Annotated in this window: 55 protein-coding genes and 2 pseudogenes; 35 read left to right on the plus strand and 22 right to left on the minus strand. The window is 39.0% G+C overall.

The window, feature by feature from the left end; genetic code table 11:
* The 17 genes from ACR65F_RS15925 to ACR65F_RS16005 form a co-directional block, all read left to right on the plus strand.
* Positions 1 to 338 (plus strand): hypothetical protein (locus ACR65F_RS15925; protein ID WP_440504993.1); only part of this gene is annotated, 338 nt, incomplete at its 5' end.
* Between the two features lie 195 nt (positions 339 to 533).
* Positions 534 to 902, plus strand: coding sequence for a hypothetical protein (locus tag ACR65F_RS15930; protein WP_440504994.1), 369 nt, complete (start codon positions 534 to 536; stop codon positions 900 to 902).
* Positions 903 to 1022: 120 nt separating this feature from the next.
* The gene (locus ACR65F_RS15935) at positions 1023 to 1328 is read left to right on the plus strand and encodes a DUF5516 domain-containing protein (RefSeq protein WP_440504995.1); all 306 of its coding nucleotides are present in this window, start codon (positions 1023 to 1025) and stop codon (positions 1326 to 1328) included.
* A 266-nt stretch (positions 1329 to 1594) separates the two neighbouring features.
* Positions 1595 to 2143 (plus strand): hypothetical protein, encoded by a 549-nt coding sequence (locus ACR65F_RS15940; RefSeq protein ID WP_440504996.1) that lies wholly within the window; start codon positions 1595 to 1597, stop codon positions 2141 to 2143.
* Positions 2144 to 2179: 36 nt separating this feature from the next.
* On the plus strand, positions 2180 to 2518 hold the full coding sequence (locus ACR65F_RS15945; RefSeq protein ID WP_440504997.1) for a CagC family type IV secretion system protein: 339 nt from the start codon (positions 2180 to 2182) through the stop codon (positions 2516 to 2518).
* 65 nt (positions 2519 to 2583) lie between these two features.
* On the plus strand, positions 2584 to 2928 hold the full coding sequence (locus tag ACR65F_RS15950; protein ID WP_440504998.1) for a hypothetical protein: 345 nt from the start codon (positions 2584 to 2586) through the stop codon (positions 2926 to 2928).
* 13 nt (positions 2929 to 2941) lie between these two features.
* Positions 2942 to 3613, plus strand: coding sequence for a TrsD/TraD family conjugative transfer protein (trsD, locus tag ACR65F_RS15955; protein ID WP_440504999.1), 672 nt, complete (start codon positions 2942 to 2944; stop codon positions 3611 to 3613).
* A gap of 13 nt (positions 3614 to 3626) precedes the next feature.
* The gene (locus ACR65F_RS15960; RefSeq protein ID WP_440505000.1) at positions 3627 to 5561 is read left to right on the plus strand and encodes a VirB4 family type IV secretion system protein; all 1935 of its coding nucleotides are present in this window, start codon (positions 3627 to 3629) and stop codon (positions 5559 to 5561) included.
* A gap of 139 nt (positions 5562 to 5700) precedes the next feature.
* Positions 5701 to 7059: a type VII secretion protein EssB/YukC gene (locus ACR65F_RS15965; protein WP_440505001.1), complete on the plus strand. Its 1359-nt coding sequence runs from the start codon at positions 5701 to 5703 to the stop codon at positions 7057 to 7059.
* A 4-nt stretch (positions 7060 to 7063) separates the two neighbouring features.
* Positions 7064 to 8095: a bifunctional lytic transglycosylase/C40 family peptidase gene (locus ACR65F_RS15970; protein ID WP_440505002.1), complete on the plus strand. Its 1032-nt coding sequence runs from the start codon at positions 7064 to 7066 to the stop codon at positions 8093 to 8095.
* Entirely contained in the window at positions 8092 to 8646 is a 555-nt protein-coding gene (locus ACR65F_RS15975) for a hypothetical protein (protein WP_440505003.1), read from the plus strand. Before ACR65F_RS15970 ends, ACR65F_RS15975 begins: the two co-directional genes overlap by 4 nt.
* Positions 8643 to 9059 (plus strand): hypothetical protein, encoded by a 417-nt coding sequence (locus ACR65F_RS15980; protein WP_440505004.1) that lies wholly within the window; start codon positions 8643 to 8645, stop codon positions 9057 to 9059. Before ACR65F_RS15975 ends, ACR65F_RS15980 begins: the two co-directional genes overlap by 4 nt.
* Entirely contained in the window at positions 9056 to 10588 is a 1533-nt protein-coding gene (locus tag ACR65F_RS15985) for a VirD4-like conjugal transfer protein, CD1115 family (RefSeq protein WP_440505005.1), read from the plus strand. Before ACR65F_RS15980 ends, ACR65F_RS15985 begins: the two co-directional genes overlap by 4 nt.
* A gap of 39 nt (positions 10589 to 10627) precedes the next feature.
* Entirely contained in the window at positions 10628 to 11464 is an 837-nt protein-coding gene (locus tag ACR65F_RS15990; RefSeq protein ID WP_440505006.1) for a conjugal transfer protein TrbL family protein, read from the plus strand.
* Positions 11465 to 11480: 16 nt separating this feature from the next.
* On the plus strand, positions 11481 to 11840 hold the full coding sequence (locus ACR65F_RS15995; RefSeq protein ID WP_440505007.1) for a hypothetical protein: 360 nt from the start codon (positions 11481 to 11483) through the stop codon (positions 11838 to 11840).
* A 390-nt stretch (positions 11841 to 12230) separates the two neighbouring features.
* Positions 12231 to 12410: a hypothetical protein gene (locus ACR65F_RS16000; protein WP_440505008.1), complete on the plus strand. Its 180-nt coding sequence runs from the start codon at positions 12231 to 12233 to the stop codon at positions 12408 to 12410.
* On the plus strand, positions 12410 to 13921 hold the full coding sequence (locus ACR65F_RS16005) for an ArdC-like ssDNA-binding domain-containing protein (protein WP_440505009.1): 1512 nt from the start codon (positions 12410 to 12412) through the stop codon (positions 13919 to 13921). Before ACR65F_RS16000 ends, ACR65F_RS16005 begins: the two co-directional genes overlap by 1 nt.
* Positions 13922 to 14135: 214 nt before the next feature.
* Here the strand turns inward: ACR65F_RS16005 and ACR65F_RS16010 are convergent, their stop codons facing one another.
* From ACR65F_RS16010 to ACR65F_RS16030, 5 genes are all read right to left on the minus strand, one after another.
* Positions 14136 to 15029 (minus strand): hypothetical protein, encoded by an 894-nt coding sequence (locus ACR65F_RS16010; protein ID WP_440505010.1) that lies wholly within the window; start codon positions 15027 to 15029, stop codon positions 14136 to 14138.
* A gap of 336 nt (positions 15030 to 15365) precedes the next feature.
* On the minus strand, positions 15366 to 16052 hold the full coding sequence (locus ACR65F_RS16015) for a YfjL-like protein (protein WP_440505011.1): 687 nt from the start codon (positions 16050 to 16052) through the stop codon (positions 15366 to 15368).
* A gap of 2 nt (positions 16053 to 16054) precedes the next feature.
* A complete protein-coding gene (locus ACR65F_RS16020) occupies positions 16055 to 16603 on the minus strand; it encodes a zf-HC2 domain-containing protein (RefSeq protein ID WP_440505012.1) in 549 nt (182 codons plus the stop codon).
* Positions 16600 to 17094: an RNA polymerase sigma factor gene (locus ACR65F_RS16025; RefSeq protein WP_440505013.1), complete on the minus strand. Its 495-nt coding sequence runs from the start codon at positions 17092 to 17094 to the stop codon at positions 16600 to 16602. Before ACR65F_RS16025 ends, ACR65F_RS16020 begins: the two co-directional genes overlap by 4 nt.
* A gap of 491 nt (positions 17095 to 17585) precedes the next feature.
* Positions 17586 to 18467 carry an AraC family transcriptional regulator gene (locus ACR65F_RS16030; protein WP_440505014.1) on the minus strand — a complete coding sequence of 294 codons (882 nt, stop codon included), beginning with the start codon at positions 18465 to 18467 and terminating at the stop codon, positions 17586 to 17588.
* Positions 18468 to 18732: 265 nt separating this feature from the next.
* Here ACR65F_RS16030 and ACR65F_RS16035 point away from each other — a divergent pair, with 265 nt between their 5' ends.
* From ACR65F_RS16035 to ACR65F_RS16045, 3 genes are all read left to right on the plus strand, one after another.
* Complete coding sequence (locus ACR65F_RS16035) at positions 18733 to 19008, plus strand: Atu4866 domain-containing protein (protein WP_440505015.1); 276 nt, start codon at positions 18733 to 18735, stop codon at positions 19006 to 19008.
* Positions 19008 to 19739: an SDR family oxidoreductase gene (locus tag ACR65F_RS16040; RefSeq protein WP_440505045.1), complete on the plus strand. Its 732-nt coding sequence runs from the start codon at positions 19008 to 19010 to the stop codon at positions 19737 to 19739. Before ACR65F_RS16035 ends, ACR65F_RS16040 begins: the two co-directional genes overlap by 1 nt.
* Before the next feature lie 432 nt (positions 19740 to 20171).
* Positions 20172 to 20546, plus strand: coding sequence for a hypothetical protein (locus tag ACR65F_RS16045; protein ID WP_440505016.1), 375 nt, complete (start codon positions 20172 to 20174; stop codon positions 20544 to 20546).
* Between the two features lie 301 nt (positions 20547 to 20847).
* On the opposite strand, the gene ACR65F_RS16050 is transcribed toward ACR65F_RS16045, so the two are convergent.
* Positions 20848 to 21066, minus strand: a complete 219-nt coding sequence (locus ACR65F_RS16050) for a transposase (protein ID WP_440505017.1) — start codon at positions 21064 to 21066, stop codon at positions 20848 to 20850.
* A 211-nt stretch (positions 21067 to 21277) separates the two neighbouring features.
* Between ACR65F_RS16050 and ACR65F_RS16055 the strand changes: the two are divergent.
* The 4 genes and pseudogenes from ACR65F_RS16055 to ACR65F_RS16070 form a co-directional block, all read left to right on the plus strand.
* Positions 21278 to 21416: pseudogene (locus ACR65F_RS16055) on the plus strand (IS5/IS1182 family transposase); the annotation flags it as partial.
* Positions 21417 to 21667: 251 nt separating this feature from the next.
* On the plus strand, positions 21668 to 22348 hold the full coding sequence (locus ACR65F_RS16060; protein ID WP_440505018.1) for a response regulator transcription factor: 681 nt from the start codon (positions 21668 to 21670) through the stop codon (positions 22346 to 22348).
* A 110-nt stretch (positions 22349 to 22458) separates the two neighbouring features.
* Entirely contained in the window at positions 22459 to 24096 is a 1638-nt protein-coding gene (locus ACR65F_RS16065; RefSeq protein ID WP_440505019.1) for a sensor histidine kinase, read from the plus strand.
* The gene (locus tag ACR65F_RS16070) at positions 24089 to 25378 is read left to right on the plus strand and encodes a hypothetical protein (protein WP_440505020.1); all 1290 of its coding nucleotides are present in this window, start codon (positions 24089 to 24091) and stop codon (positions 25376 to 25378) included. Before ACR65F_RS16065 ends, ACR65F_RS16070 begins: the two co-directional genes overlap by 8 nt.
* Positions 25379 to 25486: 108 nt before the next feature.
* Here ACR65F_RS16070 and ACR65F_RS16075 read toward each other — a convergent pair.
* A pseudogene (locus tag ACR65F_RS16075) lies at positions 25487 to 25836 on the minus strand (transposase); the annotation flags it as partial.
* Between the two features lie 268 nt (positions 25837 to 26104).
* Between ACR65F_RS16075 and ACR65F_RS16080 the strand changes: the two are divergent.
* Positions 26105 to 27112, plus strand: a complete 1008-nt coding sequence (locus ACR65F_RS16080; RefSeq protein WP_440505021.1) for a hypothetical protein — start codon at positions 26105 to 26107, stop codon at positions 27110 to 27112.
* A 359-nt stretch (positions 27113 to 27471) separates the two neighbouring features.
* On the opposite strand, the gene ACR65F_RS16085 is transcribed toward ACR65F_RS16080, so the two are convergent.
* Complete coding sequence (locus tag ACR65F_RS16085) at positions 27472 to 27630, minus strand: hypothetical protein (protein WP_440505022.1); 159 nt, start codon at positions 27628 to 27630, stop codon at positions 27472 to 27474.
* Between the two features lie 260 nt (positions 27631 to 27890).
* Between ACR65F_RS16085 and ACR65F_RS16090 the strand changes: the two genes are divergently transcribed.
* The 5 genes from ACR65F_RS16090 (at position 27891) to ACR65F_RS16110 (ending at position 31479) form a co-directional block, all read left to right on the plus strand.
* Positions 27891 to 28379 carry a JAB domain-containing protein gene (locus ACR65F_RS16090; RefSeq protein ID WP_440505023.1) on the plus strand — a complete coding sequence of 163 codons (489 nt, stop codon included), beginning with the start codon at positions 27891 to 27893 and terminating at the stop codon, positions 28377 to 28379.
* 198 nt (positions 28380 to 28577) lie between these two features.
* Positions 28578 to 29468, plus strand: coding sequence for a hypothetical protein (locus tag ACR65F_RS16095; RefSeq protein ID WP_440505024.1), 891 nt, complete (start codon positions 28578 to 28580; stop codon positions 29466 to 29468).
* A gap of 199 nt (positions 29469 to 29667) precedes the next feature.
* Entirely contained in the window at positions 29668 to 29994 is a 327-nt protein-coding gene (locus ACR65F_RS16100) for a helix-turn-helix domain-containing protein (RefSeq protein WP_440505025.1), read from the plus strand.
* Between the two features lie 24 nt (positions 29995 to 30018).
* Positions 30019 to 30816, plus strand: a complete 798-nt coding sequence (locus ACR65F_RS16105) for an ImmA/IrrE family metallo-endopeptidase (protein WP_440505026.1) — start codon at positions 30019 to 30021, stop codon at positions 30814 to 30816.
* A gap of 15 nt (positions 30817 to 30831) precedes the next feature.
* Positions 30832 to 31479, plus strand: coding sequence for a hypothetical protein (locus ACR65F_RS16110; protein ID WP_440505027.1), 648 nt, complete (start codon positions 30832 to 30834; stop codon positions 31477 to 31479).
* 247 nt (positions 31480 to 31726) lie between these two features.
* On the opposite strand, the gene kwaB is transcribed toward ACR65F_RS16110, so the two are convergent.
* The 11 genes from kwaB to ACR65F_RS16165 all read right to left on the minus strand — a co-directional run bounded on the left by kwaB (position 31727) and on the right by ACR65F_RS16165 (position 44395).
* Positions 31727 to 32686, minus strand: coding sequence for an anti-phage protein KwaB (gene kwaB / locus ACR65F_RS16115; RefSeq protein WP_440505028.1), 960 nt, complete (start codon positions 32684 to 32686; stop codon positions 31727 to 31729).
* Positions 32683 to 33270 (minus strand): anti-phage protein KwaA, encoded by a 588-nt coding sequence (gene kwaA / locus ACR65F_RS16120; protein WP_440505029.1) that lies wholly within the window; start codon positions 33268 to 33270, stop codon positions 32683 to 32685. Before kwaA ends, kwaB begins: the two co-directional genes overlap by 4 nt.
* Before the next feature lie 322 nt (positions 33271 to 33592).
* Positions 33593 to 34165 (minus strand): recombinase family protein, encoded by a 573-nt coding sequence (locus tag ACR65F_RS16125; RefSeq protein WP_440505030.1) that lies wholly within the window; start codon positions 34163 to 34165, stop codon positions 33593 to 33595.
* Positions 34166 to 34531: 366 nt separating this feature from the next.
* Entirely contained in the window at positions 34532 to 36007 is a 1476-nt protein-coding gene (locus tag ACR65F_RS16130) for a restriction endonuclease subunit S (protein WP_440505031.1), read from the minus strand.
* Positions 36004 to 37473, minus strand: a complete 1470-nt coding sequence (locus tag ACR65F_RS16135; RefSeq protein WP_440505032.1) for a class I SAM-dependent DNA methyltransferase — start codon at positions 37471 to 37473, stop codon at positions 36004 to 36006. Before ACR65F_RS16135 ends, ACR65F_RS16130 begins: the two co-directional genes overlap by 4 nt.
* Before the next feature lie 10 nt (positions 37474 to 37483).
* Positions 37484 to 39814 carry an EcoAI/FtnUII family type I restriction enzme subunit R gene (hsdR, locus tag ACR65F_RS16140; RefSeq protein ID WP_440505046.1) on the minus strand — a complete coding sequence of 777 codons (2331 nt, stop codon included), beginning with the start codon at positions 39812 to 39814 and terminating at the stop codon, positions 37484 to 37486.
* Positions 39815 to 39888: 74 nt separating this feature from the next.
* Positions 39889 to 41202 carry a restriction endonuclease subunit S gene (locus ACR65F_RS16145; protein ID WP_440505047.1) on the minus strand — a complete coding sequence of 438 codons (1314 nt, stop codon included), beginning with the start codon at positions 41200 to 41202 and terminating at the stop codon, positions 39889 to 39891.
* A 1-nt stretch (position 41203) separates the two neighbouring features.
* Positions 41204 to 42613, minus strand: coding sequence for an HsdM family class I SAM-dependent methyltransferase (locus ACR65F_RS16150; RefSeq protein ID WP_440505033.1), 1410 nt, complete (start codon positions 42611 to 42613; stop codon positions 41204 to 41206).
* Positions 42614 to 42629: 16 nt separating this feature from the next.
* Positions 42630 to 42932, minus strand: a complete 303-nt coding sequence (locus ACR65F_RS16155; RefSeq protein ID WP_440505034.1) for a hypothetical protein — start codon at positions 42930 to 42932, stop codon at positions 42630 to 42632.
* 262 nt (positions 42933 to 43194) lie between these two features.
* The gene (locus ACR65F_RS16160) at positions 43195 to 43596 is read right to left on the minus strand and encodes a hypothetical protein (RefSeq protein ID WP_440505035.1); all 402 of its coding nucleotides are present in this window, start codon (positions 43594 to 43596) and stop codon (positions 43195 to 43197) included.
* Positions 43589 to 44395, minus strand: coding sequence for an AAA family ATPase (locus ACR65F_RS16165; RefSeq protein WP_440505036.1), 807 nt, complete (start codon positions 44393 to 44395; stop codon positions 43589 to 43591). Before ACR65F_RS16165 ends, ACR65F_RS16160 begins: the two co-directional genes overlap by 8 nt.
* Positions 44396 to 44586: 191 nt before the next feature.
* Between ACR65F_RS16165 and ACR65F_RS16170 the strand changes: the two genes are divergently transcribed.
* The 3 genes from ACR65F_RS16170 to ACR65F_RS16180 all read left to right on the plus strand — a co-directional run bounded on the left by ACR65F_RS16170 (position 44587) and on the right by ACR65F_RS16180 (position 46066).
* Positions 44587 to 44931: a MerR family transcriptional regulator gene (locus ACR65F_RS16170; protein WP_440505037.1), complete on the plus strand. Its 345-nt coding sequence runs from the start codon at positions 44587 to 44589 to the stop codon at positions 44929 to 44931.
* 124 nt (positions 44932 to 45055) lie between these two features.
* Positions 45056 to 45349: a phage antirepressor KilAC domain-containing protein gene (locus ACR65F_RS16175; RefSeq protein ID WP_440505038.1), complete on the plus strand. Its 294-nt coding sequence runs from the start codon at positions 45056 to 45058 to the stop codon at positions 45347 to 45349.
* An 18-nt stretch (positions 45350 to 45367) separates the two neighbouring features.
* Positions 45368 to 46066 (plus strand): MerR family transcriptional regulator, encoded by a 699-nt coding sequence (locus ACR65F_RS16180; protein ID WP_440505039.1) that lies wholly within the window; start codon positions 45368 to 45370, stop codon positions 46064 to 46066.
* 89 nt (positions 46067 to 46155) lie between these two features.
* Here the strand turns inward: ACR65F_RS16180 and ACR65F_RS16185 are convergent, their stop codons facing one another.
* The gene (locus ACR65F_RS16185; RefSeq protein WP_440505040.1) at positions 46156 to 46956 is read right to left on the minus strand and encodes a hypothetical protein; all 801 of its coding nucleotides are present in this window, start codon (positions 46954 to 46956) and stop codon (positions 46156 to 46158) included.
* A 725-nt stretch (positions 46957 to 47681) separates the two neighbouring features.
* Between ACR65F_RS16185 and ACR65F_RS16190 the strand changes: the two genes are divergently transcribed.
* Positions 47682 to 49235 carry a primase C-terminal domain-containing protein gene (locus tag ACR65F_RS16190; protein ID WP_440505041.1) on the plus strand — a complete coding sequence of 518 codons (1554 nt, stop codon included), beginning with the start codon at positions 47682 to 47684 and terminating at the stop codon, positions 49233 to 49235.
* A gap of 228 nt (positions 49236 to 49463) precedes the next feature.
* Here the strand turns inward: ACR65F_RS16190 and ACR65F_RS16195 are convergent, their stop codons facing one another.
* Both ACR65F_RS16195 and ACR65F_RS16200 read right to left on the minus strand, forming a co-directional pair.
* Positions 49464 to 49706, minus strand: coding sequence for a hypothetical protein (locus ACR65F_RS16195; protein ID WP_440505042.1), 243 nt, complete (start codon positions 49704 to 49706; stop codon positions 49464 to 49466).
* Entirely contained in the window at positions 49699 to 49914 is a 216-nt protein-coding gene (locus ACR65F_RS16200) for a hypothetical protein (protein ID WP_440505043.1), read from the minus strand. Before ACR65F_RS16200 ends, ACR65F_RS16195 begins: the two co-directional genes overlap by 8 nt.
* Before the next feature lie 221 nt (positions 49915 to 50135).
* On the opposite strand from ACR65F_RS16200, the gene mobQ reads away from it, so the two are divergent.
* A partial coding sequence (mobQ, locus tag ACR65F_RS16205) for a MobQ family relaxase (protein WP_440505044.1) occupies positions 50136 to 51944 on the plus strand: 1809 nt, incomplete at its 3' end.

The following is a 51944-nucleotide window of genomic DNA, read 5'->3' on the forward strand; positions in this document are numbered from 1 at the left end:
TGGATCCAGTATTATTGAAAGAATTGGCACACCCTCGTTATCAAGCTTTTGTGTTGAGTGATTGTGTTGCAGAAGATATCTTGTCCGAAAAGAAAGCGAATGCTTTTTCAGCAGCTGTAGAAGTGGCAACAGATCAAGGACCTGTTTTTTACAATGATACGTTCGGAGGCAAACAAATGAACGTTTACAGTTCCCAAACGTTATTTGAGCAGTTCTTTAGAGGAAAAGCAATCGATCGGATATTAGATGAGTTGGATTATGAGGAATTTGAAAAATTAAAGGCGCAGCAGAAACAAATGAAGCAACAGAAGGGGATGAATCAAAGAAGGAAGTCATAAATTTCAGTTAACAATTTTATGATTATGGAGGTTATTGGAAAGTTGGAATGGTATCATTGAGTGAGGTAAGAAATAATGGATATTTCGTTAATGAGCTTGTTCCAGAAACGGGCCAAAGAGTTGAATAAGAACTTAACTTCTTCTGCTAAGGGGTAGTGGAGTGAAGAGGATGACTTGTCTTATGGGGGGAAGTTTATGAAAAAGATAATTATATCGTTTGTTCTTGCAATATTAGTTGTTGTAATTCTGGTGAATTTAGATACAGTGTACCTAAAATTACAAGAAAGTAATGTGAGTAATGAAGACTACTATGTCAGTGAGATAAATGCCGAAAGAGATAGAAATGGACAAAATATCTTAGATATAACTGACCTTAACTTTTATACAAAATACTCCGGAAACAACATTTATTTAACACAAGTCTTTGTTGAAAATAAACTTGAAATGATTTTTTTAACGAGAGCGTCTAAAAACGGTTTCCTTGACTGGGAATATCACACGCTCCCATTTACGACCACAGAAAACATTATTAAAGAATCGTTGGACGATTGGATCTTAAACTAATGGGCGCGTTTGTTTAATAAGAACTGTGCCTAGGATCACCTGATTGCGCTCTTGCTAGAATTTTAAGTATAGCCTAAGTTTACAGACTCCAATAAATAAATTCTCAAAAGAGGTGAAAATATGGCTTGGTTAGAAAACGGCAAATTAATATCAAATGCAGAAAGTCGAGAACTTATTTCTAAAGGTTTTCAATTTGTCCAGGGGGTTTTGAAGGCACCCGACGAGGTAAATGACTTAATAAGGTCTGGGTATACTACACCGCATTTAGCAAATCGCTTAAAATATACTTTCACTTCTAAAGAAGCAAAAGATCTTAGAGTATTAGGGGTGGGAGTTTTAGGTGTTGGCTTAGTTTCATTAGGAGCATGGAATGTTGGAAAGTCTGCAAAAAGGAAATTTGATAATAGAAAAAAAGAAAATATCTAGGCTACAGTTTTTTTACTTGTTAATCTAATGAGGTCATTTATCACACACTCAAAAGGTCAATTTCTCAATTCTGTATTGAGAAATTGTCCTTTTTTGTTATGTTATTTCCCTAGCTTCATAGTAAACGGCCTATAAACTACCATTGCAAATTTATTACAATCATAACAAAAACATGCCTTTCATTAAATATATATAATATTTTGACAACAATCGACTTTTTTAGAGAAATACCATTGTATACTATGTAAAAGTAGGTGATACATCTAATGATAGAGCGATGGTTGAGCAGTAATCGACCTATACAGATTGAACATGATGGGCGTTTTGTGCGCGGTGGAGAGAACAAAGGACAACCGATTTCGGCTGTTCGGCAAGAGCGTATCCAGGAAGAAGTAGAGGCGCAGATCGAGGTAAAACCATTAAAATTGCGTCAGTACTTTCTTCAAAAAGGAAATTTTCAAGATGCTGAGAAGGTTGAGCAAGTAGATGGAACAGTTTTTCAAGGAAAGCGTGGCCGCATGCTTGCGGAAGTGAGTTTTGCTGGTACGAGTTTTTTAGAAGGATTTTTGAGTGTGTACGGCATAGAGTTGGATCAAGCCGTGAAGCGTTACGAAGAGAAGCTGCAGTTGTTTGAAGTGGAGCAGCGAGAGAAGAAACAGAAAGCGATCTTTATCGGTCGCGTTAGGAAAGGGGACCTCGAACAGCTTTCAGAAGGATTTCCAACCGTTCAAGAGGCGAAAAGAAAGTTATCGAATATGCAACAACAAAAAGAAAACGTTCCCCAACAATTCGTAGAAATGAAACGAGAGGAATAGCAGATAGATAAATGAATAGTGAAAGTAGGTTTGTGTATGACAAAACAACACGTAAAAATGCGCTTCGCATTTGGCACAGCTTTGGCTCTGGTGATTTGTTTAGCAGTTACACCCGAAATCGTTTTTGCCTCAGCTGGACAAGTCCAAGCTAAGCTAACAAATGCAGCTAATGTCGTGAAAGGCATTTTGACAGCACTTGTGGTTTTAGTCGGGATTTGTGCAGCTTTATTTATTATCATCAAGCGTATGCCTTCCGCAGATGATCCGCACGAGAAAAATGAAGTGTTCAAAAGTGTCGGCCGTGTTTGTGCACTGGTTGGGTTGGCAGCAGCCGTGATATGGCTATTACCATGGGTGTATTCTTTGTTCACGTAAGTGGAAATAATAAAAGACTACTTAACAAAAGTAGAAAATTCTACTTTTGAAAGGTGTGTATCTGTATGAATGAACAGAAAGGAAAGAAGTTTGTTTTTCCGGAAAACGTCGAGTCGGGGTATGGCATATTTCTTGGAATCACATTACGGGAGCTTGCCATTTACCTATTGCCTCCTGTTGTGATTGGATTCATCGTTCTTGCGCTACCCCCTCATAATGTGTGGCTCATGCTTTTCAAGTTGATGCTTATTTTAATTGTACTCATTATGATTTTGGCATTTCTCTCCTCTCGCCCGATTCGCTACCGACAAAACATTCGGTTTCAGGACTATTTGAAATTACGAACGAATTATAAACAGAGACAGAAGCTCTTTTACACACGAAAGAAGAAGGAACGTTTCTTTAGATGAGGTGGTGAGGTGTTTGTGGGAGAAATTATTTGGTATTCCTAAAAAGAAAGCATCCATTGAAGCCTATGTGTTTGAAGACGAATCTAGGACGCTTCGAAACGGGAAACAAAGTCTGCAAGAGATGTCGTTAATTGAGGCGCAATATAATGATTTTTTCGTGACGAAGCAAGGTTATTTAGTGGCACTCATTCAAGCAAGTGGCATCAACTTGGATTTGTTGACTGTTACCGAGCAGGAAGATGTGTTTGACGAGTTTAATGCATTTTTGATGTCTACACTCGGTGAAAATAGTAGGGAAATCCAGCAGTATTTAGATATCACGATGCCTGTTGATTTTAGTGAATACGTATTGTTTTGGCAACATCGTTATTTACAAGTGCAGCAGGAGGAACCGGAAAACAAAGCAAAGCTGTCACTTATTGCGAGCTACGTCGATACGTTTTCAACCATTGCCTCTTCACAGGAAATGACGACGAAACGGCACATTGTCGTACTACATGAAAAAATACCGAAAAAGCATCTTGCGTCCTTAGAGCAAACGGCGATTGAATTGGAGGAGAAAGTGACGCTATTCATCCGTCAGCTTGAAAACACATTAAGCACCTACGATATGACAGCTCGCCAATTGACTGCGAAGGAATGTCGGGATGTTTTGCAACATTTGGTCAACTTTTCAAACCATTAAGGGAGGGGAAGCGATGCTTAGACGCAAACAACCGGTGCAAGTGAGCCGTGAATTGGGTTTGGATGAGGTATTGGATGGATCAAGTTTAGATATGATTTACCCTTTTTCCTGGGAGGAATATGCCGACCATATTGAATCAGGAGATAACTTCATCCGTGTTATTGCTATTATTGATTACCCCAATAGCCGTTATGGCAATTGGCTTTCAGAATTGAAGCGTAAAAAGGGTAACATTACAATTGTTCAATTTTTAGAGTCATCGAATGCGAATAAAATGGTGGATCACTACAATAAAACAATCAAAAATAAGCAGGCCGAAGTGTTGAAAACATTTGACCCTCTTAAAAAGCGCCAACTTGAAAAACAGGTGGAGGCAGCCGAGCATCAGCTGACGAAATTTCTTGAAAACGAATCGATTTATATTTACCAGTACACCTATATTTATTTGCAGGCCAATTCGTTAGATGCACTTAATGCACTCAGTGATTCTGTTCAAAATACGTTGACGAAATTGCAGTTAAAAGCGATGACTCCGTTTAAGGCGATGTACCAGACATTTTGGAGTGCGATGCCGATTTTAGAGAATCTACTTGGTGATTACACGTATAAGCAGTCCAATACGGAGGCAGCGAGCAGTATGTTTCCGTTTGATGATGCCGAAATCTTAACGATTAACCCACGCAGTGATGTAGAGGGCGTCAATAAAGACACAGGGAGTTTAATTGCGATTGATTATTTGGACCGTAAAAACACATTGAATCAAAACATGGTCGTGATCGGAACGAGTGGTGTCGGGAAAACGACGTATATGGTGCAGAAGATTTTGCGTTATTTCGCCCGTGGCGTGAAAGTTTTTATTATCGATCCTGAAAATGAATATACGAGCATCGTCGAACATTTAGGTGGAACGGTTGTTCATCTAAGCAGTAATTCAACGACAAAGATCAATCCGCTCGAAGTGTTTTCCGAGCATGTAGCAGATGAAACAACGGCTGACATGGAAGTGATTTTAAAGGATAAAATCCAGCGATTACTCGGCTTCTTTCAAGTGTTGAAACAAGACATCACTCAAGTGGAAAAAGCTGTGTTGGATGCAACGCTACGGCAAGTGTATAGCGATGCGGGGGTCTATGATTTTCCGAGTTTCCGTGACGTCCCAAGCACATCCTATCCCATCTTGTCAGATGTCTACGAGGCGCTTTCAAAGTTAAAGGAGACAGATGCGGATCGTTACGGCCGCATTGAAGATTTCCATTACATTTTGGAAAGCTATGTCAATGGCAGTAAAACGATTTTCAATGGACACACGAATATTAACTTGCAAAGTGATCTTCTGTCCTTTGATTTAAAACCCTTACAAAATGAAGCGGAAGTGCAAGGGGCTGCCTATTTAAATACGTTTAGTTATTTATGGGACAACATTACGGAAAATACGGAGGAGAATGTGAAGCTGTTCGTTGATGAGTTTCACTTCTTAACACAAAATCCTGATGCAGCGAGTTTTTTCTACCAGGCATATAAACGATTTCGAAAATACAATGCGGGTGCAATTGCCGGGACCCAGCAAATCCAAGACGTCTTGGATGGTCAGATGGCGAACGGACAAAACGTTGGGGAAGCCATTATTGGTAACAGTTATACGAAAGTGTTTTTCGGTTTAGACAATAAAGGCGTGGATGACATCACCCATAAGTTGCGAATGACATTCAGTGATAAGGAGAGAAAACTGTTAGAAAGAAGGAAGCAAGGGGAGGCGCTGATGATCCACGGGACGCAGCGAGCCTTTATGCGAATCGAATTGACCGAAGAAGAGCTTCGTTTAAAAGATCCTGTTCGTTACGAAGAAGTGTATGAAATGAGTGCGGAGGACGTCCCAAATTACGAAGATCGCATTCATATGACCGAATTGGAAAAGCAAGAAGCTTGGAATATGGGAGAAATTCAATAGTTGTTACTTCTACTTCGCAAATGTGGAAATTTCTACATTTGATAGGTGTATAAATATATAAACTAAAGATAACTGGTTAACCCTATATAATACAAGTGTTTTGGGTTAACTAATCTTTAAAATGTTAGGAGGTGCTGACATGAATCTAACCAAAATTTATAACTTTTCCTTTGGTAGCATCAAAATAACAGAGCAGTTTGCGCAGTTTACCATGAGTCGCAGTGAGTTTACGTATGACAAGCTAGAAGAAATTAAAGCGTACTTGACGTCGAATGACCTTCCGTCCTTTCTTTCGCTGCATCATATCGAAGAAACAGATGGGCATGTCGTGCTCACTTTTCATTTTATTGAGCATTTAAAGCCAGTCGCAGCGATTAAACAAGAAACGTACGTTGTGAAGCTCGCGATTGCGCAAGCCATCCTGTTAGATGAGATTGTGACGAAGGATCCGTTTCACGTCAGTTTGCATCCGGCAACGGTCTTCTACCATCCCATGTCAACGATACGATACGGCTACCGCGCCAACCGTGTAATGCCGAAAGAGGAAAAGTATACGCATTTACAACGGTATAAGGCTTTGATATTGATGATTTTAACGAATTATCCATATGAGAAATGTTTAACAGAGCCTGAGCGCTTAGAAAAGAAAGCGAATGATTTGGTCCGTTCGATTTTATCGGCTAAAACGATGGAGGAAATGCAGGCGTTACTTACGGAGGCCTATGATTTTGTCGCCTACCACAACGTGAAAGAACAAGTATCAGAAAAGAAGAAATGGAAAAATCGATCGGTACTGGGCGTGGTATTGACGGCAATGATTGCACTCGGTGCGATTGGGTATGTCAAACACGATGCCAATGCTCAGCAACAATTGGCGCTTAGTCAGCTTGAATCAACATATGAGGCAAAGGAGAAAAAGCAGCAAGCCGATGCATTTTTCGAGCAAGGAAATTATAAAGAAGCCGTTCCATTGTTTCTTGTGTTAGGCGATTCACCGGAGGATGTTTCGAAGAAATTGCTCGACAAAGAAGAATGGCAACTAGCACTCGACACGGAATCGAAGATGTTAGAGCAAGTGATTGTGCAGCTGTATGCAAATAAGGACGAAAAAAAGTTGCTTGATTTACGGCTCACAACAAAGGAAGAAGCGCTTACTCAAAAGCTTGCACACGAAAAAGCCATCGCCAGTTATGACGTAGCACAAATGACAGCCGATTTACCCTTCATTTCAGATGTGGAAACATTACAGCGGATGGGTCAGACCTTTATCGCAAATGGAGATATGGCAGGGGCCCGCGAAGTGTTGAATAAAACACAGGATGCGACGTTGCAAAGTGCGATTGAAATGGCACAAATAAAAAGTGAAATCGCTTTAGCGAAGGAGAAAATGACGACGATCGAATCTGAAGACTCCCCGAATCAGGCGGATCAATTGAAAGTGCAACAAACGAAAATCGAAGAATTGGAGGCGAAAATAAAGGAGTTAAAGGAGGGCTGAATCCATGAAACTCTTACTGGCGAGACTGCTGTTTTCTAAAGATGGCCGAAAGCTGTTGTGGATGGTTTTAGTTCCTATTTTCTTACTTGCGCTCGTTGTCGTGTTGTTGTTTTCGGAGCAATCTTCTCGTCCACCCGGCAGCTATACGGTCGGAAGTCAGTTATCGTCGGAAGTGTTGCAATATGAAGGCGCTGTTCAAGCAGCCCTCTCTACCTATGGATTAGAAGAACATACAGCGCTTGTTCTTGCCATTATGATGCAGGAAAGCGGAGGCTCAGCTTCCCTTGATATTATGCAATCAAGTGAGTCGGTGGGATTAGCGCCAAATACGATTACCGATCCGATGTATTCCATTGAAGTCGGGGTGACTCATTTTAATAATGTGATAGAGAAGATGCAAAAAAGCGATGTGGATCTGGATACAGCCATTCAAAGTTACAATTACGGATTGGGCTATATTGATTTCATTGTACAAAATGGTGGAGTCCATTCAGAAGAACTGGCCAAAACATTTTCCCGGCAAGAAGCAAAAAAACTCGGATGGGCGAGTTACGGGGATCCTGCTTACGTGGAACATGTGAAACGTTATGTAGGTACGATGCGTGACGGACAAGTGATTGATGTAGCGAATGCTTCAGCCGATTTCCAAGTCGTTTATGAAACGATGAGGCAATATGATGGTTATCCGTATCAATTTGGAGGCATGAATCCTAAAACATCTTTTGATTGTTCGGGCTTGATGGTTTGGGCTTTTCGGGAAATTGGAGTCAATCTCCCCCGTACAGCTCAAGAGCAATTCGATATATCGAAAAAAATCACAGCAGACGAACTGCAACCAGGTGACTTTATCTTTTTTACAGGAACGTATGAAGCCGGCAGGCCGGTAACACATATCGGGATGTATGTAGGTGATGGCAAAATGTTCGATGCAAATGGTGGTGGGATTGGATTTACTAATTTAAATGAACGATATTGGCAGGAGCATTTATATGGATACGGGCGCATTGTTGATTTTGTAGGAGGTGAGGAGAGATGAAGCAGGCAATTGTCATTGGCATTCTTCTAATAGCTGTGTTCATTTTAGCGGGTTCTGTATTTGTTTTATCAGGAGATAAGTCAACATTACAAGATACGATCGGGAAGAAGGACCAAAAGATTCAAGCGTTAAAAGGAAAAGTAGATGAGTTATCGACTGTGACAGGCTTGCAAGTCACTGGGGAGGAAGTACAGTTTGTTGAACAGGCGTTTCATGTGTATTTGAACTACGATAACGAATCGTACGTCACACGCTTCGATGAATTATCCAATTTGGTCAAAGTGGATGTGTTGAATAAATTAAAAGGAGCTTCTTCACTCGCACCCCCTGCAGTGGACATGAAAAACGAACTGGAAAGAGTGCACGTCTATATGAATCCATCTGCACCACATACGTTTTTAGTGTACACGACGACCAATTACTTTTTAGATGATGCGTTAGTGAATCATGGCAGCCAATTATATGAAGTATCGGTGTTAAAGGACAATAGTCACTTTCTGATTGGAGACATCAAAGTGATTGGCAATATGACCGAGGTGGACGGTGTATGAAAAAGCTGTTGTGGTTTTTTATTGGCTTTCTTGTATTTGAAATTGTCATCGTCCTGTTTATTGATTTGATTTTGTTAGTGAGTGAATTGAAGCTTGATTTAACGACGAGTGCCATGCTTGGGAGTTTACAAGAGGTCTTTCTACATCCAATTCAAACGATTAAAGGCTATATTGCGAGTCGGAATCCGTTGTTCATTATTTTAACTGTACTCAACTTGTTCTATAGTGCGTTTATTCAATTCAAGCGGAAAACCAAAAAGGATGGGTGGGCAATTCATGAGAAAAATGCCTATCATGGATCGGCTCGATGGGCGAAGGAAAAGGAGATTTTAGACGGTAATTTTATTGCCAAATCCGAGCAAGAAGTGAGGGAATCGTTTTTTCAGTCACTAGAAGGACGTGATCCAAAATGAACGGGACAATTTTAGGCACGTATAATAAGAAAATTTTGATCCAGCCAAATGAATCGAAACCGAATCGAAATATTATGGTGGTCGGTGGTCCGGGAAGCTATAAAACGCAGTCCTTTGTTATTACGAATGTGTTGTATGAAACGGAAAATAGCATCATCATTACGGACCCGAAAGCAGAAGTGTATGAAAAAACGGCTGCTATCAAAAAAGCGCAGGGCTATGAACTCCACGTCATCAATTTCATGAACATGGAGGCGAGTGATCGCCACAATCCACTGGATTATGTGCGCAAGGAGACACAGGCAACGACTGTCGCGACGAAAATGGTCGATAGTGCGAACAAGGATGGCAAACGTGATGTTTGGTATTACTCCCAACGTGCTTTGTTGAAAGCGTTGATCCTATATGCCATTCATGAATTAGAGCCGAAGCATCGCAATATGAGGGGGCTGTTGGAGTTTCTACAAACGTTCGGTTCAGAAGAAGGAGAGGGCGAAAGTGAGTTAGATAAGCAGTTTCTGCAGTTGGATTTTAAGCACCCGGCAAGACGTGCATATGAACTCGGTTATAAGAAAGCGAAGCAGGAAATGCAGGGGAGTATCATCGTTTCCCTTTTGACCACGATTGCCGATTATATTGATAGCGAGGTTGCAGAGTTTACGAGTTTTAGTGATTTTCATTTGACGGATATTGGCCATAAGAAAATCATGCTGTATGTCATCATTCCGTTAATGGATCAGTCATGGCAAAGCTTAGTGAATTTGTTTTTTAGCCAGCTATTTAATGAGCTGTACGAATTTGCGGCAAATCATCATGCCAAGCTACCGAGAAATGTGAATTTCATTTTAGATGAGTTTGTGAATCTCGGGAAGTTCGATAATTACGAGGAGTTTTTAGCGACATGTCGTGGTTATGGAATTAGTGTTGCGACGATTATCCAAACGATTTCGCAGTTGCAAGATCGTTACGGGGATAAAAAAGCCGAATCGATTTTAGGGAACTGTGGGGTTAAAATCTGTTTGAATGCAGCTAATCGAACGACAGCGACCTATTTTAAAGAATTGCTCGATAAAACGACTGTTAAAGTTGATACCGAATCGGAATCAAAGCAGTATGGCAAGGAAAATCGGTCAAGTAGCATGAGTGAAAGTGAAGGTTTTGTTGCTCGCGATTTGATGACGGCAGGAGAGATTATGCAAATGCCTGCTGATACGGGCATCATTTTATTTCAACATAAGCCTCCCATTAAAATGAAGAAAGCTTTTCAATTTCAGCTGTTTCCTGGTGTGACGGAGCAATATGAAGTAAAGCATGTTGATTACCGTTCCACCCCGTCTACTGGGCAATTGCAGAAATTGGAGCAGGCACAACGGCGGTTTGAAAAGGAAGTAATCGAAAAAGCACAAGCGAAACAGACCGAGCAAGAGGCGCTAGAACAGGAATTTTTCGGTTTTGAAGTTGTCGAGCAAGAAGTCACATTTGAAAGTGCATTAGAGGAGTTGAATAGCCATATTGGGTTTGAAAAATAGTAGCTGCGCATAAGGCTTCGTTAAAAGGGGGGTTGTCAGTTGTTTTCTGTAAAAGATAAAGTGATGGAGATGATAGATGATTGGTTGAATGATATGTTAACAGCCGTTTTTAAATTTTTAGCGGAAGTGTTGTTCAATCATGAAGCGTTGAGTGGCTTATTTTTAGATGTGTACAGTGTATTCGCTGTTTTCGGAGGTGTACTGCTCGTGGCAATTGTGCTGTTCCGTATACTAAATGCCATGCTCAATGAAGCAACGAATCACGAAGGCAATATTTCAGAAATTATTATGAGCTCGATCAAGGCGAGTGCCATGGTGTTTTTATTACCAGTGATTTTATATTTTGTTGTGAAAGAAATTTTGTATCCATTGATGGAATATATGTTTGTTGAAATTGCAGGCAGTTCTTCAGATATTATTACGGACTCCATCGCTTCAACGATGGTCGTAGACATATTTGGAACGGGGACCATGGCAGCGACGTTATTGCTTTTGTTTTTAATTGTCGTCTTTATCATATTTACGTTTAAAATTTGCGTCTATCATGTTGATTTGATTATTTTGGAGGTCTTTAGCGTCTTTGCAGCAATTACAATCGCTACAGAGAATTATGATTTTAGTGAAATCTGGTGGCGTGAGTTTTTAAGTCAGATTGTAAGTATCGTGACGCAAGTATTGTTAATGGCAGCGCTCGTGCAGTTACTTGCTAATTTCAATAGTTGGTATGATTTCATGCTCATAGTCGGCTGTGGTGTGTTAATCATTCGTGGACCGAGCGTATTGCGTTCGATGTGGTATTCCAGTGGGGGAGCAAAAGGAGGTATTTCGCTCGGCAAATCGGCGACACGAGTCTCGATGATGAGGCTTCTAAAATAGATGGGAGGCTGGTCTGATGAAAAAGGCTCAAATTTCACTGCTTACAGTACTCGTGCTCTTGTTGTTAGCAGCTTGTGGTGATAGTAAAAGTGATTTGATTGGCAAGTGGACTGGTACGGAATCAGCAGGTGGTGGGGGGACTGTGACATTCAATGATAATGATTCCGTGCTCATAGAGATGGGGATGTTCAATAATTCTTTTGAATGGACGGTAGAGGATGAGATTTTAAGTCTTTATACAATGAAAGATGATAAACGAAAACTTGCTTATCAATACGAAATAGAAAAAGAGTCGAAGAATAATGTTACTTTATATGAGCTAGATGGAGAAGGAAATCCTATAGAAGGTTCAACAATAAAGTTGAGTAAGGAATGAAGAAGTATACCTAACAAAAGTAGAAATTTCTACTTTTGTTAGATTAAATCATTTTAAAGTATTTGAACGTATCTTTTAGATCCTGTTGTTTAGCAGGAGGGCATGGGTGGACTCGTTGATCTTTGGAATATCTTCGGGTAGAAACTTTTGGCTGAAGCCCACATTCCTCTTTCATATGTGCAATCCAGCAGCTTTTTGCAGAGTAGCCATAATGCTCCTTGATATAAGCTTGAATTTCTTTATAAGTTGCTATGAGAACCACCTCCTCATTCAATGTAACAAATAAGAAGTTGATTAGAAAGTCAAAAGTGATTATCGGATTTATGAAACACTAGTACATACTTATCAAAAGTAGAAATTTCTACTTTTGAATAAAAGGAGGTTAGGAAAATGTATAGGCGTGAAGAAGTGGAGTTTAGTGAAAAGCCGATTTATCGGGATAAGCGTAATTTATTAACGATTATAGAGGTACCGGATCTATTGCAATACGATATTGTCGCGTATTTGGAAGTTCCATTTGAAGATGAACAGCGATATGTTCCGTTATTTCAAAAGCGAGGTGAGTCATAATGCCCCTGCAGCCGAATAAATATGAAGAGCGAACGAAAGAGTTAACAGCCAGATTGGAAGAACAACTGACCCAATTTGCGAATCAAGAGGATTTCAAACGCTATTTGCATTTCATGGCGAGTATGCGTCAGTACTCGATTGATAATCAGATTTTAGTTTTTATGCAAGATCCGAAAGCTACGTATGTCGCAGGATTTCAAGCTTGGAAAAAGCACCAACGGTTTGTGCGAAAAGGAGAGAAGGGGATTCAAATTCGTGCGCCAATCTTTGAACAACGTCCCGTTCTTGATCCAGTGACAAATAATCCTATATATGAAAATGGTAAACTCAAATTTGATAATGTGTTGGCGCGTTATAAGTGGGTAACGGTTTTTGATATTGATCAAACAGAAGGAGAGCCGTTAAAAGTAACGAGAGATTTTGTGAATGAACGATTTCAAACTGATGAAGATGCGACAGTTTTATATGAGGATATGAAAGGTTATTTAAGTCAGTTTAAAAAGCTGCATGTGGCAGAAGAAGCATATTCGATTCAGGAAAAAGGACGGGGTTATTATGTGCCCTCGACGAATGAAATTGTTATTAATGCAACGGAAAACAACGCAATTGCAAAGTTAAGTACACTCATTCACGAATTTGCTCATGCACAATTGCATGGCCATGGAGGGGGGCATACCGATGTGCCCCTTGCCCATAAAGAAGCACAGGCAGAATCAGTCGCATGTGCAACGATGGCTTACTTAGGCTTTGATACAAGCCATTTTTCGTTAGGATATATTGCAACATGGGCGAAGGATACGGAATTGATGAAGCAGGCGTTAACAGATATTCAAGCGACACTTGAAAAGACTTTAGCAACGATTGATATTGTCTTGCACCCGCAATTATACGAGCAACTGCAACAAGTCGTGCAGCAGCCGGTGCGGTATCAGCCAGTTGTTCAGGTGGAACAGTTGGCCAAGCATTTACCAGCGTTCCAGTACACTAAAAATCCAGTCATAGCGGTAGAAGTATTCGATGCACGATATAACGGCTTTGAAATTGCCAAATACTACAGTCAACCGAAACAATTAATGGATGAACGTGGAGAAGCAATTACAAATAAAATGTTGAATGGCAAAGAAATTATTTTGATGAATGTCATAGATCAGCATCCGGCGATAGCCAAAATGTATAAGAGCTTTTCCGAACAATTTGCCCTTCGGGAAGTTAATGGTCCAGAGTCGAGCATAGAGCTGTATCATAAAGCGACGAACAGTCCAATTGTGGATTATCAAGAAGTGAAAGAGGCAAAGGCTTCGTTTCTTTACGCAGCAAAACATGAGAACCATATGGTAAGAGGTTATATTGATGAAAATCCAGAACTGCAACATTTTAAGCCGGTTTTGGAGAGGGAGCAGGGGAGGATGGGACGGATTCAAGGAAAAGAGAAACAAACCGCTACCCATGACAAAATACAAGTCGGGGAATTTAATATTCAAAAGGAGAAAAATCGTGACTTTGGAATTTAAGTGTAATAAAGAAAGCCGTTAACCTTTTTTTATACCCTAACAGTTTTTTTAGTCGCATTTCGTTTAATTCCAGTTGAGGCAAATAATCTAAAGCGTAATCGCTGGTTAAATGAATTGGTTGAGGTTTACAACATTATCATTGCGCGTAAATAAAAGGGGATTGTTTGTAAATGACGGTCTCCTTCTATCTTCCTTGAATCCTTGAAAAATCAGTCTAACTAAACGGACCGAGCTCAAATATGGTATTGGTAGTAACCTCTAAAGCATAAACTTCATTGTTTTCAATCACTAATTGAAAGTGAATATTCCCATCGAATATTACACCCTGTTTTTCAGCTTCCTCAATAAATTGCATAAAGTTTTCTTTAACATATGTTTCATAACGGGTGACCAAATTTGAATAATAATGTGACGTTCTTACAACATCTACGCTATGACCACTGGTAGTCAGTCCCATTCCGATTGGAGCATATGCCACATCTTCATCTACCTGTAATAACGTGTTGTAACATCCACTTCTTGCGTCTTCAATATCCTTATCAGATGGCACTTGACTAACAGTACTAACGCCTTTCAACATAAAAACTTCTATTGACTCTGGCCAATTCTGGTGAATGATTTTGACCATTTTTTGCATAGCCCATGGTTGTTTTTTTATATATCTACCATGTTCCAGAACGTTAATGAAATAAGCATAATCATCATCAAATCGTACAAATAATACAGGACCTGTTCTGTTTATAAAACCCTTAGTATTTAATTTTGTACCCATATGTAAATGGTGTATTCCCCAATCGTTGAGAAGCTTATCTTGGTAATTTAAATTAGCAATACTAGTACTTAAATGTTGTTTCAAATCCAAACCGGTTTCGATGTTTTTGATTATTAACTGCAAGCCATCATTTAATTCTGACGGACAAGAGAATCCATTAGGAAATAGGACCTTTCTTGGTTTTTGCTTAATTAATTTTCGTTGTAAAGTGAAAAATTGAAGACTGATGTCATCATTGTTATCAGAGGGCTTAAACCCCGATTCAATTAACTTACCTTTAAGCATGTTCAACCAATCATCATTAAAATTAATGTTAAGATTATACCCTTTTGACAAACTATTCGCCCTCTTTCATAATAGGGGTCCTATCAACAAAAAGCGCAAAACATACGCTAAGGAATTGTTCAGAAAATCAGGAGTTACTGAACGTCTCACGGTTAAAGGATTTATGAGGATTTCTCTTATCTGTTAATGTTCAATAACTTATCCCTTTATCTATGTTCAGTTAATAGGAATAAGATAAGTTTTGTTACACCTATAACAGTCTTAACGTATAGAAAACGTGTTTTTTATGTCGGAATTCGCTTAACGTATGATTACCGCGAAATGTTGGTAGTACCCCTTATAGTGTTTCCAACCTTTTATTGACTAAATGTTTTTATTCCTTATCGTTTAATTTACATCTTTTATGGTTAATTGTTGTTCAGGTGTAAAACTAACATAATAATCATAAGTTTCTTCACCATTGATGACGCTGCTATATCCTACTTCAGCTAAATAATAATCGATGGATTCACTATTTAATTGCTTCTGTATTTCCTGGCTCTGTTGTAGCATTTGTTCTTTCGTCAGATCGCCTTTTTCAATTTCCAGCATAATGAGAATCGGCTTTGGTGTTTTCAACTGCGGTGTCCATTCCTCGGCAACTTTATAGTATACTCCCACATCAGTATCCACTGAATCGACTTGCGGTACTTTTTCCTGGAGGAGCGTTAGAATATACTGCTCTGCCTCCGCGTTTAGCTTTTCGGATGCCTCTTTGTCTATGTTAGATTCATGGATCGTATCACTATAAACTTCATACGGTTCCAAAGCCGAGACATAGAACATATAGGTATTTTCAACTGCTACCGAGTCCTTTTTCACTACTTTAAATTCATAAGTGCCATCAGTCCATCCATATCCTACCGATCGCTTGATCTCATAGTCAATGTTCGGATAAGTTTGTTCTAAAAAATCTTCCAGACTCTCTTTTGCTTTGTGTTTGTCAATTGTATTTCCGCTCATTTGCATGTAAGCAAAGACTAAGGTGGCAATTAATGAAATTGCAATCACACTGTATATTATTTTCTTTTTCATAATTAATTTTCCTCTCTTATTTTAAGAATGCATAAACCGATAGCAATTCCAATAAAGGTGAATATTAGGTGTATAATTAAGGTCGTCAGTGCTATTTGAAGAGCTTCTGAAAAACTTTCAGCATAAAATTCGCCGAACCAATCCGTCATATGTAACAGACAGTTCCATATGAAATTTGGTACGCCCGCAAGCAGGACGGCAATGAGGACCGATCGGTAAAACAGATACGTGACCGCACCCAAAATGGCATAGGTGAGGATAAAGCCACTATTGTCATTCATAACGGTCGTGCTCATCGCCAATATAAAGGCAATTGCTACAAAGAAAATCTGTATTGTCGTCAATTTCACCGTTATATTACGAATCATTTTTTTAGAAGCACCGCCGGGTCTTATTTCCGCGGGCAGTGGAAATTTTGATTTCTCTGCGATATGACGGCATTCCGGGCAGCTTTGCAGATGTTCCTCAACAAACCGTTGAGTACCTAGTTGCAATAATTCCTCTTCATATAAAGGTAGTAGATCTTGCGTCACCGAACATCTCGTGTTCATAAAGTCCCCTCCATTGTTTTTTGAATTTTTAATTTTAAGCGATGAAAGGTCACACGTGCATAGTTTTCAGATTTACCGATCAATACACCAATATCTGCAAAACTTAGCTCCCCGTATATGCGCAGCATTACAATCTCTCTCGCTGAATCCTCCAACTTTGAAATATGATGCAAAAGTTTTCTCGTATCCTCCTTGATTTCTGCTAGCTCTTCTAATGAATGAATTTCCATTTCTGGTACCGCAGAAAGTTTTTGCATTAAGCTAAGCTGATATTTGTTTTTACGGTAATACTTTTTCAATAGGTTAGTTGCAATCGAAAACATCCAAGTCGATAAGGTGGAAGTGCCATTAAATGATGCGACGTTTTTACAAGCCTCATAAAAGGTATCGTGGCAAAGATCTTGAGCAGTTTCCCGATTTCCTGTCTTGGCATAAAAAAACGCATAGATTTTTGGTTGGATTTCTTCGTATTCTTCTTCAAGCTTCTTCATAACGCCCTCTCTCTCTTGCTATTCTTAGTATTAATACCTTGTTTACATGTTTCGTTACAACTTTTTGAAAATATTACTCATCAATTACATATTTTAGAATCATTCTCGTATTGTTACGACATAGTTAAGCAGTAAATAGTCGCCAGCCTTATGGATGAGTAGACTAAATGGCTTTTTATTTACTATAATTTGATGTATGTATAATTACTTTTAATTTTTCAAACAACTTGATTGCTATTAAGGTATATTTAAAAAGCGAAAAATCATTTGGAAGTAAATGTTTTAATGAATTATCTATACATTAAATAAGGAAGGTGTCCAAGGACACCTTCCTTATTATTAATACTTCTAACGTATTTCCTGCTTTGTAATAATCATGATTTTAAAGAATGAATAAACCTTATAGAATTAGTAAGTAAGATAGCGTTATAAAAAGGCTATCAAAATAGCTTAGAATCTCCTCCACATTAGAAAAACGTATTTTCTTTTTATTAAAACCTTTCCCACAAACGTTGCATGTCTTTCATTGGGGGCAGGCCAAACTTGCGGCTGTATTCTCGGCTGAAATGCGATGGACTTTCATAACCTACCTGGAACGCTGCTTCAGCCGCTTCCAGTCTTTCCGTTAAAAGCATTCGGCGTGCCTCCTGCAGCCGAAGCTGTTTCTGATACTGGATCGGGCTCATGCCTGTGATTTCCTTGAAATGTTGATAGAAGGATGAAGCGCTCATTCTGGCCTCTTTCGCTAAGTCATCCACCTTTAAAGGTTGAGCGAATTCACGGTTCAATACCCCAATCACCTTTGCAATGCGCTGGGCCTGACTGCCTACAAGTGCAAAGTGCTTCAAGGAATTATTCTCATCATTCTGTAGAATCCGGTAAATGATCTCACGCTTAATACTTGCGGCAAGGACTGGTATATCCTGTGGAGTTTCCAGCAGCCTGATAAGCCGCAATACCGCTTCCAGGAGTGATTCGTTTATAAGGGTGATTTCCAGACCACGTCCTGTGGAGTCACTAGAAATTCCTTGATTCGATGATTGAATGACTTCGAAAATCTGATTCATATCAAGCTGTAAATTTATACATAAATAAGGTTCTTCAGGTGAAGCCACCACGACCTGGCCTGTAATCGGCAAATGAACAGACGCAGTCAAATAACTGGCCGAATCGTACTGATAGGTTTCTTCACCGAGCATGACCAATTTTGTTCCCTGAGCCACAATGCACAGGGAAGGTTCATAAACAGAGTAAACAGGTTCAGAAACGTGGGAGGCCCGAACAAATCGCAAGCCTGGTATACAGGTCTCAGACGTCCCATCCACCGTTACGTTTCTCTCAATCAACTCTGCTAATTCCTTAATTCGCTCCATGGCAGTTCCTCCATCTTTTCCATCAACACTTATGGATTCCTTAGTCACTATACTATATTTTATTGGAGGATTAGGCAATTATTTCGTAAATATCGGCTACCTTCCCTTTAGCACAAAGATTCATAATATGTTTATGGGCAGGTATTTCAATGAGATAGTACGGAATAGAGCACGTTTCTGTTCTGCTCTTCGGTCAATTTTTTCACTTTAATTCTATCTAGGTTTTAGTGCTGCCTATCGTTTACATGTGGAAGGAGATAATGAAATGAAAAAAGAACATGCTAATTTATATCCCTATGTAGGCATATGGGTAACCGCGGACGGTCATATTCGGCACGAGTTACTTCCGAACGGACGGTATGACGAAGCACGTGGCAACAAAAAAAGCGCCTATCAAGGCAACTATACCATCAAAGGCAATCATATCGAATATGTCGATGATACAGGCTTTACTGCTGATGGTGATTTTATAGATGGAGTGCTTTACCATGCAGGTATGGTGCTATATTTAGAGAAACCTAGTGAAGGGAGCAAGGAATGATGACTGTACTTAATGGAAAAGTAGTGGTGATTACGGGAGCAAGCAGCGGAATTGGTGAAACAACAGCCCGACTGCTCGCAAGTCTAGGCGCTCATGTTGTCATCGGGGCAAGGCGTGTAGAAAGACTAGAGGCATTGGCATCTGACATTCATGCGGATGGTGGTTCTGTAGTTGTTCAACGTCTCGATGTGACGGAACTGGAACAGATGCAGGCGATCATTGAAGTAGCCCAAAGCCGTTTTGGACGAGTGGACGCTGTAATCAATAATGCAGGGGTGATGCCGCTTTCTTCACTGGAAGCACTCAAAATTAAGGAATGGAACCGAATGATTGATGTCAATATTCGCGGTGTTCTCCATGGCATTGCCTCAGGTCTTCCGGTCATGAAAAAACAAGGTTTCGGACATTTCATCAATATCGCTTCCATCGGCGCCTACGAAGTGAGCCCGACAGCAGCTGTCTACTGCGCGACCAAATATGCTGTACGTGCCATAACAGATGGACTGCGGCAAGAGACTGCAGGGCAAGGCATCCGTGTGACCCTTGTATCGCCGGGGGTAACGGAATCAGAACTAGCCGAGAGCATTACCGACAACGAGGCAAAGGAAATCATGAAGGAATACCGGCGTACCACTCTCCCAGCGACGGCTATTGCTCGTGCTATCGTCTATGCGCTAGAACAGCCTGAGTATGTCGATGTAAGTGAACTAGTCATTAAACCCGCAATATAGATTAAACAAAAAGACATTAGTATATTGTAGCTTTAGAATAAAGTTTGAACAAAAACTACACACAGACCTATATTTTAAGTAAAATTAAAATTAGCCCGTTTTGAACAAACTTTGTTCAAAACGGGTTAATTCTTTGTGAAACACTGTGCAATTCTCCGTAAAATCCTCGTCTACTTTGAAAATTGGCTTAATCACGAGTTTGCCCTCATGTAATTCAATCATTACTTCCTCACCGATATGTAGCGCGTCATAGTATTCTTTCGGAATCACTAAATGACGCTATGCCGATACTTTAATTTTTTTACTTTCAATCATTTCATTATTCAATTAATCGTCATTACTTATTTATTATTTAAAGTACTTAGTTAGTATGTATTATAAATTAAAATTAATAGTAACTACTTAGGTACCTAAGTATGAGGAGGAAAATCGTTGAACAACAAAAGAGTAGCCTTCTTAATTATTGGCGTTATTATGCTATTTAATGCTGTGATAGTTAATGGCACTTCTATCATTAACGGGAGATTTCCAGATGGGTTAATGACTATTGCTTTAACGATTATGTCTTTTGGTTTAGCTTATTTAGCGCCTCACTTTACGGAAAAAGACGAATGTGCTCAAAAGATTCGAGAACGTGCCATTTATATTAGCTATTTTTGGTGTGTTAGTTATGTGATTATTTTAATGCTGATTTTTAATCCAACTTCAAATATTGATCTAATTTCCTTCCACACACTCACAATATTTGCCGTATTATATATATCTACGGTCTTTTTAAATATGGTTTATTACGCAAAAAAGTACTGAATTCTAAATCGAAATTTCCCCCACATATCTATGAATCGCTCGATATGTTCAAGAGTGTTGGTTGGAAATAAAGTTTGATTAAAAGTTATTCTAAGCACTTAATTTTTCTGCATATAAAGAACCACCGTTTTGAATAAAGATTGATTAAAACCAAATATAAATGTTGATATAACGGTATTTTATTGATTTGAATAAAACAGTTAAACTTTCTTCAAAACGGTACATCTTTTTTATAAATGGTACGACTTTATTTTAAATCCACAGTTACACAATATCGCATGCCAGCTGGCATGCGATATGATCAGCCAATTCTTCTATAGCGGCAAACTGGAAAATGGAGAAAGCATCTATCACCTCGTGAGCATTCGACTGGTATTCCCAGTTCAAATTCGCCGGATGGATACTGTTTCCAAACAAGCCCTGCATATTTTACTAATGCATGATGAGCGTCAAAACGCTTAATATCGCCGATTTCAGCGAGTAAAGGGTATACCTGAAAATCGAGAATTTTGGAATCCAATGCGATTATATTTCCAATTCACTCGATTTTTACGGTTAAGGTATTGCCACTGTCCTTATATATCTAGGGTTTGAAAGCGTGAGTGCCATTGATCTGGATGCAATATTCTTCGCAATTAATAAGAAATCCATTGTCAGCGCACCTGTAGAGCTAATTATGGAGTATGATCATTATTTTTTTTACGGTATGTGAAGAAGATTCCTACAATTGTGCATTTAACTTTGAAGCACCTGATCAAATACCTCCAAAAGAAGAAGATATAAAGAAAGTGCAAAAGAAGCGGAAGAAAAACAAAAGAAGAGCGACAACAATGGTTGGAAGAACAAGCAAGAGAGCAAGAGAGTTTACCCTTTATGGGCTAGTATGACGGGGTACTCGAAAATATGATTTTATTGCTGGAGATAAACACAGTTACTCTCCTATCACAAACAAGTACGTACTATTCTTAAAGAAATTCATACAAGATGTACACACGACGTACACAGAAATCTTCTATACTCGATTTAGATAGTCCTGCTGGAGGTGTATGAAGAATGAAATCATATTAGTATTCATGTCCCATAGTGATAGGGCGACGTGGATAGATGTGGAGAGGAAAGCCATGAAAAGAAATCTATTATTAGTCGAAGATGACTTGCTGATGCGTGAGTTTATAACGGATTATTTCAAAAAGGAACAATGGGACGTGTACGAAGCGGAGAACGGTAATCTCGCACTCGAGATTTTTGAACGACAAGCCATTGACCTAATCGTGCTGGACATTATGATGCCCGAACTGGATGGGTTTTCAGTGTGCAGGCAGATTCGCAGGAATTCAGATGTTCCGATTATTATGATCACAGCTAGGGTGGAAGATGATGATCAATTGAGAGGGTTCGAGCTTGGTGCGGATGAATATGTCACAAAGCCTTTTAGTCCAAGAGTATTAGTGGCCCGTGCTACTGCACTGTTGAAACGGACGGAAGGTACGATTGGTCGAGAAGGAAATTTACTCACCTTTGGCGGGCTGACGGTAAATAGAATGTCCCATACTGTTTCCGTAGAGGGAAAATCGATTTCCTTGTCACCGAAAGAATACGAGTTGCTTCTCTTTCTTACGAAGCATTATGGGAAAGTGTTGTCTCGTGATTTTATTCTGAATGCTGTATGGGGCTACGATTATATAGGTGATTTGCGGACAGTAGACACCCACGTTAAAAAATTGAGGGCGAAACTCGGTACAGAGGGTAGATGCATCGGAACTGTCATCCGTGCAGGGTACAAGTTCGAGTTGGAAGGATGAGGAGACAAGGGGTCGTCCTTAAACTCTTTTTTGTTACGACTAGTTTGATCTTGGTTGTTTTTTCAATTGTAATGATTGCAGAAGGACTTTTTTTCGAGCGGTTTTACCGAATGTCCAAGATCCATACTCTAGAACAGAATATGAGTCAATTCGAGGAACAATACGAACAAGTTGTACCCGATCGTCAGAAAATCTCACGGTTGCTCGGTGCATTTATGAACGAGAACGATACGAGTACTTCACTCTTAAATCAAAGTTTTGAACAGATAATTTTTAATCCTTACTTTTTAGAGCTGCAAACAAACCATAAGACCGTCATTGTTCCTCTGCCTACGGATGGAATGGAATATGACTCGCTTCCAAAGGGGATTCAAATCGGCGATCAATTGGTAATAGACGGTATTTTTATGGACGAAGATGATACCGTCATGCAACCTATTACTATTCAGAAGGATCAAACGGAACTCACAATGGGGTTAACACGGGTGCAAGGGAAGATTATTGATCTGATGGTGCCTGAGCATCGCTCGTATAACCCTCTCTATCAGGATACACTAATCGACGAAGCGCTCCAGGAATGGATGCCCAAGTTGGAGCACTATCAATCGCGCTTGCAGGATGGATCGCCTGTTCAGTTGGAATGGGTAGATAATTGGAGTGGTGTTCCATATGCGATTGTGATTCAACCGCTAGCAACGGATGAACCTACTGCTCGTTATTTATTTGTCATGACTTCTCTACAACCAGTTGGGGAAGCAGTCGATATACTTAAGAAATACTTTGTCTATTTTGCTCCTATGATTCTAGTGCTCGTTACAATTCTGTCAATGATTTTCTCCAGAATTGTATCCCGTCCTTTAGTAACACTCAACCATGCTGCTGCACGTATGGCTAATTTGGATTTCACGGGAGGTCCCGGACTTAACTCGAAGGATGAATTTGGAGAACTGTCCCGTAATCTGGATGTGATGTCTCAGAACCTGGATTCGGCCTTACAGGAACTGACCAATACGAATGATAAGTTGCAATCGGAGATGGAAGAAAAACGACGGTCGGAACAACTTCGGAAAGAACTGATTGCCAATATATCACATGAATTAAAAACCCCATTAGGTATTGTGAGAGGATTCGCAGAGGGATTGCAGGATGGAGTAGCGAGAGATAAAAAAGAACGGTATCTGGATCACATTGTAAATGAGACAGATCGGATGAATGAATTAATCATGGATATGCTAGAGCTTTCCAAATTCGAGGCCAAGGCGATTCAATTAAAATGGTCACACTTCTCTATGACAAGACTTGTTCAAAATTTGGCGGATTCGTTCTCTCAACAAATGGAAAACAGGAGCATTCAGTACAAGCTGAATCATCAAGAAGAGCATTACGTCACGGCAGATTCTAGAAGAATCGAACAGGTCATTCTGAATTTAATGAGCAATGCCATACGCCATGCAGTGGAAAACAGCGTCATTACGATTACCATCGACCGGGATTCTTCCGGAAAGATACTTACGGTCATCGAGAACATGGGAATGCCAATTGCTGAGAACGATTTTAGCAGAGTATGGGAGCAATTCTACCGAATTGAGCGCTCTCGAGATCGGAAATCTGGAGGAACGGGTCTGGGACTATCTATAGTCAAACACATCCTGGAGCTCCATCATAGTGAATTTGGTGTGATGAATACGAATAACGGAGTCGCATTTTCTTTTACTTTATATGAAAGCGGAGGAGAACTACATGAATAACAAAAAATACGGCTATATCGTTTCAGTACTATTCGTGCTTCTTATGACGAGTGGTTGTGCATCTGAAAAAGAACCTGACGCATCGGATACCATCCATGCGAAGCCATCTGAAACCAATCAAGGCAGTGCTACGAAAGAAGAAGATGCTAATGCAAATCCTCAGAAGGAAGTACTCATCATTATTGATCAGACGCCGAAACCGACTGAGGGCAATAGTTTCGATTTCGTCGTGAAGCAGGTGCCGGAAGGATTCACGCTAGCTGAAATGGAGTGGAATTCCAAGAAACGCCGGATTGTCAATACGGTTCTAGAAGCCAAAGCACATGGTGCTAATGGGGAAGACGGATTTTACATTAGTGGAAACGGACAATTTTCTGGATTTATCTATCCAGACACGATGAGAGGGGATGAAGGAGAAGTTGTCTTCCGATTCACCAATTCGAAAGGTGAAGAAGTAACGTGGAAAAAGAACTTGACGTTGATGCTTCTAGAAAAAGAGGATAATGCAGCTGATGGTGTTATTGCTGACGATAAAGAGGAGCCTATGAAGGAAATTCTCGTCATTATTGATCAGACACCAAAACCGATTGAGGGCAACAGTGTCGACTTCGTCGTGAAACAGGTGCCCGAAGGATTTACGCTAGCCGAAATGAAGTGGAATTCCAAGAAACACCGGATCGTCAACACAGTCCAAACAGCGAGGGAACATGGGGCGAATGGGGAAGACGGATTTTACATTAGTGGAGACGGGCAGTTTTCAGGTTTCATCTACCCGGATACGATGAAGGGTGAGCAAGGGGAGGTTGTTTTTCTATTTACCGATAGCAAAGGAAAAGTGATAACGTGGAAAAAGGATGTAACATTGAATTCTTCAGCAACTTCTCAGAAAGAGAGTAAAAAGGAAGTTGTCACTGTGAACCCACAAGAGACGCTTGAGGTCTATATGCAGGCTATCGCTAGTCAGGATGCTGAAGCGCTTGTCGGGTTATACGGAGGGAGCTATCAAGGGCTCAGAAACTTATTTCCTGAAACTGACCTTAATGATAAGCATGCACTAGTTAAACAGTATTTGGAGTTAGGACCTAAAGTTTCACTGAAAGAGATTCTGAGTCGGACTGAAGTGAGCAAAGACGTGTATACGTTTGTAGTTGTGTTTAAAAATGAAGACGGCACGCGGTTCGGGGTAAGGGAGTTCGACAAAATCACCAATACTTTTACGTACACGGTTAAAATGGTGAATGGCAAACTGAAAGTGATGGAACTTCCCCCCTACCAAGCTTAAGTTTTGATTCATCAAGAAGAAGTCGAAATGACATCATCAAAAGGATGATGTCATTTCGACGTTTTATTTAAGTGAATTAGCTGTAATCCAACCTAATCTCATCTTCTATTACGCCCTCGCTGGCGTTTTCCACTTCCAGCTCGCTAACTTTTTTAGGTTTTGGGAGCAAAAGTTAGCATCGCCTGCCTAGACAATTTTTTAAGACCCCTAAGGTTTGTTTATCGCATACCATGCTTTTCTTTGGCATCGGCAACGACTCCTTCAACCGTCTCTTTGCTTTCCCCATATATTTCTTTGATTTCATAATGGTGTCTCTAGTCTTCTGCTGCATCTGGATAGTCTTGTCAGACATGACGTTGAATTAGTTTTTGATGCTTCTTACTTTTCGTGCACTGATCAATTACAGGGCAAGATCCACAAATGGATGGTGTCGATGGGTATTGACAATACCCTTCCTTATGTCAAATTTTACTTAGCGTATGTCTTGCGCTTTTTGTTGGTAGGACCCCTAATAATAGTGTGCTAATAGAACAAGGAAATCAATATCAGTCTTTAATATAAACTACAAAAAAGAGGAGAACTAGTAAATGGCTCACCTCTTTTTTGACGTCGCTGTGTTTTCAATTTTCCTTTTCAATAGTCTATCTTTTTTTACTTTCAACTCCTATAATCGAGTAGGAGTTTTGAATTATGTAATTAATTTAGGGAAAATTGAGGAGGAAGAAAATGAAACATCTATTTAGGTTGACCTTTATTGGACTTTCAATGTTATTACTTACCGGATGTGGTAACAAAGATAGGGTGTTTAATGATTACTCTTATTTAGATTTTGATGCCATTGAGCATTTGGAAAGTCCGAGAAAAAACGGAGTATACGATAAATATAATGATATTACAAAAGAGGATAAAGAGGACTTTATTAGATGGACTGCAACTTTTAAAGAGATGTACTACGATACCCAAATGAGACTTATTGAACAAGGACTTCCGGAAATCAGAGCAAACTTCGATAAGAAAAATATCGAAGAATATGATTTTAAAAAGGGGGAAATTGTTACCGTTTCTTGTAAACTCAAGAATTACAACTATGTTGCATGGGATAAACCTAGATGGTATCTAAAAAAATGTAAAGTTGAGGAAACAACGGAAAAAGACAAAGAAGATTTACTGGTATATCAAAATGCAGTTAATGAAAAGAAGAATGAAATGACAATTGCCACAGATAAAAAGACAGAAGATGAGCTTGTGAAGGAAAAAGAGAAAAAGGCTGGAAAACAAAAGATTGAAGCTAATGAACAAGAGATAAATAAAAAGGCTGAAGAACTAAGGGCCGAACATCTTAAAACACCGGAAGGTAAAAAAGAATACCTAACCGATGCCAAGAAAAAACTAGGTAGTGCTGAATTAATGGATATTAGAAATCCGGAAGGAAACTATTGGGTGGTTGAAGTAGTTGATAGTACTGGTTTTTCTGCGAAAACAACAAGGAAAAGTAGAATAGAAAGAAGCGCCGCGTTTTTCGGGACCATTTTCGCTAAAAGTGGAAACTTTGATACTGTATTGGTAATTTGGAATACAGATCTTGAGGATCTTAAAGGAAATGTCTCGGTTGGCACTGTATTGGAATTTGAATTAACAGATGAAAATGCAAAAAGTATTAATTGGGATAACTTTAATGCAAAAAATTTACCGGAAGTAGTCGATAGTTTTTGGGAGCGTCCTAATTTTAACTAATTTACGAAAACTCTTGGGGGAAAATTTACTTTAAATAAAAGCATCGGTGCTATAACCGATGCTTTTTTGATAGTGTAAATCAGTAAATCGATTTACCTTTTATCATCATTTTTCGTATTATCGCCCTTACCCAAGTCTATAGTATATCAGTGATTTTATTTGATGGAACATTGACTGCGAGGCGTTGGTGATTGTTTTTAAAAAGAAGTTTCAGAAGTGAATGCTGCTTCCTCCTACACTACCCCTTCATCAAAATCAAACTCCTCTTTTGTGAAGGGGTACGTGTCGCTTTGGTATTAAACGTTCCGATAATCACTCGCTGTAAAGACCATGAAACAGCGAGTAGATGCCTGGATCGTTTACGGCAAGCCGTCATACCAAACGAGGCGAAGTTCAAAATCTACATATAAAGACAAAAGGAAGGGAATGCGGCTGCATTCCTTTTTATTATGAGCATTTTTTTCGATTTCTTTCGCCATACGCCCAAGCAGGTAGACCGTCTGCTTGGGCTTTGCCATTTGCGTTCAACATTCGGCAATGAGCGTGGCAGATTCTGCCTACCGCGCTCCTATCCGTGTTTCACCTCAAAAAGCAAGGATCGTCAAAACTTTTTGTTGGAAACGCTACGCTACAAAAACTTTTGAGCTATTGCAGGCAATTCCTTGCTTTTTGATTGCTGCAAATAGCTGCATGGCATAGCCAAGAAATCGGAAAAAATTCAGCCTTCCGACTTCGTGATTGCGGCTAAAGCAATCGAAAAAACAAAGGAGGAACTACCATGACAAAAGAAATTGAAAAAAATCTAGAGTTACAGCCTATTTATGAGATTGTGAGAATCAAGGCCGAGCGTCGCAAGTTGCCGAAAAAATATCTTTCTGAGAATTTAACGGATTACACCGTACGCAGTCCCGAGGATTTTGCGAATATCGCGATGAAGTTTATCGGCAATGAGGATAGAGAAGTATTTTTAGTCGCGTGCCTATCCGTGAAAAACGAAATCCAAGGCTTGCACCGTTGCCATATCGGAACGTTAAATTCAAGCCTTGTGACACCGCGAGAAGTGTTCAAAACAGCGTTTTTACAAAATGCGGCAAGTATCATTGTTGCACATAACCATCCGAGCCAAAATGTCACACCAAGCGCAGAGGACATTGACGTTACAAAGCGATTATGCGAAGCAGGGGAATTATTAGGTGTAGAAGTCCTTGACCATTTAGTTGTCAGCGAAACAAAGTATTTATCGTTGAAGGAGAAGGGCTATATGTAAAACTAAAACGGCAAAAGACGTATATCATGTACGTCTTTTGCTCATGGAAATGTAAAAAAACGCGCCATCTTGCCAGCAAGATGGCGAATTTCAAGATTGATTAAACAGAAAATTTATTATATAATTAGTTAACTATGAAAAACCAGGTTAACCATTGTTCTAATAATATTAATTGGTTAACAAATGGAGGGAAATAAAATGGCTGATAAAACATTTGGAGTGAAAGTTAGCGAGGAAATGTATGAAAAAGTGCGAGAAGTCATTGAGATGAGCGGGACAAGCAGTAAAGAATGGTTTGAACGCGCCATTGCCTTGTACGAAATGAATGCCATTAAGCAAGGATCATCCGACTATACACAAGATTTAACGGAACTGGAGCATCACACGACACGCATGTATGAATTGATCGTCAACATGATTCAACGTTCTGTTCATTTAAAGGAATATGCTGTGAAGGAAGTGGCTGAGAAATTAGAAAGCAAAGAAGCTATTATCACAGACTTACAGCAACAGACCCAACAATTAAAGATGGAACTGGCAACAAAAACAGAAGGAATTCAAACATTTGAGGAACAGGTTAAAGAACTTGAAGAGAAACTTCTGGCCAATCAAACGATGCTTGAAAACAATCAAGCGTTGATTAGTGAATATAAGGATAAGAACGACACGTTAAGTGGTCTCGTCACGAAGTATCAAGGCTATGCAGAGGAAAATGAGGCGTTGAAAAAGTCCTTTGATATTGAAAAGACTGAGTGGAGAAAACAAGCAGGTATTGACAAGGTTGCATTTGAAGAAAAAGTCTCAGAGCTATTACAGGAGAAGCAAACGGTATCTGAAGAACTACGTGTGCTACGGATGGATTTTGAACAAGTGAAAACGAACCATGAACGTGATCTATCTCATCTTTCAGAGCGCAAGGAACTTGAACGTGAAAAGGCAGTGGTGGAAGCAGAGCGCCTGCATAATGAGGAAGTACGTAAGCTGTATGATGAAATGGCAGCCCTCCGTAAAGTGCATGAGGAGACGAAGGAAAAGTTGAAGGCAGAAATATCGTTACTTCAACAGGAGAATCGGAAAATGAATAACTAAACAGCGTATTTGCAATAGTGGAGAGGGATTGGTCATGCTATTACCAAGAATCAAAAGTGGAAATTTCTACTTCTGAAATGTAGAAATGACGTGAAGTTAATTGGTCGTTTAGCTGTCGGGAAAAAATGATTCGCACAATTGTATTGATATCACGCATTTTTTGTGCGAATCGTGATATACTAGTAATGAGGTGATGGAGATGGACTTTAAAAATACGGCATCATTACTGAATCAATGGATGGAAAAAAATCAAATGACGAAAACAAGAATGGCACAATTGATGGATATAAGTGAAGCGCTTTTACGTGCGCTTTTAAAAGGGGATCGTCGTATTACATCTGAGCGTTTAACACAGTTCGCAGAAATCACAAACATTCCGCGCGCATCGTTATTAGGATTATCCGATAAAGAAACATTTGCAGGATACAGTGTCATCCCACGTGGAGGCACAGAACTTTCAATTGCTAATAAGCATCAAATTCAGCAGATTGCCTTGCTTTTAAATGAGTACGAAAGCTTTAAATAAAAGCAGGGAAGGAGATGTTGGAAAATGAATAGTTGTATGCAAGAAGTCGAACGTTTAGCAGAAGATTACTATAAGGAATATGTGTCGCCTAAGACATCCCTCATGTTAGCAGATGTGTTGGATGAGGTGATCGCAAGACAAGGAATTGAAGTGATTTATCTAAGCATACCCAAAATGGATGGCGAAGATCGTATACTAAATGGGATGTTCTTTAAACATATGGACGAAACGGTACAACCTAAAATTGTGATTAATCAATTAGATACCATTCGTACGCAAAATTTCACGTTGGCACATGAATGGTTCCACGCTATCTTAGAATCTGAGGATTTAAAGCAGTATGAAATTGAAATTCAATCGAATGAAGAGCTGGAACGTGCAGGTGATTATTTTGCTGCATCTATTTTGATGAATCAGGAAGCGTTTGTTTCTTACTTTGAGATTATCTGCGGACAGTCTCTAGAACTGCAAATATTTAAGCTGGCAGATATATTCAAAGTACCGTACGTGAGCGTAGTGAGGCGACTGAGTGAGCTTGAATTAGCACCGGTTTCTGAATTGTCATCCTTAACAGAGCGAGAATTGGCTGAACTGCGTTGTGAACAAATAGGCGAGTCGATATTAGATTTTCCACCAAAACGTATTCAATTCACGCAATACCAGCAACTTGTAAAAGATAAAGTGGTAAAGGGAGAACTTTCTAACTTAGATGCAGCGAAAAAACTTACGCGTTTAAATCCCGAGTTATCTGAAGAATACTTTGGAAGGTCAGCAGGCACGAGAGACATCAATCAACTTTGGGATGAGCTGGACGAAGCCTAATGGAGGGATAAAAAAATGCGGAATAATACTTTGCCGATTCCCTCTATTTGCTTTATCGATGCCAATATTATTTTCTATATTGAACAGTTGAAATCAAAGGATGATTTTCTAACTATCATTGAGCAAGTGTATGAATCGGTTTATATACATGAAGAAGTTTATCAAGAATTAAGTATTGCAGGTCAAAAATTTGTTGATGAAAAATGTCAAGCGAATAAGTGGGTATTATTTGAACCTCTTCAGGTTTTTAAAGACACTTATGAGGACTATAGGCTAATGTTATCCGAGGTACAATCAACTTTAATTGAAGTGGACACCCGTAGAGGTAAGGCAGGTAGTGCCGGTACGGGTGAAATTGCTTCTTTAGCAGCTGCCTATTTACTGAATGCAGGATTTATTTGCAGTAACGATTATTCAATTGAAGAAGTGATTCAAGAGGTACCGTTACATATTTTCATCGACGGAGATGATTCGCAAGAACCGGTTTTGATTACGCATCACAACCTCTTGGACTTCTGTAAGCTAGTTGTAGAAGGTGGAGTATTGCCACGCAAAACTGTCAGGAAGTTCTTTCAAATTGCGCATATCGAAATGAAAACAGACAATAGGAAGCTGTTTCATGAGCGAATGGCAGAATTTGATCAGGTGATACCCGTGGTATAGCATATAAACATGTAAATCGTATACCGAATAAAATTCGGACTAGAATCTTGTTGCGAGAGTCTTATAGTAAGGCGCTTGGTTTTACTTACCAAGCGCCTTTTCCGAGCAGATCTGAATCTTGAACGTATTGTGCAATCGTTTTTGTTTCAAGAATGAAGTTCCGTATTTTTCATATCTCACAAAAGTTTTTTTGAACTATTAACTTTTTCTAGTCATACGAAGGTTTTTCAAAGTTAATGAACTGGAGTTATTGCGCCCCTACTAGATCTTTATTAGCACTATCATAATAAACATTAGTTAAAAGTGAAACGAGATAATCATCATTTAATAACTTTAAGAATAAATCTTGAGACTTTTTGGTATTTAAGGTAAATTTAGTCCTATCTTCATTAAAAATAAACGCATCCTTTAACGGCTCATAATTATCTATAAAGCTAGTAATAGAAAACATGTTTAAGTTATTTAACACAATTGAATGCGTTCCGAGTTGTGCTAACTTTCTTGAAAATGTTATGTCTGTTAATCTTGATGACAAGGTTGTTGTATCATCAATTAAATCAGCTAATTTAATTAGCTCCAACGCTTCATTAGCTTTTTTATTTATAATTTTATGGAAGGAAAAGTTTCTTTCAAGTACCCGAGTATTTCTAACAAACAAATCATTGTTTAAATAAAAGAAATCGAAGTCAGGATAAACTTTTAATATATCTTCTGGAATTTGAACTAATCTTTCTTCAGATTTCCATAGCCCCATTGCTTTGCTATCACGTTTATACAAGTTGATAGGGTAATTTGTTTTATATGAAATTAGAGTAAGATCATCTACTTGCAAAATAAAAACAATTCCTGAAATTTCGTCCAAGTTATCAATTGAAAAAGAAAACGTATCAAACTCGTGTTGACTTTGAAAGGTATTAAAAATTGAAAATGATTCAGGTAGTTCATCATAGTCATATTTGAATAAAACATTTTTTCGTTCTTCAAATTTGGATATTTCAGTAATTCGGAGTTCTGTATTATCAACTATAGTTTCTTTAAGATGTTTTAAGAAATCTTTTTTTAATAACTCTTGATCGCTTCCGTCAATATCAGCAAACCTTATAACCTTTTCAGTATCCTTGTTAAGAATAAATAATACCTCGCAAACAAAATCATCGGATTTATCAAGAAAAACCTGTATTTTACTACTTACGTCAATATTAGTCATCGTCTCACCCTCACATAATAAATATCTTCATGTATTTTTCTATAGCTTAATCTATCATTCAAAGTTATAATTTCTCTCGAAATGAGTATAATACCAGGTTTGATATCACCAGTTCGAAACTGTGCATCTATTTTATAAATTTTGTATCCTAGTAAGGCTAACGTAGGGTTTGTATAAAACATATTAGTTTTAACATACATCATGCCAATTGCAATTAATAGCAACAATAACACAATAGAATAACGAATTTGAGTTAAGTCAAAAGCGATTAAAGGTATAATATAAGTTGTTAAGAAAGTTAAATGCTCGTAGTTTTTATTTTCAATTTTTTTCACTATAATAATATTTTGTTGACTGCCGGATAATTTATACTTGAATCTGTAAAAGAAAAATATACCAAGTGAAAATAATAATAATGAAAATAATGATACAATGTTCATTATTATTAACTCTTTAAATCCTATAAAAGAACAAGTACTTTCAAAACAAATTGGGATGTCGATGGTTACAATGATTATTAAGATAAAAAGTAGCCAGAGAGAGATAATATAAAGTTCAATTTTGTCCCAATTATTTTTAATCAAAATTTCACCCTCTCTTTCACATCATTTAATCATAAATACTATAACAACACGAAAAAATTTATCACTATTGTATTTATATAGAGCACCATGAAAGTACAGAGTTTTGCAATTTCATGTGCTTTTTCGTTACACAACTCTGTACTATGATTTTCAAAATACAGGTTTGTATGGCAAGTATACAACATTACCGTTTCTGAAAAGTGGATTTTTTATTATGAATAACCCGGAAGTTATGAAACGGCAAACTCTGGGTTACTCACTATCACAAATTTTGTCACTCGGGGCAAAAATATACTAAGTGTGGTACATTGCGTTGGCTGTATTATATCCCCCCTTCGTTCAAAATCTTATAAACCGTACTACGTCCAATGGCATACTCTTTCGCGATATCTGAGGCACTTTCACCACTGTTAAACAACTTTACAATCCGGCGTTTCGTGCCGGCGTCTATGGCAGGACGTCCCCCGACGCGCCCGCGCTTACGAGCAGCCTCCAGCCCAGCTTTTGTTCGCTGTTGGATTATATCGCGCTCGAATTCGGCAAAGACGGCAAGCATCCCGAACATGGCACGTCCAGTTGGAGTAGTTGTATCAAAGCTATCCTGAATACTAACAAAATCCACCTGTCGCTTGGCCATCTCGTCTGTTAATTGATAGAGCTCCTTAGTGCTTCGAGCAAGCCGGTCTAGTTTATAGACAACAAAACGATCGCCAGGAGCAGCAGCTTTAAGGGCATAATTTAATTCGGTACGATCAGTTTTTCGTGTTGAAATCTTCTCAACATATAAAAGAAGATCCATATCTTGCTCCATGGCATACTTTTCAATAGCAATCTTTTGAAGGTCCAAATTTTGATCTTCGGTACTGACACGCGCATAGCCGATGATTCTACTCATGAAAACGCTCCTTTTTGTCTACAACCATACGTTTTATATAATATATATTATAGACGAGTAAATAGACAGAAACAATAAAATGCAGCCTTCTCAAACGTTAATTTGAGAAGGCTGTTTAAAATGTCTATATAACGGTGGTTTTATATATATTTCTTCATTCGATGAAATAATCTGTCCTATTTGCAATTCTTCTTGTAGATGATGCCAATCGTACTAAGGGAGGTACTAGGTTCCCCACGATCTTATAATTAGGTGGCTTGCCATAAGGAAATCACATCTAGCCAGAAACACCGGGCATGTAAAAACTGCCAGATTTCATAACTTTAATGATTTGATGTTATGCTAAATTCATAGCTGATCTAGTTCTTAATCTGCTGCAATTACGCTTGTTAATTGATTAGTGTAGCTCAGTATGTTCTCTATTTCTGCTATAATTCGTTGTTGCTCAGATAAAGGAGGAAATGGAACAAGAAAGCTTTTTACTGTGGTCGTATTCAATTCTTTTTGTTTAGTACTACCACTGCAAATATCCTCAATATTGTTCTGAACAAGAGGAGAAGCAATGAAATAGTATATAAATTTACTTACAATATCTGCGAAAAAAGGTCTAATAATAGTTACATGTGAATCTGCCACAACAGTTTTATATTCACTTGCTACCTCGGAATATATTGCTATTCTACCTAGGGTACCAAGACCGGTTGAATTCCATAACAGATCGTTCTTTTTTAAATATCTGATAGGTGTATAACTACTTATTGCATCCGGATTTAAAAATCTAGCTTTATCTAATGAAAAACCAGACCATTGCACACATTTTTGCGAAATAATAGGAATCTCTTTGATATCGGAGTATTTTGGAGACTTTCCTCTTTGTATATATGACGTAATATCATTTAATCTAACCCATTCCCAAGAATCAGGTATCTCAAAAGGAATTTCCTTGTCAGTGATAGGTGGGAGCGCCTTTTCCCGCTTAATCATTTTATCTTTGATGAGCTGTTCTTTCTCTTTTGCAATTTGTTCTAGCAATAAGCTGGCAGGCTCGTCATTATGATCTTGCTCAACCAGCTTACCTTGCATAGCGTACTGTAAAATCGATTTCTCCATGTTTGTTGGGAAATTGGTGTTTAGTGCGGTGAGTTCTTGTTCAAGAGCATCGTAATGGTCAATTACTTCAAATATTTCTTGAATTCTTTTTGCGATTTTTTTTTGCTCACTTAGAGAGCATATCGGAACAAGAAAGCTACACCATTTTGTTTTGTTTATAATTGGAGTTGCGGTGCCTGTAGCTTGGTAAATCATTAAATCCTTAAAATAATTTGAGGTCAAAATATAGTAGAGATATTTTAAATCTACTATATCTGCAAAAGGAGTTAATGTGTTTATTTGCTGATTGCAGGATACATCTCTGTCTGTATAATAACACTTCCCCCTAGAACCACCTATACATACCATGAGAATAGAATTTTTTGATATCAATCGGCCCTTTTTAATTCCTGTCTCTGAGAGCTTTTGGTTGTCATAGTCAATATAACTACCGAATATATCGCCAGGCTTTATGAAAGGGATATAGTCACCATAGTTTTCCTTATTACTTGTAGAGGGAGTTGTCCCTGTCTGAACTATACCTAATTGGTCAAGACGCGCCCATGCCCAAGAATCAGGCAATTCAAAGGGAACTTCGCCACTAGTAAAGGGAGGGGAATTTTCTTTGAAATTTAACGTTTTATCTTCATTAAGTTGCAATACATTAATAGGTTCATCATTAGAATCTTGTGCAACTAGCTTGCCCTGCATAGCATATTGGAGAATCGAATTTTTTAGTTGTTGTGCCTTCATTGCTTATCACCTAGAATTGTTTGAATATCAGCTAAAATGCTGTCGATCTGTTTGTTTAACTCTGTTCTTTTCACTTGGTAATTTTCCATTAGCTCATCCGGATCCAGTAATTCTTCCTCTTCCTGCGGGAAACCGCATAAGTCTAAGTTATAATTACCCCCGATAATTTTCTCTGCAGAGTATCTTTTCGCCTTATCAAAGTTACCTTCTGTTATTTCAACTCGATTTTCCCACCATTCCATTGCTGGAGAGAAGTGTTCAAGTTTAATCGGTCTCGTTTTGGAGAAGTTCTTATATCCTTCTGGCATGTCCAATCGATAGAACCAAGTTTCTTCTGTTGGCTTGGTTTTATCAAAGAATAGGATGTTTGTCCGAATGCTTGTGTAGGGAGCAAAAACACTGTGCGGTAATCTGATCACCGTATGCAGGTTAAACTCTTTGATAAGTTTCTCTTTGATGGCCAACTTAGCGTTATCAGCCCCAAACAAGAAACCGTCAGGCAGAATCACGCCTGCTCGACCATCTCTCTTCAAGCGATACATAATGACAGACATAAATAGATCTGCTGTTTCACTGCTTCTTAGATCCATTGGGAAATTCATTTTAATGCTGTCTTGCTCGGAACCACCATATGGAGGATTCATCAAGATAACATCGAAACGGTCCTTTTCAGAATAGTCCCGCACGTTCTTTTCCAAGGCGTTGCCATGAATAATAAACGGATTATCAATATCATGCAACAACAAATTGGTAACAGAAAGCAAGTGAGGAAGAGCTTTTTTTTCAATTCCAAAGACAGCCTGATTATAGGCCTCTCTATCTTTTACAGAATGCACCTGCTCCTCTAAATAATTAAGCGAAGAAGTCAGGAAACCAGCTGTTCCGCAAGCGAAGTCAGCAATTTTATCTTTAATTTGTGGCTTAACCATTTGTACAATGAAATCTGTTACGGCCCGGGGGGTGTAATATTCCCCGGAAGATCGTTGGTTCTGCAAATCCTTTAGAATCTGTTCATAGATATCGTTAAAATCGTGGCGTTCTTTATGATCTGTGAAATCGACTACATCTATAACATTGACGACCTGGCGCAGCAGGACACCGTCTTTCATATAGTTGTACGTATCCTCAAATGCAAATTTCACGATAGATTTGCTAATCGGTGTATGCTCATCGACCTCAAGGTTTTTAAGTGAAGGTATCAGTTCTTCATTTATGAATGTGAGAAGAGCCTCACCCGTTTTTGCCTTTCCGTTCCTTTCGTCCACTGCCCAGTTACGCCAACGATATTTTTCCGGAATAATGGATTGGAAGTCATCATCATGGAACTCCCAGAGTTCTTCCTTGGCATCATAAACTTTAAGGAAGAGCAACCATACAATTTGCTCGATGCGCTGGGCGTCACCATTGACGCCCGCATCATTTCGCATAATATCTTGTAAACTTTTAATAAATGATCTTGTTGTCATCTTTAGGCTCCTAAGCTAGATATATTTCGTCTTGTAGTTCTCTTACGGCTTCCATATACTTCTTTTTACCTCCGAAAGCTTTAACAATCTTTAGGGGGCTGCCGAACTTCTCAAATTCCTTTAGTTCCAGCACTTCCGTACCTTCAAGCTGATTAATACCTTCATCTTTATATTTGTCGAGCAAGGTTTCCAGTACGGGTCTCGCCACATCTTTATATTGGTAAATATAGCCGCGCTTTTTTACATTATTTGCTCGTTCAGCTTTGGTAAGTGCAGGCTGGTCAAAAGCCAAGTGGCAAATCAGGTCGAAGTCGTCCAGGTCTGCCAAATTTTCATTCTCACGCAAGGCATCGAGCAAAACGCCATGCTCTGCCAACTCATCAAGGATGGCCTGCTTCTTTTGCTCCGAGTTCCACTTTTTGAGGAAATCTTTCAGTGTAGCGTATTCCTTTAAAATATTTTTCTTCGTGTAGTCTGTAAGACTTTCAGTAATGAGCAGACCACCTTTGTCATAGTATTGAACGCGTTCATTTATAACCTTCACATCGACATCATTAATCCTGAATTTTTTCAAAGGCTCACCTGGATCATCGCCTCCGGTACCTGGCTCGGGATGAGGTGGAAAGCCATCAGTTGGCTCATCATCCGGAGGGGTTGGAGATGGATCAATGATAGGACCATCTGGAGGAACATCGACCACACCCTCTGGAGTTCCGTCGAAGTCAGGATCTGCAAAGAGACGACTGGCATTTCTAAAGTCGAGAATTGTAAAGTATTCTTTTCCATGCTCCGGATCTAGTCGTGTGCCGCGCCCAATAATTTGTTTGAACTCCGTCATGGAATTGATATTGGAATCGAGTACGATGAGTTTGCATGTTTTTGCATCTACTCCAGTTGTAAGCAACTTGGAAGTTGTCACAATGGTCGGGTATTGGCTTTCTCGGTCAATAAAGTTATCAAGCTGCGCTTTGCCTTCAGGATTATCACCTGTGATACGCATAACATAACGAGGATTTTCCTTAACCAGGTCGGCATTCTCATTTACTAAAGCCTGTCGCATACGCTCAGCATGGTCTATGTCAATACAAAACACAATGGTTTTAGCCAAACGATCTGTTTTTTTTAGGAATTCAGTGATTCGTTTAGCAACTGTCTCGGTTCGTTCGTCAATGATAAGCGTTCTGTCGTAATCTTTTATGTTGTATTCGCGGTCATCCACGAGATTTCCATGAATGTCTAATTTCCCTTTTTTAGGTCGATATCCTTCCAAGTCTACATCCAGCCCTACACGGATTACTTTGTACGGTGCAAGGAAACCATCGTCGATACCTTCTTTTAGGCTGTACGTGTAAATCGGCTGGCCAAAGTAATCAGTACTTGAAACGTCTTTTGTTTTAAGAGGTGTTGCAGTGAGACCAATATGCGTTGTGTTTTCCGTGCTAAAATAATCCAGCACTTTTCTCCACGCGCTTTCTTCCTTCGCAGATCCCCTGTGTGCCTCATCAATAACGATAAGATCAAAGAAATCGGGTTTGAACTGTCGGAATGGCTCTTCTCCTTCGTCCCCAGCCAATTGGTGGTACAAAGCCAAGTAGATTTCGTAGGAGCTATCTAGCTTGCGATTTTCAACCTTTGTCATGACCTTTTCAAAAGGCTTAAAATCATTTGTCATTGTCTGATCGATCAAAATATTTCTATCGGCCAGGAATAGAACCTTTTTCTTTTTTCCAGCTTTCCAGAGACGATAAATAATCTGAAAAGCTGTATACGTTTTCCCTGTTCCTGTAGCCATCACAAGAAGAGCCCGATTCTGCCCCTTAGCTATTGCTTCCACTGTTCTGTTGACAGCAATGCGTTGGTAATACCTTGGAGTTTTATCACCCAACTGAAAGTAGTAAGGTTCGTTAATAACCTCTTTTTGTTCTTCGGTTAAGCCTTTTTCTCGCTCATACCTTTCCCAAAGGGACTCGGGAGAAGGGAACTCATCGATGGATAGTTCTCTTTCTTTGCCTGTCAGCATGTCATGTTCTAGAAAGCTATCGCCGTTTGAGCTGTATGCGAAAGGTACGTCCAAGATTCTTGCGTATTCGATTGCTTGTTGCATGCCGGCCCCTACAGAGTGCCGATTATCTTTTGCTTCAATGATAGCAATTGGATAATTTTTTTTGTGCATCAACAGATAATCCGCCCTTTTTCGCGGTGCCCTTGTTGTCAAGTTTCCGCGTACGATAACGCGCCCATCCGTAAAGCTGTGTTCAAAAAACACATTTGTCTTTACATCCCATCCAGACTGGTCAATTGCAGGTGTGATGAACTTGTTTTTAATGTCCTCTTCTGTCATTTGCTTTTTGGTTTTCAATGGAGGACCCCCTTTTATTTTATTGTATCATTTAACAAGATTGTATTTTACGTACATTAGATCAACAGACTGGTGAATCTCGAGATTTCCTTGGAGATGGTATCCGTGCTTTCCGACTTCACACGTTGAAATACCTTACTGACAATCTCTTTCTGAAGCTGTACCGAAGGCAATGGTACTATGAGATCCTTAATATCTTTTAGCTTAATGAATCTTTGAGCAGTTCCGGCGGCTTTTTGTTCCAATTGTTCAGATGCCCATCGCGTAGAAAGATATAGCAAAACGAACTCAGGCAGAATGTTTTCAGGGTTAACACGAACAATAGAGATATGTTGGTTAGCTAAGGCGCCTTCGTCTGATTCTTTAGCTAGCGCAGCTTTTCCAATTGTACCGACTCTAGAAATTAATATATCTCCAGATAACAGACGAGCTTTTGACTTTTCATTTGCAGTTTGCTCATCAAAAAACACCAATTTATCACTTGAAATCTTTCCTTCCTGAAGATCTTGTATCCGGACATAAGGAAGACCGGAATTTTTATATTCTTTGGAGGGTATTGGGACTCCAGACAAGAATGTTATTGCAAGCTCAGAAAGCTTATTTACCGGTATCTGCCACGCTTGATTTTGAGGTTTTTCCAAGTAATAGGATACATCTAATCTATCGCTTAGAGTGCTGTAAGGCATTACCTTTGTAAGACTAGTTATTGATGGGCTTTCATACTTATGAATTAGATTTTCCTCGACGAAAATCTCTTCTGTGATTTCCCCTAAGTCCTTAGAATTCTGATTAAGTTGTACCCATTGTCGGAATAGCTGCCTCGCTTCCTCGGCCAAATCCCCTGTACTACTATTCAAAGGAATGCAAAGTTCCTTAACATCTTCTAACTTTAGGGTGGGTATGGATGTGCCCCTTGCTTTTGACTGGAGCAGCGCATTGATTTTAGGACTTCTTAAAATAAAATACAAAATTTCTTGTTCAATCAGTTTGGGGCGAATGACAATAAAAGAAGAGTTTACTATACATCCGTCGAAATCAGATGTGACGATACTGATCTGGTTACGTTCAGGTCTAACCGTAGAAAGAAGGATGTCACCACTCTGTACAATTAATGTAGCTCGAGCCGGAAGCTTCTCTCCACTTACCTCCTTATGTTCGGTTATCAAGCCTGAAAACGAAGACACACAACTCAAATCCAAGTATTTATATGAAGCAGTCACATCAATGCTACTTGAATGTAAATGATCGGGGTTGAGGACAGCAATATCGCTTAATGGTACCCCTTCATATTCTTCAAATTTGGTATCTGTGCCTAAGCCATGAAAGGTCCAGTCAATATGATTTAGATTTGTATACGGTACAGATTTCACTTTAATCAATAGAAGGAACTCCTTTCTTCCACTCAGCAAACTTCAAAGCGATATCCTTGAATTCATCAATACTTTCCGCCTGAGCTAGGAAAAGCTCATTAGCCGTTTCTTCGGAATTCAGCTTCCTACGTAAAACCAGCATGCTTGTTTTTACCGCCGTATATGGTTTTAAGGTGTGTGGTGGCAAGCTTATAATGGCTTCAATTATTGTGTTCTCTTTGATGAATTCTCTGGTTATTTTCGAACTACTTGAAAATAACACTTTCTCTGGAACTAAAGCCAAAATGTAACCGCCTGGCTTGGCGACCCGTATTGCCTTTTCTATGAATAAATCAGTTACTTCATTGGATTTTTTCCCTTGAGCTAATTGAAAATGAATCTGCTGTTCCTCAGAGAGTTTGTATCGCCCTCCAAGAGGAGGATCAACAAGAACAAGGGATTGGGAATTGTCCGGCAATACATTGGTATTCTCAGATGATAATGCGTCCCCGCAAGTAATCTCTGAAGGGCCAAACCCTCCAAGAATGGAGAGTATTTTCAACTGGTTGCACGTATCCTTTTGCTTTTCAAAACCGGACAGATGCTGAATACTGTTTGTTTGCATGACTTCAAAGGCTATTGAACCCATGCCTGCTGCCAAATCAGCAACAGTATCGCAGTTTAACGATAGGGTCTGTGCTATTTTGGCAAAAAGTACTCTTACATGAGATGGAGATAGGTATTGACCCATAGTTTTTTGGTCCTCGACTTTTAACAAGGCTTTTTGTAGATATGGACTTTTGGTTGGTAATGCACTTATCTGATTTATCACAAAGGATATGGTTTCTTTATTCAACCCATATCTAGCTGGAATGATATCTAAGGAGTAATCCGTAACAGCATCCTGAATTAAGCGATGTAATATGTCCTCGTTATCGATGGACCACCAAAGGTCCGTCTTTTGGTTCTTTTCCAAATAAGATCTTACCAGTAGCGTAAGGGACAACATTATAAGAGCTTGGTCAGGCTTAAGGAGACCACGCAATCTATCCATTACCCCGTATAGTACAGCTGTGACGTCTTCCTCATTCACCAAGTAATTGTTCCCTTGTGCAAATTGCGGCTCATCGATTGGCAAGAAAGATTTTCCTTCAAACCAATATTCTCGTTCATTTGTCTTTAAAACTGCGTAAGGAGCATTTAAATCAGCTACATATTTCATTAATTGTTGTTGAGCAGAAGCCGTAGGATTCATTTTCACCTCAACCACAACTTCAGGCAGTAGTTCTCCTTCTAGTGAAATTGAATAACCCACTAGATCTACGTAACTTCTTCCGACCTTAGCCTCCCGCTTTACCACAGGAAGCCCCTTCCTTCTCAGTTTTTTCTCGATGTCATTTTCAAGCTTTAGATGGTCGTTTTTAATATTCACTGTCATCCTCCTCGTTTTATGAAGCAATCTTATTTGCGATTGTCTTGTGATAAGATTTGAGCTTTTGCAAATACAAATTTTGCTCTTCTTCTGCTTTTCCTTTTAGATATTGTTCTTTAGTTATTGGTCGTGCTCCAACAATGGAGTGAAGGATGTTATCGCCTTTTTTTACACCAGGCATACCAGCTACCATTTTGACAACATCCATTAGATTGGAATTACTTGGTGTCTGTAAATACCTCGATACGTGAATTTCTCTTTTTGTTCCTACATGACCATAGCGACATATTACTTTCCAATAAATTTCTAGAATAATCATAGAGGGGTAAATTCTCCTTTTTGTTATAATTGTTTATCACTGGAGCGTTTTATATATTTGAAGTATATAATACGTTTTAATTAATGTCAACGCATTTGTGGTTTTTGTATTTATGTAAGTAAAATTTTTATCACTGGAGCGTTTTTAAATTTGAGAAAGAAAAAACCCCCATAAACCTAAGTTGGCTTGGGAGCTTGGAATATTGAAGAAATAGAAATTAATTTATGGCTTGTGTGTTATTAATGCGTATGAAGTACACTTGTTACTTATCTTCAAAAAACGCCTCAACCATAAAGTCAAACTGCCGTTGCTGGCGATCAGTCAGCTCGTTTTTCACATAGCTATCAATCAAATTTTGAAGAATAACGTATGTCTTATGTTCGTCCATAAAGGATCCGAGTAAATTCAATTCACTGTGAATCAATGTAGGCACTTTTAAGCTTTTTGTACTATTTGTCTTGCCGACACCTAATTTCTTACGAGGTGTAGGTGGAGCAATTTTTGTCGCTTCAGGTTTTGCTGTAGGCTTAACGGAAACAGGTTTTTCTTGCTTTTGTTGCTCTGTATAGCCAAAGTCCATATCGTTTTTCTTTACGGGTACGGACGGCTGCATGATTGTCGGTTTCTTTTTCTTCTTGATTAATCCACCTTTTTCATTACTCATACTTACCGGCCTCCTCGAATTGGGACAGTTTCGCTTCCAACTCGTCAATGACGTCCAAGAAAACTTGATGGGCTTTGCGGTCATGCATATCATTGTTCGTAATTCCCGTTACATCCCACGCCTTTAGCCGTTCTAGGTGCTTGATGACACTATCCATGACGTTATCACTGCCGAACATCTCTCTTGCACGTTCGAGCGTAGAAATATCGACACGCCCACCTGGACGAAGCAGAACAGGAAGAACACCTGCGACTTGGATATCTGCATCATAATTATCTGCCATGAATTGCAGATACTTTATATACGTTTCAGCGCCTTCTAGTGATAGCTCCTGAGCTTGGAGGATGATTAATACGTAATCAGCAGCCATCATCGCGTTATCAGAGAAGTCACTGATTGTTGGAGGTACATCAATGAAAATATAGTCATAGTCATCACGAATTGGATCAAGTAGCTTCTTTAAATAAGAAACTTGATCAATTTCTTCTTTTACATTGGCATATAAAAATTTCGGGAAATTTTTAAAGGACACTTGTGCAGGAATGACATGCAGATTGTCCGTCATTTTGACGATGCATTCTTTTAATGAACCATTTTGGAAGCCTTCGAAAATACTAGTATTAATTTCAGTGACCCCTGTGGAACGCGCAATTAATGTACTCGCATTGCCTTGCGGATCCATATCAACAAGCAATACCTTTTTATTACGGTCAAAAGCTAACTCCCAACTCGCCATGACCGATACCTTCGTTTTCCCAACGCCACCTTTAAAGTTCCCCACCACGATCGTAATTGCCATTATTTCATCTCCTTCAAATCACGTTATCAAGTTCAGAATCTATGTATCAAGTATAACTTAACAAAAAACACTTTGCAAAATACTTCTTTGCAAAGTTCTACTTTTAAATATTTGGTATGATGGCTCACAGAATACTATCTAATTAAAGGGGAAAACCTCTATAGCGTTGAATAAGTCATTGAGGTGATGTTATGGACAACGTTACCGAAGCAAGCATAAAAATCAGTGAAATAGCCGGTCGGTTGGGGTTAGAGGCCGTTACGATACGCAAGTGCTGTCTTGAATTAGAGAAGCATGGATTTCTCTTTCAGCGTAACGAAGGAAATAACCAGGAGTTCACAAGTGAGGACTTACATGCACTATCTCAGATGAAACGTTTGATCGAAGTTGCCAAGATGAATTGGGTCGCGGCTGCAAATGTTGTTGTCTCAGGTCACGGGCCTTCTAGTGATACAGGGAATGAATCACCGTCTGTTTCCGTATCGGTGATTAAAGCCGATGGAATATGGAGTTTAAAGGAAAACAACGTTACTTAGATCAACTAGACAATCTAATCCATAACGTTCTGAACGTTAATAATGACATAACAAAGCAAAGATTTTTGCATGTTTTATCTCACTGTAAATAAATTCGAATGTTTGGATAATGGGGGGGTTGTATATGGAAAATGGAATTACTTTAAAAGAGATGGTAGAGAAAATTATTGATAGAGGTCAAATGATAAATCAGAAAGAATTAAAGGCCATGTTGCGGGAATGGGAAATGATTTATACAGATGGATATAAAAAAATGAGAGCTACAAATACGGCTAAACGATCTGCTTATTTGAAGGAAGTTGATATATCAGAAGGGTTCGATCAATATGGTAGGAATCATAAAAATTTTACGGTTCTGATAACTGACGAAGGTGAGAAATATATTTTAAATAAAATGTTTGAATATGAAATTGAGTAAGTCATTGGGGGTGATGTTATGGACAACGTTATCGAAGCAAGCATGAAAACCAGTGAAATAGCTAGCAGATTAGGGTTAGAGACCGTTACGATACGCAAGTACTGTCTTGAGTTGGAAAAGCGCGGATTCATCTTTCAACGTAACGATGGAAAAAATAGAGATTTCACAAGTGAGGACTTAGATGCACTATCTCAGATGAAACATTTGATTGAGGTTGCCAAGATGAATCGGGTTGCTGCTGCTAATGTTGTGGTCGCTGGTCACGGCGCTTCTAGTGATATGGGGAATGAACCATCGACTGTTTCTGTATCGGTGGTTAAAGCCAATGAAATAGAGGACTTTAAAGAAAAACAACGTTACTTAGATCAACAGGACGATCTTATCCGTAATGTTCAGGACATCAATAACGCAATAATTTCGATGAAAGAAATGATGGTAGGATTTCAACAGCAGCTAGCGACAGTGTCAGAAGAGAATCATATTCTTAAGGACGCCCAAAGAAGCCAGTACACTACAGAGTTTTTAACTGTCCATAGACTTAAAACCAAACTTAAGGAGGAAGCTGAAATTTTGTGGCAACTGGAGCCAGAAGAGAAACGACTTATAAAAAAATGGTTCCGTAAATCAGAAGAAAACCACATGGAAAAAGACCGATTTATTCGCAATTTTGTTGATGCCAACCTTGAAGCAACCTTGAAAAACGAAATAAATGAATAAAAAAAGTTTATTAAGAGTTTTGACTATAGGATATAATGATTAAAATCAGTTGTATTAATTTGACGACTTGGCATACTCACGTTTCAGCACTAAAAAAAACTTAGAAATACAATTCCCAGAACAGCCGATAAAGCGGCTCCTACTATTAAAGAAATTAATGCGAATACCCAATGATCCTTTAGTGATTCGAATATTCCTTGAGGAGTAAATCCATAGATGTGATGCCACTTACTTTTAACTTTAAGACTTTTATCGATAACTCGTTCAAGTATTGAATGAAAAATATCCACTTTTCTAAGTGTAGAGCGATGTAATTCAACATACTTTAATTCTTCAAATGCTTTTGCTTCTTCTGCGCCGTTTAAAAAGTCTTTTTTAGTAATATTATTTAGTTCTATCAGTTTTTCAAGACGGGGATGATCTGCATAATCTGCATATATATCTACTAGTTTTCTTGCTAAATCGAATTTCTGGGAATCAGGTATCGGTATTGGTTTTCCGCCTAATACACTGTATCTATGATCAATAGCTTGAAATCCATAGTTAATATCTCGCATATTCCAATGAACCCAGTTGTGATTTAAATGAGCTTTAACAAATTTATAAAAATCACGTAGCATAATTTTTTCAAATTCATCGTAGCGACTTTCAATTTCTGATAAATAGCCATTCTTCTCTGCAATCTTGTGGATAGAAAAAGTTTCTGTTTGCCCCGTATTAAAATATCTAACAGCTATAGAAGTAATCCTAGGTGTTCGACCATCTTTAATATCATAGAAACTCTCACACGAGTAATGAATAATTAATAATTGGGAAGCGTCATCTATCAAATTGTGAATTTCAATTAAGGCTTTTCTTCTTTTGTTTAACCTCTGCTTAGTATTGGCCATCGTTTCCCCCTCCGGAATTATTAAAAGACCTACTTAAATGATTGTAACAAAAATGTAATATAACGCCAACATCCTCGCATAAGTAGAAATTTCCACTTTTCCACTTCGGAAGGAAACGTATCTACTTAACAAAAGTAGAAATTTCTACTTTTGAAATATATATAGACTTCCTTGAATATCACGAAAACCCTAGTGCGATTATGCATTGGGGCTTTTTTTGTATTTATTTTATCTACTCAAAATTCGCTTCTACTTAGCAAAGGTAGAAAAGTAGAAGTTTGCAATTTCTACCTGAATCCAACTTTCTCGCAAAAGTGGAAAACAACAAAATTCGACAAAGCTGCTGTCTAATATGGATTATTTATGAGTTTACAAGTCTATTTGTATGTGTTTAAGTTAGTAGTAATCAAGCGGTACATAAAATAAAAAGCCATTCCTATTTGTCTTTGGCCGGACAAGGAATGACTCAGATGATTTTTAACAACTAAATAAGTGAGCGTCCATAAGTTAGCTGGTAACTGACTTATCGTCGTTAAAACATTGCTATAACACTTAATGGTGTGCTGGTAACACGCCATTAGCTAGTTTTAGATTATGTTAATTATAGCAATGGCAGACCTTTATTTCAATACACTTGCATTGAAATTTTGCGTAAGTGCTTTTTTAAGTGCGCCTTTTAACGAGATAGCTATGGACGCTCACCGACAGAGGGGGAGTATATGTCCATGGCTATTTGTGCATTTTCAGAGAAAAAGTCAGAGGAAGAGCTGGCTCAAATATATAATGTGTTGCTTCATGAGGGAATCACGACTTTTAAAACAAAACAGTCGAAGGCGAGTTTACCGACTCGTGTTACGGCAGAAAAGCAAGATCGCGTACATAAAAAAGGCGCTGTCTTTGTCGTGCGTGACAAGGCCCACTTCACAGCAAACGGAGTGCGTGGCTATATAGTCACGTCAAAAGAAACCTTGCTGGAAGATGCTCAAGCATTGACTCACTTCACACCAAATGTTTACCGCACATTTGGCTACACGGATGAAAACCACCGGTATATCCATGGCTTTGAAGAACGGAACTTACAGCAAATCAATACATTTGTCGTGGATATTGACACAAAGAAGTACACCACAAACGAACTGCTATTAACATGCATGGATAACTCTATCGGATTACCGACACTCATTGTTGAATCAACACGTGGCTACCAGCTGTATTTTGCTTTACAACAGCCGTTCTTTATTTCACCTAAAAATGATTTCCGCGGCTTAAAAGTGGCCAAGCGTATTAGTGATAATTTAAAGCAAAGTCTGCAAGCAGTAGAGGCAGATGTTTTTTGCAATGACTTCGGGTTCTTCCGCTTACCGAATGCGACAAATATTGTTTATGCGGGGCTTGATAATGTTTACGCTGTTGGATCCCTCATTGATTGGTCGATGCGTCAGGATGACAACAAAGATCGGCCATTATTTGTCCTGGCAACGAAACGACTGGCAAACAGTGTTTTAAAAAGTGATTGGTTCGATGCGCTTGTCCATACCGTGAATATTAACGGAGAGAAAGGAAAGTTGGGGCGCAATAATACGTTGTTTACTCTCGCTTTAATCGGTTATAGCGAAGGATGGGATATGGAGCGGACAGAGAATTTTTTAGACGAATTTAACGCGCGTCTGGAAGACCCTCTGAATGCATCCGATTTACATACGATCCTGCAGTCGGCATATTCAGGGAAATACCACGGGCCGAGCAAAGAATATGTAGAGGCATTATTAGCCCTTCACGTGAAAAATGGTGCATCTTACAAGGTGTCACTCGGGCATAGATGCTGGTATAAGTTCAAGAAGGCAAGAGAAGATCGTCAGCGCAGTCATTATGACGAATGGGAAGATGACATCATTGAATACATTACGGCTCAAAAACAGACGACAGAGCCGTTTATTTGGCTTACTCAAAAAGAGATGTGCGAAGCAATCGGTATCCCTCAAAGTACGTTGAATGTGTTGCTGAATAGTTCTACAAAACTAATCAAGACTGTCACTGGAAAAGGTCGTGCTAGTAAAACAGGCTGGACAACCGTACAGCTATTTATTACCTATACCCTCGATCTTTTAAGAACGCAAAAGAATACGTATACAACTTATGTACACCAAATCATCGAATCACATGTAAATGCGCTTGAGCCAATCGCAGGCTATCGTAAATTAATCCAAAAACTAAGTCTCTTAAAAGTACTACCCGACAAGTACAGCTTTACTTTCTCGTCGCTCGATAGCTCAGGATAAATTAATACTCCAGTCTGCCCTACATATTTCTAATTACGTATTTCTAAGATGATCGATACTACCCTATGTATCAGTGATTGATGATTTATTAGAAGGAGGTTTGAAGGGGAGCAGAGCCCACAGCGGGAGGCGTTCCACAGTCCAGCTTGCTGGGCGAGGACCTTTGGGCTTGGTATGGGGGTTCATATTGAAAAAACTACTTAACACAAGTAGAAATTTCCACCTTGGTTAAGTAGTTTTTTTGAAGCGTTCTGGACGTTTATCAATGATGAATTGGCTGAACAGCTTGAGCATTTCTTCTGTCTCTGTGATGGATAAATGATCGGCATCAAGATAATGATTAAGCAGCTTTCCTTTTTGAATTAACAAGGTGGTGTGCTGCTGTTTGTTTTTGGTGTATTGTAGACGATTGAGTTCAAGTTCTAACTTATTTTTTTCGGCTAAGAGCTTTTTGAGTTGTTCGTTAGTCATTGGTTGTTACAGGTGTTTGATATTCATTGTAAAGAGTAGAAAGCGTATTAATCAATTCATCCACTTTCTCTTTTGATAGATCTTCATGCTGAATATTTAACTTGGCTAATAATTGACGACCGATTTGTGCATTCATCTTCTCTCTTTCTTGGCGAATCTGTTCTTTCATCTCTTCAATTTTCTCGATCTTTTTACGTATTTCATTCATGTCTAACACTCCTCACTGTTGGATTGGAATTATAGAACAGTAGAACATAAAAGATAAAGTAATTCAAATAATAAGACAACTATGGTAAAATAAATGAAAACTAAGGGCGCACTTATACACCATGTTGTCCGCTACGCTTCCAAATGGTGTCGTGCTAAAAGATTGGTCACGTTGGCACGTGAAAAATTCGCTTGCGCTCATGTAAAGTGAGGGAGTACTCAATGGCAATATATCATTTTAGTATGCAAGTGATTTCCAGAGGTAAAGGACAGTCAGCAGTTGCCAGTGCAGCATATCGTAGTGGTGAAAAATTATATAGTGAACGCTATAACAAAGAGAATTTCTATCAGCATCGTCAAGTCATGCCAGATACGATGATATTAAAACCAACCCACGCGCCAGATTGGTGTGTGGATCGGGAATGTTTGTGGAATGAAGTTGAAAAGATTGAAAAGGCAAAGAACGCGCAACTAGCTCGTGAGTTTACAGTGGCACTTCCTATTGAATTATCGGACCAACAACAAAAAGAGTTGTTAAAGCACTTTGTCCAAGAAGTATTTGTCGATGAGGGGATGGTAGCAGATATCGCAATTCATCGAGATGATGACAAGAATCCTCATGCACATGTGATGTTAACGATGCGTCCGTTTTTAGAAGATGGCAGCTGGGGAGCCAAGTCGAAAAAAGAATATATCTTAGATGAAGATGGAGAGTCTTTGTATACTGCGAGTGGCGCCAAGAAATCTCGGAAAATTGATATGAATGACTGGAATAAAAGAGAGAAAATACAGGAGTGGCGTCAGGCATGGGCACTCTATGCGAATCAGCATTTGGCACTTGCCGGTGTAGCTGTGGAAATTACAGAGAAGTCCCATGCAGAGTTAGGTTTAGAACAAGAGCCTATGATTCATGAAGGATACGTGGCCCGTAAAATGGAACAAGAGGGACGTTCTTCAGATCGTGTGGAAATAAATCGGCAAGTGAAAGTACGTAATGAAAAAATCGTTTCTCTGCTAGAGGTGGATGAGAAACTGACGAATCTAGAAAATCATCAGCTAATTTTACAGGCATTATCTCCAACGGAAAAAAAGGAACTTGGTCAGCTGTCTAAAGTGTTAAAAATGTATGTGAAGCCGGAGTCATTGGCTGATAAAAGAAGGATGCTTTATTTATGGGATGTTAAGCTGCAGGTCCAAGTAGATCTCGGATTATTCAATGAGCCAAGTTATAAAGGATATCAGGCGCAGGAGGATGCTTTCCAACGTGCTGAGGAGCTTTTTAATCGTGAGGCAGACCGATTGACTGTGAAGTATTATCCAACCCTAGATACGAGTCAGTGGACGTCTTATGAGAAGCGAGAGCTAGTCAATGAAACGGCTCGCCTGGGTCGAACTTTAAATGAGTTGGAAATTAAGGAAACATTGTTACAGGCGCGTGAGGCAGAAGTGGTGGAACAAGTCCAGGCAATTTTAAAACAACCGATTACAACTGTTATCGAAGCACAGGAACGCTTACAAGCTGTGCAAACGCGAGCGGCAACCTTTATGCAACAGCAGGGGGTATCGCTTCAGCAGAAAGCATCTATGGATCGTCTATCTCATGCTGAAAAAGACAACTTTGAAAGTATGTTGAAGGAAATCAAAAGATTGCAACTGGCATTGCGTTTATTTGGATCTTATTACGACGAGCGCATTCATTTGCGAATGCCAAGTTTGGATGTATCGGATAAGTCGTTAGTTCAGCGTGAATGGCTGATGACGGCAATGGATTATTACGGAGAAGCTTTTACAAAAGAACGACTGGCCAATTTTCCAAGTGAGCCACCGAAGAAATACAAGAAAGAGCAATTAGTAGCTGTACCTGATTATGTACGAGCGAAACGAGCATATGATTTAGCTGTTTTACGAGGAGAGCAGGTGTCTGCACAAGAGTTGCTGCGAGTACAGAAAGGAATGGATCCAGTATTATTGAAAGAATTGGCACACCCTCGTTATCAAGCTTTTGTGTTGAGTGATTGTGTTGCAGAAGAT

The sequence above is a fragment of the Sporosarcina sp. SAFN-010 genome, from assembly GCF_059415065.1.

Bases quoted from the DNA above. Each gene is read 5' to 3' on its own strand.
- ACR65F_RS16020 (WP_440505012.1), bottom strand. From the start codon at position 16,603: ATGAACACGAGATGTTCGGTGACGCAAGATCTACTACCTTTATATGAA.
- ACR65F_RS16190 (WP_440505041.1), top strand. From the start codon at position 47,682: ATGGCTATTTGTGCATTTTCAGAGAAAAAGTCAGAGGAAGAGCTGGCT.
- ACR65F_RS16175 (WP_440505038.1), top strand. From the start codon at position 45,056: ATGGAAAATGGAATTACTTTAAAAGAGATGGTAGAGAAAATTATTGAT.
- ACR65F_RS16095 (WP_440505024.1), top strand. From the start codon at position 28,578: ATGGCTGATAAAACATTTGGAGTGAAAGTTAGCGAGGAAATGTATGAA.
- ACR65F_RS15975 (WP_440505003.1), top strand. From the start codon at position 8,092: ATGAAGCAGGCAATTGTCATTGGCATTCTTCTAATAGCTGTGTTCATT.
- ACR65F_RS16105 (WP_440505026.1), top strand. From the start codon at position 30,019: ATGAATAGTTGTATGCAAGAAGTCGAACGTTTAGCAGAAGATTACTAT.
- ACR65F_RS15935 (WP_440504995.1), top strand. From the start codon at position 1,023: ATGGCTTGGTTAGAAAACGGCAAATTAATATCAAATGCAGAAAGTCGA.
- ACR65F_RS16200 (WP_440505043.1), bottom strand. From the start codon at position 49,914: ATGAATGAAATACGTAAAAAGATCGAGAAAATTGAAGAGATGAAAGAA.
- ACR65F_RS15960 (WP_440505000.1), top strand. From the start codon at position 3,627: ATGCTTAGACGCAAACAACCGGTGCAAGTGAGCCGTGAATTGGGTTTG.
- ACR65F_RS16165 (WP_440505036.1), bottom strand. From the start codon at position 44,395: ATGGCAATTACGATCGTGGTGGGGAACTTTAAAGGTGGCGTTGGGAAA.
- ACR65F_RS16080 (WP_440505021.1), top strand. From the start codon at position 26,105: ATGAAACATCTATTTAGGTTGACCTTTATTGGACTTTCAATGTTATTA.
- ACR65F_RS16170 (WP_440505037.1), top strand. From the start codon at position 44,587: ATGGACAACGTTACCGAAGCAAGCATAAAAATCAGTGAAATAGCCGGT.
- ACR65F_RS16185 (WP_440505040.1), bottom strand. From the start codon at position 46,956: ATGGCCAATACTAAGCAGAGGTTAAACAAAAGAAGAAAAGCCTTAATT.
- kwaB (WP_440505028.1), bottom strand. From the start codon at position 32,686: ATGACTAATATTGACGTAAGTAGTAAAATACAGGTTTTTCTTGATAAA.
- ACR65F_RS16180 (WP_440505039.1), top strand. From the start codon at position 45,368: ATGGACAACGTTATCGAAGCAAGCATGAAAACCAGTGAAATAGCTAGC.
- ACR65F_RS15940 (WP_440504996.1), top strand. From the start codon at position 1,595: ATGATAGAGCGATGGTTGAGCAGTAATCGACCTATACAGATTGAACAT.
- hsdR (WP_440505046.1), bottom strand. From the start codon at position 39,814: ATGACAGAAGAGGACATTAAAAACAAGTTCATCACACCTGCAATTGAC.
- ACR65F_RS15980 (WP_440505004.1), top strand. From the start codon at position 8,643: ATGAAAAAGCTGTTGTGGTTTTTTATTGGCTTTCTTGTATTTGAAATT.
- ACR65F_RS15985 (WP_440505005.1), top strand. From the start codon at position 9,056: ATGAACGGGACAATTTTAGGCACGTATAATAAGAAAATTTTGATCCAG.
- ACR65F_RS16065 (WP_440505019.1), top strand. From the start codon at position 22,459: ATGTCCAAGATCCATACTCTAGAACAGAATATGAGTCAATTCGAGGAA.
- ACR65F_RS16015 (WP_440505011.1), bottom strand. From the start codon at position 16,052: ATGAAAAAGAAAATAATATACAGTGTGATTGCAATTTCATTAATTGCC.
- ACR65F_RS16030 (WP_440505014.1), bottom strand. From the start codon at position 18,467: ATGGAGCGAATTAAGGAATTAGCAGAGTTGATTGAGAGAAACGTAACG.
- ACR65F_RS16100 (WP_440505025.1), top strand. From the start codon at position 29,668: ATGGACTTTAAAAATACGGCATCATTACTGAATCAATGGATGGAAAAA.
- ACR65F_RS16060 (WP_440505018.1), top strand. From the start codon at position 21,668: ATGAAAAGAAATCTATTATTAGTCGAAGATGACTTGCTGATGCGTGAG.
- ACR65F_RS15950 (WP_440504998.1), top strand. From the start codon at position 2,584: ATGAATGAACAGAAAGGAAAGAAGTTTGTTTTTCCGGAAAACGTCGAG.
- ACR65F_RS16110 (WP_440505027.1), top strand. From the start codon at position 30,832: ATGCGGAATAATACTTTGCCGATTCCCTCTATTTGCTTTATCGATGCC.
- ACR65F_RS15930 (WP_440504994.1), top strand. From the start codon at position 534: ATGAAAAAGATAATTATATCGTTTGTTCTTGCAATATTAGTTGTTGTA.
- ACR65F_RS16130 (WP_440505031.1), bottom strand. From the start codon at position 36,007: ATGAAGGCACAACAACTAAAAAATTCGATTCTCCAATATGCTATGCAG.
- ACR65F_RS16070 (WP_440505020.1), top strand. From the start codon at position 24,089: ATGAATAACAAAAAATACGGCTATATCGTTTCAGTACTATTCGTGCTT.
- ACR65F_RS15945 (WP_440504997.1), top strand. From the start codon at position 2,180: ATGACAAAACAACACGTAAAAATGCGCTTCGCATTTGGCACAGCTTTG.
- ACR65F_RS15995 (WP_440505007.1), top strand. From the start codon at position 11,481: ATGAAAAAGGCTCAAATTTCACTGCTTACAGTACTCGTGCTCTTGTTG.
- ACR65F_RS16125 (WP_440505030.1), bottom strand. From the start codon at position 34,165: ATGAGTAGAATCATCGGCTATGCGCGTGTCAGTACCGAAGATCAAAAT.
- ACR65F_RS16040 (WP_440505045.1), top strand. From the start codon at position 19,008: ATGACTGTACTTAATGGAAAAGTAGTGGTGATTACGGGAGCAAGCAGC.
- ACR65F_RS16135 (WP_440505032.1), bottom strand. From the start codon at position 37,473: ATGACAACAAGATCATTTATTAAAAGTTTACAAGATATTATGCGAAAT.
- ACR65F_RS16155 (WP_440505034.1), bottom strand. From the start codon at position 42,932: ATGATTATTCTAGAAATTTATTGGAAAGTAATATGTCGCTATGGTCAT.
- ACR65F_RS16160 (WP_440505035.1), bottom strand. From the start codon at position 43,596: ATGAGTAATGAAAAAGGTGGATTAATCAAGAAGAAAAAGAAACCGACA.
- ACR65F_RS16195 (WP_440505042.1), bottom strand. From the start codon at position 49,706: ATGACTAACGAACAACTCAAAAAGCTCTTAGCCGAAAAAAATAAGTTA.
- ACR65F_RS15970 (WP_440505002.1), top strand. From the start codon at position 7,064: ATGAAACTCTTACTGGCGAGACTGCTGTTTTCTAAAGATGGCCGAAAG.
- ACR65F_RS15965 (WP_440505001.1), top strand. From the start codon at position 5,701: ATGAATCTAACCAAAATTTATAACTTTTCCTTTGGTAGCATCAAAATA.
- ACR65F_RS16035 (WP_440505015.1), top strand. From the start codon at position 18,733: ATGAAAAAAGAACATGCTAATTTATATCCCTATGTAGGCATATGGGTA.
- ACR65F_RS16005 (WP_440505009.1), top strand. From the start codon at position 12,410: ATGCCCCTGCAGCCGAATAAATATGAAGAGCGAACGAAAGAGTTAACA.
- ACR65F_RS16085 (WP_440505022.1), bottom strand. From the start codon at position 27,630: ATGGCAAAGCCCAAGCAGACGGTCTACCTGCTTGGGCGTATGGCGAAA.
- ACR65F_RS16000 (WP_440505008.1), top strand. From the start codon at position 12,231: ATGTATAGGCGTGAAGAAGTGGAGTTTAGTGAAAAGCCGATTTATCGG.
- ACR65F_RS16090 (WP_440505023.1), top strand. From the start codon at position 27,891: ATGACAAAAGAAATTGAAAAAAATCTAGAGTTACAGCCTATTTATGAG.
- ACR65F_RS16025 (WP_440505013.1), bottom strand. From the start codon at position 17,094: ATGAAGAAGCTTGAAGAAGAATACGAAGAAATCCAACCAAAAATCTAT.